General features: G+C 61.9%; 59 protein-coding genes and 6 pseudogenes. 37 read left to right on the top strand and 28 right to left on the bottom strand.

Annotated features, from left to right (window positions below; genetic code table 11):
- The 12 genes and pseudogenes from IBX59_RS09030 to IBX59_RS08975 form a co-directional block, all read left to right on the top strand.
- Positions 1 to 212, top strand: a pseudogene (locus IBX59_RS09030) (IS256 family transposase); the annotation flags it as partial.
- A gap of 39 nt (positions 213 to 251) precedes the next feature.
- Positions 252 to 1,157 (top strand): annotated as a pseudogene (locus tag IBX59_RS09025) (IS110 family transposase); the annotation flags it as partial.
- Between the two features lie 491 nt (positions 1,158 to 1,648).
- Positions 1,649 to 1,813: a hypothetical protein gene (locus tag IBX59_RS09020; RefSeq protein ID WP_296374664.1), complete on the top strand. Its 165-nt coding sequence runs from the start codon at positions 1,649 to 1,651 to the stop codon at positions 1,811 to 1,813.
- Positions 1,814 to 1,830: 17 nt separating this feature from the next.
- A complete protein-coding gene (locus IBX59_RS09015; RefSeq protein ID WP_296374662.1) occupies positions 1,831 to 2,025 on the top strand; it encodes a hypothetical protein in 195 nt (64 codons plus the stop codon).
- Positions 2,026 to 2,086: 61 nt separating this feature from the next.
- Complete coding sequence (locus IBX59_RS09010) at positions 2,087 to 2,272, top strand: hypothetical protein (RefSeq protein ID WP_296374666.1); 186 nt, start codon at positions 2,087 to 2,089, stop codon at positions 2,270 to 2,272.
- A gap of 264 nt (positions 2,273 to 2,536) precedes the next feature.
- Entirely contained in the window at positions 2,537 to 2,764 is a 228-nt protein-coding gene (locus IBX59_RS09005; protein ID WP_296374660.1) for a hypothetical protein, read from the top strand.
- Positions 2,765 to 2,985: 221 nt separating this feature from the next.
- A complete protein-coding gene (locus tag IBX59_RS09000) occupies positions 2,986 to 3,114 on the top strand; it encodes a hypothetical protein (RefSeq protein WP_296374658.1) in 129 nt (42 codons plus the stop codon).
- Between the two features lie 16 nt (positions 3,115 to 3,130).
- Entirely contained in the window at positions 3,131 to 3,517 is a 387-nt protein-coding gene (locus IBX59_RS08995) for a DUF302 domain-containing protein (RefSeq protein ID WP_296374655.1), read from the top strand.
- Between the two features lies 1 nt (position 3,518).
- Entirely contained in the window at positions 3,519 to 4,202 is a 684-nt protein-coding gene (locus tag IBX59_RS08990; protein ID WP_296374653.1) for a VTT domain-containing protein, read from the top strand.
- A gap of 67 nt (positions 4,203 to 4,269) precedes the next feature.
- On the top strand, positions 4,270 to 6,603 hold the full coding sequence (locus IBX59_RS08985) for a heavy metal translocating P-type ATPase (protein ID WP_296374651.1): 2,334 nt from the start codon (positions 4,270 to 4,272) through the stop codon (positions 6,601 to 6,603).
- Positions 6,604 to 6,653: 50 nt separating this feature from the next.
- Entirely contained in the window at positions 6,654 to 7,121 is a 468-nt protein-coding gene (locus IBX59_RS08980; RefSeq protein ID WP_296374649.1) for a DUF411 domain-containing protein, read from the top strand.
- Positions 7,122 to 7,140: 19 nt separating this feature from the next.
- Positions 7,141 to 7,410, top strand: a complete 270-nt coding sequence (locus IBX59_RS08975) for a hypothetical protein (protein ID WP_296374647.1) — start codon at positions 7,141 to 7,143, stop codon at positions 7,408 to 7,410.
- Positions 7,411 to 7,448: 38 nt separating this feature from the next.
- On the opposite strand, the gene IBX59_RS08970 is transcribed toward IBX59_RS08975, so the two are convergent.
- From IBX59_RS08970 to IBX59_RS08930, 9 genes are all read right to left on the bottom strand, one after another.
- Positions 7,449 to 8,426: a type II secretion system F family protein gene (locus IBX59_RS08970; RefSeq protein WP_296374644.1), complete on the bottom strand. Its 978-nt coding sequence runs from the start codon at positions 8,424 to 8,426 to the stop codon at positions 7,449 to 7,451.
- Between the two features lie 18 nt (positions 8,427 to 8,444).
- Positions 8,445 to 9,395, bottom strand: a complete 951-nt coding sequence (locus IBX59_RS08965) for a type II secretion system F family protein (protein ID WP_296374642.1) — start codon at positions 9,393 to 9,395, stop codon at positions 8,445 to 8,447.
- A 1-nt stretch (position 9,396) separates the two neighbouring features.
- Complete coding sequence (locus IBX59_RS08960; protein WP_296374641.1) at positions 9,397 to 10,809, bottom strand: CpaF family protein; 1,413 nt, start codon at positions 10,807 to 10,809, stop codon at positions 9,397 to 9,399.
- A 6-nt stretch (positions 10,810 to 10,815) separates the two neighbouring features.
- Positions 10,816 to 11,889 (bottom strand): AAA family ATPase, encoded by a 1,074-nt coding sequence (locus IBX59_RS08955; protein WP_296374638.1) that lies wholly within the window; start codon positions 11,887 to 11,889, stop codon positions 10,816 to 10,818.
- A 48-nt stretch (positions 11,890 to 11,937) separates the two neighbouring features.
- Positions 11,938 to 12,582, bottom strand: coding sequence for a TadE/TadG family type IV pilus assembly protein (locus tag IBX59_RS08950; protein ID WP_296374635.1), 645 nt, complete (start codon positions 12,580 to 12,582; stop codon positions 11,938 to 11,940).
- Positions 12,579 to 13,079: a TadE/TadG family type IV pilus assembly protein gene (locus tag IBX59_RS08945; protein ID WP_296374633.1), complete on the bottom strand. Its 501-nt coding sequence runs from the start codon at positions 13,077 to 13,079 to the stop codon at positions 12,579 to 12,581. Before IBX59_RS08945 ends, IBX59_RS08950 begins: the two co-directional genes overlap by 4 nt.
- A gap of 5 nt (positions 13,080 to 13,084) precedes the next feature.
- Positions 13,085 to 14,563: a Tad domain-containing protein gene (locus IBX59_RS08940; RefSeq protein ID WP_296374631.1), complete on the bottom strand. Its 1,479-nt coding sequence runs from the start codon at positions 14,561 to 14,563 to the stop codon at positions 13,085 to 13,087.
- Positions 14,564 to 14,589: 26 nt separating this feature from the next.
- The gene (gene cpaB / locus IBX59_RS08935; RefSeq protein WP_296374629.1) at positions 14,590 to 15,414 is read right to left on the bottom strand and encodes a Flp pilus assembly protein CpaB; all 825 of its coding nucleotides are present in this window, start codon (positions 15,412 to 15,414) and stop codon (positions 14,590 to 14,592) included.
- A gap of 80 nt (positions 15,415 to 15,494) precedes the next feature.
- A complete protein-coding gene (locus tag IBX59_RS08930; protein ID WP_296374627.1) occupies positions 15,495 to 15,677 on the bottom strand; it encodes a Flp family type IVb pilin in 183 nt (60 codons plus the stop codon).
- Positions 15,678 to 16,140: 463 nt separating this feature from the next.
- Here IBX59_RS08930 and IBX59_RS08925 point away from each other — a divergent pair, with 463 nt between their 5' ends.
- Positions 16,141 to 17,001, top strand: a complete 861-nt coding sequence (locus tag IBX59_RS08925; RefSeq protein WP_296374625.1) for a helix-turn-helix transcriptional regulator — start codon at positions 16,141 to 16,143, stop codon at positions 16,999 to 17,001.
- Positions 17,002 to 17,218: 217 nt separating this feature from the next.
- Here IBX59_RS08925 and IBX59_RS08920 read toward each other — a convergent pair whose 3' ends face one another.
- The 5 genes from IBX59_RS08920 to IBX59_RS08900 form a co-directional block, all read right to left on the bottom strand.
- Positions 17,219 to 19,264 carry an NADH:flavin oxidoreductase gene (locus IBX59_RS08920; RefSeq protein ID WP_296374624.1) on the bottom strand — a complete coding sequence of 682 codons (2,046 nt, stop codon included), beginning with the start codon at positions 19,262 to 19,264 and terminating at the stop codon, positions 17,219 to 17,221.
- A 137-nt stretch (positions 19,265 to 19,401) separates the two neighbouring features.
- Positions 19,402 to 19,998, bottom strand: coding sequence for a cytochrome b/b6 domain-containing protein (locus tag IBX59_RS08915; RefSeq protein ID WP_296374622.1), 597 nt, complete (start codon positions 19,996 to 19,998; stop codon positions 19,402 to 19,404).
- Positions 19,991 to 20,302, bottom strand: a complete 312-nt coding sequence (locus tag IBX59_RS08910) for a PepSY domain-containing protein (RefSeq protein ID WP_296374620.1) — start codon at positions 20,300 to 20,302, stop codon at positions 19,991 to 19,993. Before IBX59_RS08910 ends, IBX59_RS08915 begins: the two co-directional genes overlap by 8 nt.
- 159 nt (positions 20,303 to 20,461) lie before the next feature.
- A complete protein-coding gene (locus IBX59_RS08905; protein ID WP_296374619.1) occupies positions 20,462 to 21,016 on the bottom strand; it encodes a hypothetical protein in 555 nt (184 codons plus the stop codon).
- Positions 21,017 to 21,018: 2 nt separating this feature from the next.
- Positions 21,019 to 22,392, bottom strand: a complete 1,374-nt coding sequence (locus IBX59_RS08900; RefSeq protein ID WP_296374617.1) for an ethylbenzene dehydrogenase-related protein — start codon at positions 22,390 to 22,392, stop codon at positions 21,019 to 21,021.
- Positions 22,393 to 22,652: 260 nt separating this feature from the next.
- Between IBX59_RS08900 and IBX59_RS08895 the strand changes: the two genes are divergently transcribed.
- Together IBX59_RS08895 and IBX59_RS08890 are read left to right on the top strand one after the other, a co-directional pair.
- A complete protein-coding gene (locus IBX59_RS08895; RefSeq protein WP_296374615.1) occupies positions 22,653 to 23,312 on the top strand; it encodes a response regulator transcription factor in 660 nt (219 codons plus the stop codon).
- Positions 23,309 to 24,625: an ATP-binding protein gene (locus IBX59_RS08890; RefSeq protein WP_296374612.1), complete on the top strand. Its 1,317-nt coding sequence runs from the start codon at positions 23,309 to 23,311 to the stop codon at positions 24,623 to 24,625. The genes IBX59_RS08895 and IBX59_RS08890 overlap by 4 nt, the downstream gene beginning before the upstream one ends.
- 12 nt (positions 24,626 to 24,637) lie before the next feature.
- Here the strand turns inward: IBX59_RS08890 and pcaQ are convergent, their stop codons facing one another.
- The gene (gene pcaQ / locus IBX59_RS08885) at positions 24,638 to 25,552 is read right to left on the bottom strand and encodes a pca operon transcription factor PcaQ (RefSeq protein WP_296374609.1); all 915 of its coding nucleotides are present in this window, start codon (positions 25,550 to 25,552) and stop codon (positions 24,638 to 24,640) included.
- Between the two features lie 95 nt (positions 25,553 to 25,647).
- Between pcaQ and pobA the strand changes: the two genes are divergently transcribed.
- The 5 genes from pobA to IBX59_RS08860 are packed head-to-tail and all read left to right on the top strand — an operon-like array spanning position 25,648 to position 29,431.
- The gene (pobA, locus tag IBX59_RS08880; RefSeq protein ID WP_296374607.1) at positions 25,648 to 26,817 is read left to right on the top strand and encodes a 4-hydroxybenzoate 3-monooxygenase; all 1,170 of its coding nucleotides are present in this window, start codon (positions 25,648 to 25,650) and stop codon (positions 26,815 to 26,817) included.
- A gap of 54 nt (positions 26,818 to 26,871) precedes the next feature.
- Positions 26,872 to 27,252 (top strand): 4-carboxymuconolactone decarboxylase, encoded by a 381-nt coding sequence (gene pcaC / locus IBX59_RS08875; RefSeq protein WP_296374605.1) that lies wholly within the window; start codon positions 26,872 to 26,874, stop codon positions 27,250 to 27,252.
- Positions 27,249 to 27,971, top strand: coding sequence for a protocatechuate 3,4-dioxygenase subunit beta (gene pcaH, locus IBX59_RS08870; protein ID WP_296374603.1), 723 nt, complete (start codon positions 27,249 to 27,251; stop codon positions 27,969 to 27,971). The genes pcaC and pcaH overlap by 4 nt, the downstream gene beginning before the upstream one ends.
- Position 27,972: 1 nt before the next feature.
- The gene (gene pcaG / locus IBX59_RS08865; RefSeq protein WP_296374601.1) at positions 27,973 to 28,590 is read left to right on the top strand and encodes a protocatechuate 3,4-dioxygenase subunit alpha; all 618 of its coding nucleotides are present in this window, start codon (positions 27,973 to 27,975) and stop codon (positions 28,588 to 28,590) included.
- 1 nt (position 28,591) lies between these two features.
- Positions 28,592 to 29,431, top strand: a complete 840-nt coding sequence (locus IBX59_RS08860) for a 3-keto-5-aminohexanoate cleavage protein (protein WP_296374599.1) — start codon at positions 28,592 to 28,594, stop codon at positions 29,429 to 29,431.
- Between the two features lie 12 nt (positions 29,432 to 29,443).
- Here the strand turns inward: IBX59_RS08860 and IBX59_RS08855 are convergent, their stop codons facing one another.
- From IBX59_RS08855 to IBX59_RS08800, 12 genes and pseudogenes are all read right to left on the bottom strand, one after another.
- Entirely contained in the window at positions 29,444 to 30,490 is a 1,047-nt protein-coding gene (locus tag IBX59_RS08855; protein ID WP_296374597.1) for a 3-carboxy-cis,cis-muconate cycloisomerase, read from the bottom strand.
- A gap of 39 nt (positions 30,491 to 30,529) precedes the next feature.
- Entirely contained in the window at positions 30,530 to 31,765 is a 1,236-nt protein-coding gene (locus IBX59_RS08850; RefSeq protein ID WP_296374595.1) for an FAD-dependent oxidoreductase, read from the bottom strand.
- A complete protein-coding gene (locus IBX59_RS08845; protein WP_296374594.1) occupies positions 31,765 to 32,082 on the bottom strand; it encodes a 2Fe-2S iron-sulfur cluster-binding protein in 318 nt (105 codons plus the stop codon). The genes IBX59_RS08850 and IBX59_RS08845 overlap by 1 nt, the downstream gene beginning before the upstream one ends.
- 17 nt (positions 32,083 to 32,099) lie before the next feature.
- Entirely contained in the window at positions 32,100 to 32,846 is a 747-nt protein-coding gene (locus tag IBX59_RS08840; protein WP_296374592.1) for an SDR family oxidoreductase, read from the bottom strand.
- Positions 32,839 to 33,456 carry an HD domain-containing protein gene (locus IBX59_RS08835; RefSeq protein ID WP_296374590.1) on the bottom strand — a complete coding sequence of 206 codons (618 nt, stop codon included), beginning with the start codon at positions 33,454 to 33,456 and terminating at the stop codon, positions 32,839 to 32,841. The genes IBX59_RS08840 and IBX59_RS08835 overlap by 8 nt, the downstream gene beginning before the upstream one ends.
- Positions 33,453 to 34,892, bottom strand: a complete 1,440-nt coding sequence (locus IBX59_RS08830) for an aldehyde dehydrogenase family protein (RefSeq protein ID WP_296374588.1) — start codon at positions 34,890 to 34,892, stop codon at positions 33,453 to 33,455. The genes IBX59_RS08835 and IBX59_RS08830 overlap by 4 nt, the downstream gene beginning before the upstream one ends.
- 11 nt (positions 34,893 to 34,903) lie before the next feature.
- On the bottom strand, positions 34,904 to 35,509 hold the full coding sequence (locus tag IBX59_RS08825; RefSeq protein ID WP_296374585.1) for an HD domain-containing protein: 606 nt from the start codon (positions 35,507 to 35,509) through the stop codon (positions 34,904 to 34,906).
- Positions 35,510 to 35,565: 56 nt separating this feature from the next.
- Entirely contained in the window at positions 35,566 to 37,377 is a 1,812-nt protein-coding gene (locus IBX59_RS08820) for a PEP-utilizing enzyme (RefSeq protein ID WP_296374583.1), read from the bottom strand.
- A 25-nt stretch (positions 37,378 to 37,402) separates the two neighbouring features.
- Entirely contained in the window at positions 37,403 to 38,470 is a 1,068-nt protein-coding gene (locus IBX59_RS08815) for a PEP/pyruvate-binding domain-containing protein (RefSeq protein WP_296374581.1), read from the bottom strand.
- Complete coding sequence (locus IBX59_RS08810; RefSeq protein ID WP_296374580.1) at positions 38,467 to 39,705, bottom strand: cytochrome P450; 1,239 nt, start codon at positions 39,703 to 39,705, stop codon at positions 38,467 to 38,469. The genes IBX59_RS08815 and IBX59_RS08810 overlap by 4 nt, the downstream gene beginning before the upstream one ends.
- Before the next feature lie 90 nt (positions 39,706 to 39,795).
- A complete protein-coding gene (locus tag IBX59_RS08805; protein ID WP_296374577.1) occupies positions 39,796 to 41,220 on the bottom strand; it encodes a BTAD domain-containing putative transcriptional regulator in 1,425 nt (474 codons plus the stop codon).
- Between the two features lie 68 nt (positions 41,221 to 41,288).
- Positions 41,289 to 41,792: pseudogene (locus IBX59_RS08800) on the bottom strand (LacI family DNA-binding transcriptional regulator); the annotation flags it as partial.
- 213 nt (positions 41,793 to 42,005) lie between these two features.
- Here IBX59_RS08800 and IBX59_RS08795 point away from each other — a divergent pair.
- The 17 genes and pseudogenes from IBX59_RS08795 to IBX59_RS08715 all read left to right on the top strand — a co-directional run bounded on the left by IBX59_RS08795 (position 42,006) and on the right by IBX59_RS08715 (position 54,775).
- The gene (locus IBX59_RS08795) at positions 42,006 to 42,413 is read left to right on the top strand and encodes a substrate-binding domain-containing protein (RefSeq protein ID WP_296374575.1); all 408 of its coding nucleotides are present in this window, start codon (positions 42,006 to 42,008) and stop codon (positions 42,411 to 42,413) included.
- Positions 42,414 to 42,526: 113 nt separating this feature from the next.
- Positions 42,527 to 42,937: pseudogene (locus IBX59_RS15175) on the top strand (sugar ABC transporter permease); the annotation flags it as partial.
- Between the two features lie 49 nt (positions 42,938 to 42,986).
- Positions 42,987 to 43,609 (top strand): annotated as a pseudogene (locus IBX59_RS08785) (SDR family oxidoreductase).
- 19 nt (positions 43,610 to 43,628) lie between these two features.
- Positions 43,629 to 44,123: an FGGY family carbohydrate kinase gene (locus tag IBX59_RS08780; RefSeq protein WP_296374571.1), complete on the top strand. Its 495-nt coding sequence runs from the start codon at positions 43,629 to 43,631 to the stop codon at positions 44,121 to 44,123.
- A 90-nt stretch (positions 44,124 to 44,213) separates the two neighbouring features.
- The gene (gene phnF / locus IBX59_RS08775) at positions 44,214 to 44,987 is read left to right on the top strand and encodes a phosphonate metabolism transcriptional regulator PhnF (protein ID WP_296374568.1); all 774 of its coding nucleotides are present in this window, start codon (positions 44,214 to 44,216) and stop codon (positions 44,985 to 44,987) included.
- Between the two features lie 37 nt (positions 44,988 to 45,024).
- On the top strand, positions 45,025 to 45,951 hold the full coding sequence (locus tag IBX59_RS08770; protein WP_296374566.1) for a phosphate/phosphite/phosphonate ABC transporter substrate-binding protein: 927 nt from the start codon (positions 45,025 to 45,027) through the stop codon (positions 45,949 to 45,951).
- Positions 45,951 to 46,778, top strand: a complete 828-nt coding sequence (locus tag IBX59_RS08765) for a phosphonate ABC transporter ATP-binding protein (RefSeq protein ID WP_296374564.1) — start codon at positions 45,951 to 45,953, stop codon at positions 46,776 to 46,778. Before IBX59_RS08770 ends, IBX59_RS08765 begins: the two co-directional genes overlap by 1 nt.
- Positions 46,771 to 47,802, top strand: a complete 1,032-nt coding sequence (gene phnE / locus IBX59_RS08760; RefSeq protein ID WP_296374562.1) for a phosphonate ABC transporter, permease protein PhnE — start codon at positions 46,771 to 46,773, stop codon at positions 47,800 to 47,802. The genes IBX59_RS08765 and phnE overlap by 8 nt, the downstream gene beginning before the upstream one ends.
- 10 nt (positions 47,803 to 47,812) lie before the next feature.
- On the top strand, positions 47,813 to 48,262 hold the full coding sequence (gene phnG, locus IBX59_RS08755) for a phosphonate C-P lyase system protein PhnG (RefSeq protein ID WP_296374560.1): 450 nt from the start codon (positions 47,813 to 47,815) through the stop codon (positions 48,260 to 48,262).
- Positions 48,259 to 48,813, top strand: coding sequence for a phosphonate C-P lyase system protein PhnH (gene phnH, locus IBX59_RS08750; RefSeq protein ID WP_296374557.1), 555 nt, complete (start codon positions 48,259 to 48,261; stop codon positions 48,811 to 48,813). Before phnG ends, phnH begins: the two co-directional genes overlap by 4 nt.
- A gap of 3 nt (positions 48,814 to 48,816) precedes the next feature.
- Positions 48,817 to 49,923, top strand: a complete 1,107-nt coding sequence (locus tag IBX59_RS08745) for a carbon-phosphorus lyase complex subunit PhnI (RefSeq protein ID WP_296374555.1) — start codon at positions 48,817 to 48,819, stop codon at positions 49,921 to 49,923.
- Entirely contained in the window at positions 49,910 to 50,809 is a 900-nt protein-coding gene (locus IBX59_RS08740; RefSeq protein ID WP_296374553.1) for an alpha-D-ribose 1-methylphosphonate 5-phosphate C-P-lyase PhnJ, read from the top strand. The genes IBX59_RS08745 and IBX59_RS08740 overlap by 14 nt, the downstream gene beginning before the upstream one ends.
- On the top strand, positions 50,806 to 51,636 hold the full coding sequence (locus tag IBX59_RS08735; RefSeq protein WP_296374551.1) for an ATP-binding cassette domain-containing protein: 831 nt from the start codon (positions 50,806 to 50,808) through the stop codon (positions 51,634 to 51,636). Before IBX59_RS08740 ends, IBX59_RS08735 begins: the two co-directional genes overlap by 4 nt.
- A gap of 7 nt (positions 51,637 to 51,643) precedes the next feature.
- Entirely contained in the window at positions 51,644 to 52,348 is a 705-nt protein-coding gene (phnL, locus tag IBX59_RS08730; protein WP_296374550.1) for a phosphonate C-P lyase system protein PhnL, read from the top strand.
- A complete protein-coding gene (locus IBX59_RS08725; protein ID WP_296374548.1) occupies positions 52,345 to 53,481 on the top strand; it encodes an alpha-D-ribose 1-methylphosphonate 5-triphosphate diphosphatase in 1,137 nt (378 codons plus the stop codon). The genes phnL and IBX59_RS08725 overlap by 4 nt, the downstream gene beginning before the upstream one ends.
- Positions 53,478 to 54,041, top strand: a complete 564-nt coding sequence (phnN, locus tag IBX59_RS08720; RefSeq protein ID WP_296374546.1) for a phosphonate metabolism protein/1,5-bisphosphokinase (PRPP-forming) PhnN — start codon at positions 53,478 to 53,480, stop codon at positions 54,039 to 54,041. Before IBX59_RS08725 ends, phnN begins: the two co-directional genes overlap by 4 nt.
- A complete protein-coding gene (locus tag IBX59_RS08715; protein WP_296374543.1) occupies positions 54,032 to 54,775 on the top strand; it encodes an MBL fold metallo-hydrolase in 744 nt (247 codons plus the stop codon). Before phnN ends, IBX59_RS08715 begins: the two co-directional genes overlap by 10 nt.
- A gap of 100 nt (positions 54,776 to 54,875) precedes the next feature.
- Here the strand turns inward: IBX59_RS08715 and IBX59_RS08710 are convergent.
- Positions 54,876 to 55,427 (bottom strand): annotated as a pseudogene (locus tag IBX59_RS08710) (3-oxoadipyl-CoA thiolase); the annotation flags it as partial.

The raw sequence follows: 55,427 nt of genomic DNA, 5'->3' as shown, positions 1-55,427 counted from the left end.
ACCCGATCGAAAGCACCTTTGCCACCGTGCGCCACCGAACCAAACGCACCAAGGGCTGCCTCAGCCGCAAGACCGGGCTGGCCATGGCCTTCAAGCTGATGATGTCAGCGCACAAGAAATGGCGCAAACTCGATGGTCAAAACCGCCTGCCCGAGATCATCCAAGGGATTGAGTTCCGCGACGGGCTCCGCCAGATTCAAACCGCCGCCTGATCAGGCGTCACCAACTTTTGCCCATATCTCGGGTGGTTTGGCAACTGCTCCCTATCGCCGAACCGGATCGTGCATGAGAGTGGTCAGCTTTCGATCTGGCTACAACGTGGGATGGTGGGTCTGGGTCTTCCGGCAGTCTGCATTGACGCACACAAGGCGCTGTCTGCTCGGCTGAACAAATCCGATGCCTCTGACGCAGAGGGGCTGGCGCAGCTCGCGCGCATTGGGTGGTACACGCCAGTTCACATTCGCAGCGGAGAATCTGATTATCTGCGCAGCCTGGTAGGGGCGCGGGAACGGTTGATCCGACTGCGTAAGGATCTGGAAGGCCACATCCGGGGCGTCCTGAAAACCTTTGGCATCCGCATGACTGGCACAGGTCAGGGACGACAGCGACAGGCGTTTCGTGACCAACTCGCAGCAGCGGGGGAGACAGATCTGGTCCTGCGCGCCATTGCCGACGGCTTCATCGCCGCTCATGCCACGCTTTGTCAGTCGGCAGATGATCTCGACAAAGCCGTGAAGAAAAAAGCCAAGGCACACCCGGTGGCGCGTCGCTTGATGACGATCCCCGGTGTCGGTGCGGCCAACGCCCTCAACTTCATTGCTCTGATAGATGACCCCAACCGGTTCAGCCGAACTGCCGATGTGGGTGCGTTCTTGGGACTGAAACCAAAGCGGCATCAGTCTGGCGAAGTGGATTGGTCAGGACGGGTTTCGAAATGCGGTGACGGCGCGATGCGCGGGTTACTGTTTGAGGCAGCATCCTGCGTTATCCGCCAAGTCAAATGCTTCTCGCCCCTGAAAAGCTGGGCCGTTCGTCTGGCCGGACGGCGCGGATTCCGCAAGGCAGCCGTCGCAACCGCCCGCAAGATCGCAGTGTTGATGCTGACCCTGGGGAAAAATGAAACTGATTATCAGTGGACGAAGGAGGCCGCTGTCTGATCTGAATACCTGCTGGGAGACAGCGGGGAGCGATGTCCCGACGGGACGGAGGTTGATCGATCTCGTAAAGTAGGTTGGGACGCAGGTTCACCTGCCTGCCCCGCAAACGACATTGAAGACGATCCGCCATCGAAAACCATCATGCGGCGCAAAAGATGCGACCTCGGAGAGAACCATGACCCCGGACGGACAAATCGCTATCCCGCTTGAAATAGCTGCAATCAGAGAACAAGCATATACTGCACTTTTTATTGTAGCTGATTGCAGTTCCTTCTAAACTCTAAGTTGACGACCGTGCGATGAAACTTCCCAGGAGGAATGTGTCTTGTTGGGCGGTCTTGGGTCCATTGAGAATCTTCACCAAGGCCCCCACCATTTCCGGGATCGGTTGGCGATAGGTCGTAAGGTCGTATTGTGGCGAGGCTGCAAGCGGGATGTTATCAAAGCCGGTCACAGCGATAGACGCCGTCAGCGGTTCGGGAAAGCCGGTCATGATCGGTTTAAATCGCCGCTTTGACCCGAACTTCGGGGCACTGAAGGCTGCGCTTGATGCGGGCGAGACCGGCAAGGCCGAACTGCTTTCCATCGCCTCCTACGATCCGGCGGCTCCACCGGTCGCCTATATCAAGGTTTCGGGCGGCAATTTCGTGACATGATGATCCATGACTTTGACATGGCCAACTTCCTCATGGGCGACGCGCCGGTCACGGTTTCTGCCGTCGGAACCTCAATCGTTGACGCGGTGAACGGCGACACGGCCCTGCCGGTCACCCTGATCGAGGGTGTGAACGCCCTTGACATGGCCCAAGCCGCAACGCTTTCGACCCACAATAACAAGACAGTAGCCCTCGCTGGCGTGTTGACCTGATCGCATACCGGCCAGGCCCGCCTCGCGCGGCCTGACCACCCTGCACCAGAGGACCGCCCCTATGAAAACACTTGGTGTGATGACGATCGGCCGTTCCGGAGTGGACCTTTACGGCACACAGATCGGCGGACGGCCGGAGGACATGGGGTCGTTGGAGAAATACATTGGCGGGTCTGTCGCAAATATTTTGGACATGCGGGCAGCCCAGTATGTTGCCACGCTGCAGGAGGTGACTTCGCACGTATGATTGGACGGTGACGATGGTTGACTTCAAGGGCCCGCATTAGCTGAAATATCCGGTTTCTTAACGTAATCTTGAAGAGATTGTGCAGGAGTGCAGAATCGATGTTGACTATGCAACGTTGAACCGTTATTTTCGTCCAACCGGTTGCGAGGCAAAGATAAAAAGCAACCGACAGCCTAGTCGTGGCGTGTTCCTGAGATGTATATCAAGGGCAAGCGGATGTATAACTAGCGCGCGGTCGTTCGAAACGGCGAAGCCTTTGATTTTATGCAACCCAATCGCTGCGACAATCCGGTGGCGCGACGCTTGTTCCGACGGGCAAAGGGCAACAACGGTGTTCCCGGCCGCATTTTTATCGACAAAAGCGGCGTAAATCTTTCGGGGTTGGAAGCTGTGAATGTAATCCTTAAATTCATCGGTACGGGAGAGATCATCAAAATCCTGCAAGCCAAATACCTGAACGCTTTTAAGCAGTTCGCCCGGTTCGCAGCATAAGTCTGGCCAGCGTCAGCCTGCTCTTAAATGTACTAAAAATTTCCGACAGAACCGAGACCGAGACACCCGCGTTCGACACGGATCTTGCGCAGGCGGCGCGCCTCATTGCGCTGGATGCCCTGCCGGACCGGCCCCAACATCGCGCCCGCGCAAAACTGACCCAGATCATTGCCAAGATCGGTTAACAGGCGCAACCTTTAGATCACAGCTAGGAGCATGAGATGGTGAACTGGAATGACATGGGCCCCGGAATGGGTTTCGGAATGGGGTTTGGCTGGCTGTTCGGCCTGCTGATCCTTGTGCTGCTGGTTTTGGCCATAGCGGCCCTGATCAAATATCTTCGGAAATAGAAAAAAGGACTTCACTATGACCTACACAATCAATCGCATGATCCCGGACGCGGGAATCAACGATGTCGATGCACGCACGCGCAAGGCGTTGGCGGATCATGGCTTTGGCGTCCTGACAGAGATCGACGTCAAGGCAACGATGAAGAAAAAGCTTGATGTCGAGATGCCGGCCTATCGCATCCTCGGCGCCTGCAACCCCAAGATGGCCTATCAGGCCATCGGGATGGAGCCGCGTGTGGGTGCGATGCTGCCCTGCAACGTCATCCTGCGCGAGGTGGACAGCGGGGTAGAGGTCAGCGCCATCGACCCGGTGGCGTCGATGCAGGCGATCGAGAACGCCGCGCTCACGGCCGTGGCGGGCGAGGTGCGCGACCTTCTTGCCAAGGCTGTCGCAGCGATCTGAGATGCGCTTGCGCGCCGCTATCCTCGCGGGCATTGCGACCTTCGTGATCGGGCTGATCGCTATCTGGCTGGTCGCGCCTGCGGTCTTCGCCGAGGCGCGCAGCCTTCTGGACGTCGAGCGTCTGGAAATGCTGGTGGCGCGCGCCGGTCTCTGGGGGCCGGTCCTGATCGTCACGTTCATGACCCTTGCGGTCGTCGCCAGCCCGATCCCGAGCGCGCCCATCGCGCTGGCGGCCGGAGCGGCCTACGGGCATGTCTGGGGCACGGTGCAGGTTGTTATCGGCGCGGAACTTGGGGCACTGATTGCCTTTGGTCTTGCAAGGGTTTTGGGGCATGACGTCTTGCGGCGTGTGTTAGGTGACCGCGTCGATGCCGGGCTTCTTGGGTCGCAGCCCGCGTTGACCGCAACGGTTTTTGCCAGCCGCCTGATGCCCTTCGTATCCTTCGACATGATCAGCTATGCGGCTGGCCTCAGCCGCCTGCACGCCTGGCGGTTCGCCGTTGCGACACTGGCGGGCATCATCCCGGCCAGCTTTCTACTGGCCCATTTCGGCGGCGAGGCGGTTAGCGGAGACCTCGGGCGTGCAACATGGGCGGTGCTCGGGCTCGGGCTTGTGACGGGCCTGCCGCTGCTTTGGGTCGCGCTACAAAGAAGGCCGGGAGAGGGCGCTTCTGAAGATCACTGAAAATCGCTTGACCTTCCAACCGCTGGAAGCGGCAAGCTGGAACGAGAGACCGAAAGGAAGGCAGACCATGGAGCACGAGCATCATCACCCGGCACCCGATATTCCCGCGGGGGCTGATACGGCGAAGGACCCGGTTTGCGGGATGACGGTCGCGGTCAAGCCCGATGGGCGTCACGCCGAGTTCCAGAGCGAAACCTTTCATTTCTGCTCGGATAAGTGCCAGACGAAGTTCAACGCGGATCCGTGGTTCTACGCCTCGGGGCGGGCGGCCGGGCAGAAGAAGGCCGCCCCTGCCAACGTCCAGTACACCTGCCCGATGCATCCCGAGATCATCCGCGATGCACCGGGATCCTGCCCGATCTGCGGCATGGCGCTGGAGCCGATGGTCCCCTCGGATGAACCCAGCGAGGAGCTGACCGACTTCACCCGCCGGATGTGGATTTCCGCCGCTGCCGCCGTGCCACTTGTCATCTTGACAATGGGCGAACTGGTGGCGCTGCCGGTGCGCGACTGGATCGGGCATCAGACAGCGAGCTATCTCGAATTCGTGCTGGCCACGCCGATCATTCTCTGGGCGGCCTTGCCGTTCTTCCGGCGCGGCTGGGACTCGGTGGTGAACCGCAGCCCCAACATGTGGACGCTGATCAGCCTCGGCGTGGCGGCGGCCTACCTTTATTCGCTGTTTGCCACGTTCCTGCCGGGTGTGTTTCCGGAACAATACCGGATGGGCCACGGCGTCGGCACCTACTTTGAGGCGGCTGTGGTGATCGTGACCCTGGTCTTCGTGGGTCAGGTGCTGGAACTGCGCGCGCGCGAACGCACCGGGGATGCGATCCGTGCGCTGCTGGACCTGGCGCCCAAGACCGCGCGGCGCATCCTGCCGAACGGCACCGAATATGATGCCCCGCTGGAGAACATCATGGAAGGCGACCGGATGCGTGTGCGCCCCGGCGACGCGGTCCCGGTCGATGGGACGGTGATCGAAGGCCGCTCGTCGCTGGACGAAAGCATGCTGACGGGCGAGTCGATGCCGGTGGAGAAAGGTCCGGGCGACGCGGTGACAGGCGCCACGATCAACAAGAACGGTTCCTTGGTGATTGAGGCGGGCAAGGTCGGGTCAGAAACCGTGCTGGCGCAGATCGTGACCATGGTATCAAATGCGCGCCGGTCCCGCGCGCCAATACAGGGGCTGGCGGACCGCGTGTCGGCGGTGTTCGTGCCGACGGTGGTTGCCATCGCGATCATCGCCTTCGTCGTCTGGCTGGCCGTTGGCCCCGAACCCGCGCTGGTCTTCGCCATAGCATCCGCCGTGTCGGTGCTGATCATCGCCTGCCCCTGCGCACTTGGTCTTGCCACGCCGATCTCGATCACGACGGCGGCAGGGCGCGGCGCGCAGGCGGGCGTACTGATCAAGGACGCCGAAGCGCTGGAACGCATGGCAGGCGTTGATACCCTAATCGTGGACAAAACCGGCACCCTGACCATGGGCAAACCGAAGCTGACGGACACCGTGGCGCTGGGAAAGATAAACGAAACAGACCTGCTGTCGCTGGCTGCGGCGCTGGAACGCGGGTCCGAACACCCGCTGGCTGAGGCCATCGTCGAAGGGGCACAAGCACAGGGGGCACCCCGAAAAGAAGCCACAGACTTTGACGCCGTCACCGGCAAGGGCGTGCGCGGCAACGTTGATGGCCGTGCCGTGGCGCTTGGCAACGCGGCGATGATGCGGGAAATGGGGCTGGACACCGCGCAGGCCGAGGCAAAGGCCGACACCCTGCGCACCGAGGGCAAGACGGCAATGTTCATAGCCGTCGATGGCGCGCTGGCGGGCATCGTGGCCGTGGCGGACCCGATCAAGGACAGCACCGCACAGGCGATCCGGGAACTGCACGCGCAAGGGCTGCGCGTCATCATGGCAACCGGCGACAACGAACGCACGGCGCAGGCGGTGGCGGGCAAGCTCGGCATCGACGAAGTGCGCGCGGGTGTCCTGCCCGAAGCAAAGAAAGACCTGATCGACCAGCTGCGCCGCGACGGCCACAAGATCGCCATGGCGGGGGACGGGGTGAACGACGCGCCCGCGCTGGCCGCCGCCGATGTCGGCATCGCGATGGGCACCGGCGCGGATGTGGCGATGGAAAGCGCGGGCATCACCCTGCTGGGTGGCGACCTGATGGGCATCGTCCGTGCGCGCAAGCTGGCCCGCGCCACCCTGCGCAACATCAAGCAGAACCTGTTCTTCGCCTTCGCCTACAACGCGCTTGGCGTCCCCATCGCGGCAGGGCTGCTTTACCCTGTCACCGGCCTGCTGCTGTCGCCGATGATCGCGGCGGCGGCGATGAGCCTGTCTTCAGTCTCGGTGATCAGCAACGCCCTCCGGCTCCGGCGGGTCGATCTCTGACCTGTCCGTCCACCTATGCAATCTTGAAAGGAAGATCGGATGAACCAGGATTGTTCTCACGCCGCACGCTTCTGGTCGGCGGAACTGCGCTGCTGGCCGCATCGCCCTTGCGGACTCTGGCGCAAAGCGCCGAACCGGCGATCCATGTGATGAAGGACCCCAACTGCGGCTGCTGTTCGGCCTGGATCGATATCCTCGCGAATGACGGCTTCGCAATCACGACCGAGGCGAGCGCCGGAACGCTTCTGATGCGCTACAAGCTGGACAACGGCGTCCCGCAGGAAATGGTCTCTTGCCATACGGGTCGCGTGGATGGCTACATGATCGAGGGGCACGTTCCTGTTGCCGACATTCGCCGCCTGCTGGTGGAACGCCCGGATGCGGTCGGCCTCGCCGTGCCTGGTATGCCCTTTGGTTCGCCCGGCATGGGACCGGAAAGCGAACGCGAGGCATTTAACGTGTTCCTGATCCGTCGCGATGGTGCGGCAGAGGTATTCTCAAGATACGAAGCCGCTTGAGAACCCCGCCGGGTGCGTCTTGTTTGTGGGGGATGAGGGGCACGTCGTATCGGTCTGCCTGCCATCGTCTTACCCCGAAATCCCGCTTTGCGGGTCTTTTGCAAGGTCTGCGACAAAGCGGGTTATTCATCTGGCAAGGCTTGGACCCGGACAGGCCACGCGCACAGTGCTGGACCATATGGGCGTTTTTGTGCTGCGCAGCGCCCATGACCGGCTGGCGATTTTGGGCGCACGGTCTGCGGCAGGGTCGCTGTGGCATGCAATTTCCGGCGCGGCGGCGCGCGGCTGACGGCCTGAATCAAGGCCGAAAGCCGGACAAAGTGCCGCCTAGAACGTGGACATATAGCGCAGAACCACCGGCCCGATGGTCACGATCAACAGCGCGGGCATCATCAGGCTGGCCATCACCGCAGACATGTAAACCGGCAGCTTGTTGGCCTTTTCTTGCGCCCGAAGTTCCCGGCGCTGGCGCATGTCGGCGGAATAGGTCAGCAGCGCCTGCCCCATGCTGGTGCCGAACCGCATGGATTGCAGGATCACGTTCACAAAGGCATAGGCTTCTTCGATGCCAAGACGCTCGGCCATGTCCTGATAGGTGGCGTCGCGGCTGCGCCCGGCAAGGATTTCACGCTGTGCGATATCAAACTCGCGGCTCAGGTCGGGGGCGGCGACGTGAAGTTCCTCTGCCACGCGCGACAGGGCCGCATCAAAACCCAACCCGGATTCCACCGACACCTGCAACAGATCAAGCGCATTGGGAAAGCTGAGCTCGATCCGTTCGCGCCGGTCGGTGGCGCGGTTGGCCAGCCAGAGTGCGGGGCCGTAAAACCCGATCAGAACCATGATCCCCAGCCCCATCGACATTTGCTGCGCCCCGATCTGGGCAAGCCGGGCGTCAATGCCGGCAGGCAGCGGCAACTGGTCACGCAGCAACACCAGCGCGGCCAGTCCGGCAGGCAGCAACAGGCCGATGCCGATGCGGATCGTGTAATAGGTCATCACCGCATTCGGACCGGTCAGACCGGCATGGGCCAGATCGCGGCGCACCTTGGCGCGTTCACGTTTTTCGGTGGGCAGGAACGCCTTGGCAATGGCCGAAGGGTCTGTCTGTGGCGCGACAAACAGGTTGGCTGCGGAGTTTTCTGCCGCGCTCATGCGTTTTAGCGTGCCCGCTGTGGTCCGTTCCTGAAACGTGACTACAAGGCTGAGGAAAACCAGAAAAGCCCCCAGAAAGACACCCCCCACGATCAACATCTGTGGTTCGATCCCCATGGTTTCGGAAAGGCGTGTGAAGATGTCAAACATCGCAAGCTCCTGACAATATTAGATTTTGAAATTTACAAGCTTGACCATTACCAGCGCGTTCAGCGTGATCAGCGTCAGCGCGGTAAAAACAAGCGGCATGAAAAGCGGGTCATCGACCACGCCGCCGTAATATTCGGGCGTCAGGATGGAATTCAGCGCCACCATGATAAAGGGGATGCTGGACAGGATGACGGCGGAAATGCGCCCCTCGGCCGACATGGCCTTGATCTTGCGGCGGGTCATGGCGCGGCCGCGCATCACCTGCGACAGCACGGTCAGGATGCGGCCCAGATTGCCGCCCGTGCCATGCTGGATAGCGATGCTGGCGGCCAGATAGCGGAAATCTTCGGTTGGGATGCGGTCTGCCAGTTTGCGTACCGCGACGACCATTTCATCGCCATAGCTGATCTGGTCAACAAGGATGCCAAATTCTGTCCCGATCGGGTCTGGCATGGTTTCTGCTACCGTGGCGATCGAGGTATTCAGCGGATGCCCCGCCTTCAGCCCCCGCGCCATCAGGTCCAGCGCGTCGGGCAATTGCGCCGACAGTTTCTTGCGCCGCGTATCCCGCAAGGCCACCATGACAAACACCGGCAACACCCCGCACAACGCCAGCGAAAACACCGCCGCCGGGATCAGCCCGATGACCTGTTGCAGCACCACCGTCAGCGCGGTTGCGCTGACAAGGGCCAGTGCGATGTAAAGCGTGGGCGACCGTTTCAGCCCTGCCGCTGTCATCAGCATCGCCAGCCCGCCAGCCCCGCCCACCTGTCGCGGCGCCAGAATGGCAAGCCGGTCTTCCACGTTGGTGCCAGCGGCGACCATGCGCATCCGGCGCGACCGCGCTTCGGTGTCTGTTTCGCGCCGCGACAAAAGTTGGCGCAGGCCTTCGATCAGCAGCAGCGCGCCAAGAAACACGCCGATAAACAATATCCAGTCGGGATCGACCCGGGAAAAGACGCTGGGCATTTTACTGACCTCCGTTTTGATACGCGTCAGACGCAATGTCGACACCGGCGGCGGCCAGGCGTTCGGCGCACCGCGGGCGGATACCGGTGGCGATAAATTCGCCCAGAACCTCGCCTGTTTCGGACCGGCCCCGCTGACGGAAAACAAAGATGTCCTGCATGGTGATGACATCGCCTTCCATGCCGGTTACTTCGGTGATCGACATGATGCGGCGGCGGCCATCGGCCATGCGGGCCAGTTGCAGCACCACCTCTAGCCCCGATGCGATCTGGCGGCGCACCGATGACAATGGCATTTCGCCCCCCATCATCGACACCATCTGTTCCAGCCGGGCCAGCGCATCGCGCGCGTTATTGGCGTGGATCGTGGTCATGGATCCGTCATGCCCGGTGTTCATCGCCTGCAACATGTCAAAGGCTTCGGTGCCGCGCACCTCGCCCACGATGATCCGGTCGGGGCGCATCCGCAGGGCATTGCGCAGCAGGTCGCGCTGGGTCACGGCGGTTGTGCCTTCGGCGGTGGACGGGCGGGTTTCAAGGCGCACCACATGATCCTGCTTAAGCTGGAGTTCGGCGGCGTCCTCGATTGTGACGATCCGCTGCGTCGGGTCGATAAAGGCCGACAGCGCATTGAGCATTGTCGTTTTGCCCGATCCGGTGCCGCCGGAAATCAGGATGTTCAGCCGCGCTTCGACCAGCCCGCGCAACAGTTGCACCGACCCCGGCGTCAGCGTGCCCATTTCCAACAGGCGTTCCAGCGTCAGCGCGTCGCGTGAAAATTTGCGGATCGACAGGGTCGGCCCGTCAATGGCGCAGGGGCGGATGATCGCGTTGACGCGGCTGCCGTCTTCCAGGCGGGCATCGACCCAGGGCTGGCTTTCATCGACACGGCGGCCCACGCGGCTGACGATCTTGTCGATGATCCGCATCAGGTGGCGTTCGTCACGAAACTGCACCGGCACACGTTCCAGTTTGCCGTGACGTTCAACATAAACATTGTCGAAAGAGTTCACCAGGACATCGGCAACATCAGGATCGGCAAGAATCGGTTCCAGCGGGCCAAGGCCCAACACTTCGTCCAGCAGTTCCGTGGTCAGTTGTTCGGTGTCGTCGGACCGCATCGGAAGGTGTTCGTTCGCCAGAAACTCGATCACCAGCGCGCTGATTTCGCGGTGCAGGTCCGATCGTTCGATCCGGTCGAGCGCGGCAAGGTTAAGCCGGCCCAGCAGTTCTTCGTGCAGGCGCGATTTCAGGTCAAGACGCGCGCGCAGGTTGCTGTCTGCTTTTGGCAATGTCTGCAAAGGCACGACCTTATTATCAATCGGCGCAGGTTTTTCCACGCGATCCGCAACAGCCGTATCCCCATGTGATGCGGGGGTTGCATCGGCTTTTCTGAGAATGAAGTCATTAAACATGTCGTCTTACCTTTGAAGTTGTTGGCGTGCTGCGGATTTGTGAATCGTCTGGGCGGCGCGGCGCACGGCGCGTGACCATGATGAACGCGGCGCGAAAGTGACCATCGGTTCGCCCCGGTCCAGCGCCAGACGGGCGTTGCGGGCGTCTTCGGGCAACCAATAGGACAGGGGGGCGCCGATGGTTTCGGCGGCCTGACGGTGCAGCTTGCCTTGCAGGATCGGTTTGCTTTCACGCGATACCACGGTTTCGATGGTCAGGTTTGGCGCATCTTCGCGCAGGATATTCAGCATCCGGCGCGCGCTGGTCACCGAGGTGACAGCCAGATTTGTGACCACCAACATCCGTTCGGCCCGGGCCAGCAGCGGTTCGATCCAGCGCATCAGCGCGGGGGGCATGTCGATGATGACGGTATCATTATCGGCCATCAGCGCATCAAGGATCGCGGCCACGCGCGGGGCATCCAGCGCGTCAAGGGGAATCGGGTTGGCCGGTGCAGCCAAAACCCGCAGCCCGCTGTTATGCGTCAGCAAGGCGTTGCGCACGGCTTGGGCATCCGGGTGGCGGGGCAGGCGCAACAGGTCAACCAGCCCGCCGCGATCGGTCAGGTCAAGGCTGTTGGCGACGGTGCCGAATTGCACGTCAAAATCAACCAGCGCCACCTTCTTGCGGTCGCGTGACCGGCCTGTCGCGCGCTTGCTACAAAGTTCGATGGCCAGGTTCACGGCAAAGGATGTCGCGCCAATGCCGCCACGTGCGCGCCCTACAAGGATCAAGCTGCCGGGCGGGGGTGCCCATTGCACCGGCAAAAGACGGTTCTGCGCCGTTGTGGCAATCGCGTTGCCGGTCTGCGGCTGTGCGGGCTGGTCTTGATCGGCGACCGCGCTTGCCGGGGTATCTTTACCCTTGGGCGGGGTGCTGACGCCGGGCAGGGGGCGGGGCTGATCGGGCCGCCGGTGGATGTGTTCATCGCGCTTGCGCGCGGATTTCGGCAGCAAAAGCGGCGAAGGGGCAGGGCCTACGCCGGCAGAGAGACCACGCGGGCCGGTGTCTGTAGAACTGTAAAGATTGGGTGCAGTCATGTTACACGTTCCTTTAATCGGCTGGTTCAAAATATTGGTCATCAGCTGTTATCCCCCGGACCCGTGCGCCAGATCCTCGGCAGGAAGTGACACGCTCATCCCCGGCATGGGCAGATCGCCGCCCAGCCCCGATGTGTTTCCGGTCATCACCCCGATCATCCGCCCAAGTTGCGAGACAAAGACAAAATCGACATCGGTGAATGCGACCGTGACCATGGGGACGTAGGGACCGCCCAGAAACCCCAAATCGGGATCGAACGAATAGCTGAAGCGCAGGTTTTCAGCCGTGGTGCCGGGCGGCATCAGGGGCCGGATCGCCTGCATGATTTCGACAGAGGTCGCGTTTGTGTCGTTGCCTTGGCAGGTAAAGGTGCCGGGGTCGGCACAAATGCCTGTGCCCAAGCGGCACAGGGCCCCGAATGCTGTGATGCCGGGCGCAGGGCCTCTGACGTTCAGATCTGGCACGCCGGGGCAGACCGGGGGCCGGACCACCGCGATGCGGGCGGCAATCTGCGTGGCCTTGTTGGCGGCGACCCAGGCATTGGCAAGGCGGCCAAAGTCGATGATCGCAAACAGCAAGAACAGGAACAGCAGGATGACCAGTGCATATTCCACCAGCGCCGCACCCGATTGATCGGATGCAAAGCGGCGCAGTTTGCGGCCTGCGGCACGGATATGGCGGTTTTTGATCATAACCCATACACCCTTGCCTGTTCCTGCACCGCGGTTGTGATCGTGCCCCAGCCGGTGCCGCCAATCAGCGACAGAACGCTGGTAAAGGGCATGTCCATGCGCAGGTCTGCGGTAATGGTGGCGACCGGCACTGTGGGTTGGCGCAGGTTCAGCGTGGTCACGCAATCCAGCGTGGCGGTCAGGCCGGTGATGCTGACACCCAGCGGCGCGATGCCGTCCCCGTCGATGGTGCTGTTCACGATCGTCAAAAGCCGCGGTTCGAATGTGCTGATGTCGAAACCCGTTGCGCAGATATCGCCCGGCGCCACGCGCGCCACATAGCGGGTGGCATCGCGCACCCCGGCGATGGTCGCCTGATAGGACCAGAACAGCCGCATTGAATCGACCAGACCGTAGGCGACGACAAGGATCAGTGGCAAGCTGATGGCGAATTCCACCAGTGCGGCCCCCTGTTCGGCGCGGCTGAAGGTGCGGATTTTATGCAGGATCGCGCGCATGATCATCACCGATACAGCTGAATGAAATCGCGGTAGGTGCCCGACAGCGCCCCTGAACCGATACCGCCGGCGCTACCCACGATTTCGACCATGATTTCCGCATCTTCGGTGCCGCCGGGCGATTGCACCGGTTCGGTCATGAACAGTTCGACAAATTCCAGCGCCACCACGTTGGACGTGCTGCCCTGAATGTTGTTTGTGCTGCAATCCACGGCAGCCGCGTTGACGTTGCGCCGCTTTGGGTCAGTGGATGGGCCAAGCGCGTGACATTGCGGTGCGCCGGTTTCGGCAAAGCCGGGCAGGGGCACGTTATCGGGGGACGGGCGGGATGTGGCGGCCGCAAGTTCGGCCAGATACATTTCATAGCGTGAACTGGTCGGGCCGGTGCCGGGCGGGTAAAAGCCGCCGTGATTTTGGCTGACATAGGCGGCGCGGTCCCAGTCGCCATCGCCGAACCGGCCACAGGTGCCGTCGATGCAGGCGTCACGCGGCAGCGGCATTGCGTCGGACGGATCCACATTGTTGCCACGGCAGATCGCGCCGGTCCCGCTGGGCAGGGTGCCTTGAACGGTGTTGGCGGCAGGGCGATAGGCGGGGTCATTGCGGCGCTGCTGCATCGACCCCTGGAAAATGTCAAAACGGGTGTTGAACGCCTCGGCCAGACCTTGGCGTTGTCCGGGCAGCGTATCCAGCCCCGTATCGGTGCGCACGCAGCGGGTGATGCCGTTTTCGGCCCCGACAAGGCAGCGATACAGCTGCGCACCGTTCAACCCCGCGCAAGGGCCTGCGGAATCGACATCGAGCGTCGAGGGATCAAGAAAACCGAAATTGCCAGGCCCCCAGGCGGCGTTTTGCCCGCCTGCGCGTAATTTGATCTGGCTGCCGATATTGTCGCCCGCTTTCCACGAACTGTCGGGGACGCAAAACATCAATGGTGTGATGTCGCAGGCATAAGATGTGAACCCCGCGGTGGCCGATGCATCAATGTCTGATGACAGGTTCTCTCTGCCGGTCAGGGCGGCGTTGACCGCAGCAAAAGGGGTCATCACCGTGCGTTCCTTCACATCGACACGAACATACCGCGCCCGCGCCCCGTCGGTTGTGGTGTCGGTGGCGGCGGTGGTATCACTGGCGGGCAGTGACCGCAGGAACGTCAGTGAAAAATCATTGCGGCCAAGGGTTTGCGCGCCGGTGGCATAGGTCTGTGCGTCAGAAATCAGCCCATTTGCGGCAGCCGTGGCGCGGGTGATGGCATCGGGGCGACCGTCAAGTTCGCCTGCGGCGGCCAGTGCGACCTGATCGGCAAAGGATTGCATTTCAGATTGCGTGCTGGCCACGCGCCCCAGATCGAACGACAGCGCCATGAACCCAAAGGCCACCGCCAGAAACAGACCCCACTGAACCAGAACCGACCCGTTTTCATCATACCAGAACTGGCAGAGCGGCAGGTGGGCGGGGGGTGTGGGGGATAAGGGGCAGGGCATGATCACTCTCCGGTCGGGCAGGGGTTTCAGTTGCGCAGGGTGACTTCCTCGGTCTCGACGCCACGGCGCACGATCATGGTGCGGGCAGGGGGTGCGACGGGGGCGGCCTCGGGTTCTGGTGCGGGGGCGACGACGGGTTCGGGCACCAGATCGCTTAGCCGCAGCCGTTCCAGCGGCATGCTGTCATCACCATCGCCATTGCGCAGGGCAAGGCTTAGCGTGCCGGCCCGCTGGGCCAGCGCGATAACCTGCCCCTGTTCAGCGGTCACTTCAACCGTAACGGTCGCGGCGACATCGGGGCGGTCGTTCAATTCGTCTGATTTCTGGTCAACGCCGATCACACGGATGTTGCGCAAAATGGTATCGGCCATCAGTTCTTCGCCGCGGCCACGGGTCAGCAGCAGGTCAACGGAATCGCCAGGAGTAACAAAGCCGCCAACAGCCGTGACAGCATCAACCTTGATCGCCATGGCGCGGGTGCCGGGTGACAGCGATTGTGCGATCGTGACCTTTTCGCCAAAGTCGGACACTTTGCCATTCAGCACCAGTTCGCCGGCAACCATGGGCCGGGTGGCGCGGCGCGGCTGGCCGTTGGCCGTGGGCAAAAGTGCTGCGCGGTCAAGGAAAACACCCGCGGGCACCGCATCTCCGGGCCAGGCCTGTGTTGTCAGCATATGGGCAAGAATTTCTTCGCCACGCCGGATTTCGGATGCGGCGGTCACAACATAAACAAGTTCGGGGGTGGCGGTGGCAGCGGCCTGCGGTGCGGTCAGCATTTCGCGCGCCAACTGGGCCGAACCGCCAGCCACACCAAGCCCGACAATTGCCATGATAATTGAGGAAATGCGCATGATGATGCTCCGGTTCAAGAAAAAAGGGGGGTTAACCGCCGGGGGGAATGGCCCGGCGGTCAAGGTTTTGGGCGAGCGGTTTAGCGGTTTCCAACAACCGCAGTCGTCGCGGCGGCAGCGTCTGTGAACTGTTTGCCTGTGTCATTTGACAAAGTAATCAGCGCGGTGGTCCCCACGAGGATAACAACCAGCAGGGCAACGCCATATTCGACCAGAGCAGCACCGCTTTCATCGCGGACAACCTGTGCCAGGAATTTTTTCATATCGGTAATCCTTATCATTTGGTTTGGTGAAAACCCGGGGGCAGATCCCGGGGCACCGCAGCCAGTGTGACAGCGGTTAACCAATATTAAGGACGGACCAGACAGCACCGCATCGTTCAAAACGATGAGAAACAGTGATCAAAAGGCGAGTTGTTCTGGGGTGCGGCAACTTAGGCGGGAAATTGCGGTGCCGATTCGAAATTTGACACCTGCGCCTCACAGGGCGATTCGTATGCTGAAGTGAACGATACGTGAATGGCGCCGCGCGATAAAGATACAATCAGAGCGAACGCATTTGAATTTGTTCGCGAAAGATACATTCTGCCGCTAAATTTTGACGTGGCCGCTTAAAAAGGTTAATAATCTACTTGGCCGCACATGCCGTTCTGGAACCGTGTATTGGCTTTTGGGTCCAGAATTGCTGTTGCCGGTGTGTTTGTTACGAGTGTTTGGATTTTGTATCATGATGTGTGAAAAAGTTGTTAATACCACCAGGAAAAAACCGTCTGGTGCCCTTCGCATTGCCGATTTTCTGACCCGCTGGACCGAATGCCTGCATGGCGCGGGCGATTTGCGCGACAGCCTGGCGTTGTTTGCCGATCTTACGGGCGCGCGGCTTGTCACTTTGGCGCGCTTCGACCCCAAGACCGGGCGTCAGCGCATCATCACCTGTTTCGATCTGGATGCGCAGGCCGGCAAACGCCCGCTGATCAAGGCGATGGCGCCGTTCATCCTGAATGGCCATGGCATCTATGCCCGCCCTGGCACCGTCTGGACCCTGAGCGAGAAAGACAGCGAACCCCACAGCCATATGGACGCCCGCAGCCAAAGATGGATGACCGACCGTGGATTTGAGGAGGTGGTCGTCATCCCGCTGGGCCGGCACGATACCGAAGTTGACGCGATCGAATTTTATCGCAGCAACCCCGTCACTTGTGCCGATGACCCAACGTTCCAATGGCTCGCGACCTCTGTCGCCGATGTTTGGGGGCGGCGGCGCAAGGGGCGCATCGCGCGGTTGCTGCGGTCGGTTCCCGCGATTTCAAACCAGCTGGGCCAGCCGGACCTGACGGCGCCGGATGACCCTTTATCGTCGGAAAACCCGTTTCAACTGACGGCGGCTGAATCGCGTATCTGTATGCTGATTCAGGCTGGTCTGACGTTCAAGCAGATCAGCGCGGAAACCGGCGTTGCGGAATCGACCATGCGGTCGCATCTGCGTAGTATTTACGCGAAAACCGGCGCGGCCGGACAGGTTGGCCTGATGCGGATGCTGATGCACGTCGATCAGACCGCGCAAGATGCGGTCGGGCGCCGGGCCTGACCCTGCGCAATGCCCCTGACGCCTTGGAAGGGTGCCGCCTGCGCGGGGGGGCGTGTTTGAAATTGACCCCGCGCTTATCGAAACGACGGGGCGGCTGGATGACCGGCTGGAACTGGACGTTGACGGGCTGAAAGCCTCTGTTTCGCGCAAACGCCAGCGCGTGCCGATCCTTGTGCGGCCTGAGCTTTATCGAAAGTGCCCTGGTGGCGCGGCCTTGTTAGATGTCTTTCATCAGGCGCAGCGCATCATGGATGCCGGCGTGGGTGTTGCGCGCGCTGACCGCATCGCCGATGCGAAACAGTTGAAAGGCCCCGCCGCCGGTTTTGGCCACAGGTTGCGGCTGGCCCGCGATCAGGGCGGTATAGTCCACCGCACCGCCGTTGGCTGACAAGGGTTTCAGCGCGAAATACAGATCGTCCAGTGGCATTGTGCCGTAATTTACCACGATCTGATCATAATGCTGCGACGTTGTGAAATCGCTGTAATCGGTGCCGATGGTGGCGCGCAGGCGGTTGCCATCGCGCACCACATCCAGCAGGCGGCGGGTGACGGTAAAGGTCACGTCCTTGTCTTGCAACGCGCGCATGTAGGGCACAAGGTTCATGCCCATGATTTCGGGGGCAAAGGTGCGGTCTGGCGTCATCACCTGAACCGAGGCACCAGCCTGTGCGGCGATCTCTGCGGCCATCAGGCCGGGGTGATCACCGCTTTCGTCATAAATCAGCACGCGGCCTGCGGGTTTCACATCGCCTGCGATGATATCCCATGCACTGACGACAAGCGCGTTTTGCGTCCCGCTTTCGAACAGCTCGGTATTGGGTAGACCGCCGGTGGCGATGATCACGACATCGGGGTTTTCGGCGGTCACGTCGGCGGTGTCTGCAAAGGTGTTAAAATGAAACACCACATCGCGCGCGGCACATTGCGCCATGCGCCAGTCGATAATACCGATCATTTCGCGCCGCCGGGGGTTTCGCGCGGTCAACCGGATCTGGCCGCCGGGGTCTGGCTGGGCCTCGAACACCACCACATCATGCCCGCGTTCCGCCGCAACGCGCGCGGCTTCCAGCCCGGCAGGGCCAGCACCCACAATCACGACCTTTTTGCGCGCAGGCGCGGGCGTAATGTCATGCGGCAAGGACAGTTCGCGCCCTGTGGCCGCATTGTGGATGCACAGCGCTTCGCCCCCCTGATAGATGCGGTCAAGGCAATAGGTCGCGCCCACGCAGGGCCGGATATCTTCCTCGCGTCCGGCGATGATCTTGCGCACGATATGCGGGTCGGCCATATGCGCGCGGGTCATGCCGACCATATCCAGCAGACCGGCGGCGATGGCGTGGCGCGCGGTGGCCACATCGGGGATGCGCGCAGCGTGAAAGGTCGGCAGGCCGGTGGCGGCACGCACCGCGCCGGCAAAATCCAGATGCGGCGCACTTTTCATGCCTTGCACCGGGATCACATCGGTCATGGCCGGATCGGTGTGGATCCGCCCGCGAATGACGTTCAGAAAATCAACCATCCCCCAGGCCGCAAGGCGTTTGGAAATTTCCAGCCCCTGTGGCGCGTTGATACCGCCTTTTGCCGTCTCGTCTGCGGTGTAACGCACACCAACGATAAACCCCGTGCCCACCCGCGCACGGATCCCGCGCAGCACATCCATCAGCAATTGCATCCGGCTGTCCAGATCCTGCCCGCCATAGGGTCCATTCAGATCATTTGTCAGCGGCGACCAGAACTGATCAAGCAGGTGCCCGTAAACCTGCAATTCCACCCCGTCCATGCCGCCCGCCTGCATCCGCTCCGTCGCATCGGCGAAATCGCGGATGATGCGCACGATGTCCCAATCTTCGGCTAGTTTGGGAAAGGCGCGATGCGCAGGTTCGCGGTGCTTGCTTGACGATACCGACGGCAGCCAGTCGCCCTTGTTCCATGTGGTGCGGCGGCCCAGATGGGTCAGCTGGATCATGACCGCACACCCGTGGTCATGGCAGGCATCGGTCAGGGCGCGGATATGGGGCACCACGTCATCGCGATAGGCCAGAATATTGTTGAAAACCGGCGGGCTGTCGCGCGACACCGCCGCAGATCCGGCGGTCATCGCCAGCGCGACCCCGGCCTTTGCGCGTTCGGCATGATAGGCGACATAACGCGCCTTGGGCAGGCCGTCTTCGGGATAGGCCGGTTCATGGCTGGTCGTCATGATCCGGTTGCGCAACGTCAGATGTTTAAGCTGGTAGGGCTGCAATAACGGGTCGTGTGACATTGGCGTCTCCTGAATACCACGTATCTGGCAGGAACGCTTTCTTGCGCGCAAGTAAATCCTGCCGGGCGTCATCCATCCGCGGTTTGCCCGCCCGCCTTGCGGCACCTGACCGGCAGGGTGATCCGGTTTCGGCGCGATCAGGCGATGTCGCCGGGGGCGGGTGCGCGTTTGTCGCCGGTGATCATGGCGCGGGCCAGATTTTCACGGTGCCGGACCGAGGCAACGATAACGCCACCCAGATGCAATACCACGAAAAACATCAAGAAATTGGCAAGAACTTCGTGCAGATCTTCCATCAGGTCTTTGCCCGCCCAGGCCGCGCCGGGCACCAGTGCCAGGCGGGCAGGTTCGTCTGACAGCCAGCCGGTGAAGGCCGTGCCTGACAAGGCAGCCAGCAGCACCACGATCATCGCGGCCCCCGCAGGATTGTGGCCCAGATAGCGCCGTTCATGCCCCCGCACCATGTCGCCCAGATAGGCCAGCGTGGCGCGCGGCCCTTTGACAAACCGCACAAAGCGCGCAGGCTGGGTGCCGATCACGCCCCAGACCAGTCGGACCGCCACCAGACTGGCAATGCCATAACCCGCAAAGCGGTGAAGCGCGTCAAGTTCATCCGCTGACAGCCATGCCACGGCAAACGCTGCGACAAGGCTCCAGTGAAACACCCGCACCAGCCGGTCCCAGACCGGCACCGTGCCGGGTGTTGTGCCGTTTTTATGCGCGGTGTCAGTCATCATCGCCCCGTTTGCGTTTGTCGTCATCGTCCTTGTCTTCATATTCCAGTTCGATGATTTGCAGGGTGCCGGGGTTGATCGTCACCTCGATTTTGCGGCCTTCGGCGTCGCTCCCTTTGATTTCATAGCAACCATCGTCGACCTTGATCCGGCGCACCGTCCAGCCGTTTTCAGTGGCAATGCGTTCAACGGTTTCGCGCGGCTGCCAGTCGGCCATGGGGACGGAACAATCATCGTCGGCGCGCGCGGCGCCCGCGATCACGATGCCAGTCACAAGCGTGGTCATAAAAATATTTCTGAACATGTCGGGTTTCCTTGCTTTGGTTCCACCCATATTTGCGCCACCAACCTGAAGCCTTGCTTAAGGCGCCGCAAAAATAGTGTCAGGCAAGCATCAGAATCGCGCTCGGACGGCATGAAAACGGGCCCCGTAGGGCCCGCATCACTGTCATTTCTGGGGGGGCTATGCCGCAGTCTTGCGGCCCGCCATCACCCCGAGCCCTGCCATCACAACGCCCAGGATAATCAAAAGCGCGACCGTCAGGTTGGGGACATAATAGGTGGAATAGATTTCCCAACCCAACCAGCGCAAGACGTCACCGACTTCGGTGTAGTTCCCGACAAGATGCCCCCCAAGGGTGCCGGTGATACCCACCAAAGCAACGCCGACGCCCGATAGGATCAGCATCACGAAACGCGCGGTGCCATGCCACAGCGCCTCGCCCTGAATGACGCGGGTGATCGCCAAAAGGGCAAAATAGGCCAAAGACCAGCTTGCCGTCAGCATGTGGTTGCGCCCCATCGGGGTGGATGACAGCGCCTGCCAGTCCCAAACCATCAGGCCAATCGTATAGGCGACGGCCCCGAACACGACACCAAGGATCAAAAACACCGGCAAGGCGCGGTCCGCCGCATGGCCCATCGGCCCGTCATTGACTACGCGCAGAAAGATCAAAAGCGCGGCACCAAGCCATAAGGCAATGGGAAAGTGAACAAGAACAACGTGATAAGCGGCCATTTTCAGGCTCCTTTCGAACGAGAGATAGACTGGTTCAGCGCAATGCCAAACCCAGCAATAAGGATGACACCGGCCAGAATGGTCAGCAGCCATTGCCGCCGGATCTGGTTATTGAATTCAACCTCGATGCCGTAATGCGTCAACTGTTCGGGGCTGTGCCGAAAGCGGACAGGCACCCCTTCTGCGATCTGGTCAGCGCCGGCGTGGGCAGCAGAGTTAAGCAGCGGCCATGTGACCTGACCCGGATAGAAAAGGGTGATGTCGGTCCAGGCGTCTGCCCATTGTGGCCGTGCGCCGTTGAATTTGACAGCCGTAAGATCGGCGTCGCGGCCCAAACCCAGACGCTGCGGCAGTGAAACATAGTGCCAGCGCCCGCCGGTGGCGTTGCGGTGGATCGCAAAGGCAACGTCATACATGCCCAGATCGTTCAGGATCTTGTCATCTTGCGGTGCGCCGGTATCAAGCGCGCGCGCCAGCGTCACATCCCAATACCCGTCAACCCAACGGCCCTTGCCGGGTGCGGCGATATCGGCGCGCGATCCTTCAGGCATGCGCAGGGTCCGGCGCGGGATAACATCGCCGTTTTGCCAGCCAAGCGTCGGGTCGAACGGCACGGATACCGCAGGGATCAGCGCATAGGTTTCGTCCTGCGTCACACCGCCTGCCATGATGTCATCCCAGCGCAGCGCGGCATAACCTGTTGTGTCTTTGTCGAACATCACGTTGGGCTGCGACAGGTCGCTGTTCCAGTTGGTCCCATAAGCCGAACGGCCATCATCGCCTGCACGTTCGATGCCGACGTTCTGATCATCGGCATAGCCCATCGGGTTCGACCGCCCGCCGCGCCAGTGCCACAGGTCAAGGAAATACCCCGCCTCACGCAATCGCGCCTGCACGTCTTCATCGGCCATGTCATCCCATGCGCCCAGACGGTTGCGCGTGGCGGGCAGATATTTGGTGACTTCTTCGGGGGCTTCGTCCGTCAACCCGGCCAGCCCGGCTCCGACTGTGATATATCCGCCATAACGGGCAAATTCCGGGACAGAGCCATCGTCCAGCATCATGGCGACGCGGTCTTCGTGCAGGCCATCCGGGTTTGACCCCGGCACACCGTCGCCCCGCCGTTCCCATTTGCCATCCTGATAGACAAGGACATCATGGAAAATGCCGGGGTTTGCGGCAGGCCAGCGATACCGGAAGAACATCGTCGTATCGTTATATGCCGCCTGCACCTGCAAAGGCACGGTCAGCGTGTCGGGAATACTGATGTTGCGGGCCGGGTCGTTGACGACAATGCTGGTTCCGTGGGTCGCCCAGCTAACAGCCAGCCCCCCCAGAAACAGCAGTGAAGCAATTGGTAATATGGATTTTCTCATTCTGATCCTCGTAGGGTTTTCAAGGCGAAAGCGGCCTAGTGACTGGAGGGTAAAACCCCGGAAAATTTCTCTCCATGATCTCAATCAATTGGCGGGTGTGATACTATAAACGGTCTACCCCTTTTCCGGCGGTTCTGGGATGTATCTTTGGCCATTCAAGGTGAACCTGACGTGAACCTGACGCACCGGGGGCGATCAGTTCAGCGTTGCGTCAGGCCGTTCGTTCAGGAAAGATCACAGCGAAAGGAACGAAAACACCCATGCGTATCCTGCTGATTGAAGATGATACCGTTCTGGGCGCCGCCGTGCGCGACCAGATCGCCAGCGACGGCCAGTCGGTTGATTGGGTGACGCGGCTGGATGCGGCGGGCGATGCGCTGTGCGGCGCGGCCTATGACCTGATCCTGCTGGATCTGATGTTGCCCGACGGGCGGGGGATCGGGTTTCTTCGGTCGCTGCGGGGGCGTGGCGACGTGACGCCGGTGATCATCCTGACCGCGCTGGATCAGGTGTCGGACCGGATCGCGGGGTTGAACGCGGGTGCGGATGATTATCTGGTCAAACCCTTCGACCTTGCCGAATTGTCTGCGCGGGTCGGGTCTGTCGCGCGGCGCTATACCGGCAACCCCAATCCGATCATTACCCATGGGCCGATCACCATCGACCTTGCGGCGCGCAGCATCCGCAAGGATGGCAAGCCCGTGCCATTGACCGCGCGCGAATGGGCCTTGTTCGAAACGTTGCTGTCCCGCCCGGGGCAACTGCTGTCAAAGGCGCAACTGGAAGAAAAGCTGTATGCCTTCGACGCAGAGGTAGAAAGCAACACTATCGAAGTGCATGTCAGCCGCCTGCGCAAAAAGCTGGGCAGCGCGGTCATCGAAACCCAGCGCGGCATGGGGTATCGGCTGGGCAATCCATGACAAAGCCGCGCAGCCTGACGGCCCGGCTGGCGCTGTCGCTTGGTTTATTGCTGATGCTGGTCTGGCTGGGTGCGGCCATGATGACCGCGGTGATGCTGCGCCACGAGATGGACGAGGTATTCGATGCCGCCCTTCAGGAAACTGCGCAGCGCATTTTGCCGCTGGCTGTAATCGAAATTTTGGGCCGTGACGATCCTGCCACCGTGCAACGGATCGCACCGATCCGCGTGCATGATGAACTGTTCACCTATGTTGTGCGCGATGCCGGCGGGCGCGTGCTGTTGCAATCGCATGCCGCCGATCCGGCTGTTTTCCCCCCTTTTGACGGGCCAGGTTTTCGCCAGACTGCGACCCACCGGCTGTATGACGATGCCGCCGTGCAGGGAACCATCAGCATCACCATCGCCGAACCGCTGGCCCACCGCGCTGAGGTCGCGCGGGGGCTTCAGATGGTGTTGGGCCTGCCGCTGCTGGTGGTCATTCCCGTTGCCCTGTTGGCGATTTTCATCGCCGTGCGGCTGAGCCTTGATCCGCTCAGCCGGTTCCGCGCCAATCTGCAAGCGCGCAATGCGCGCGATCTGTCGGCGGTGCCGTCCATGGATCTGCCTGCGGAAATCCAGCCCCTGGCGGATACGCTGAACAGGCTTCTTGATTCTTTGCGCGACGCCTTCGAGGCAGAACGCAGTTTTGCTGCCAATGCAGCGCATGAATTACGCACGCCCTTGGCTGGCGCGATCGCGCAGGCGCAGCGGATCAAGTCCGAAACCACAGACAGCGCCGCGGCGAAAAGGGCCGATGACATCATTGAAACGCTCAAACGTCTGACCCGCCGGACGGAACGGCTGATGCAGCTTGCCCGCGCCGAGGGCGGGCGTTTGCAGGCAGATACGCCCTTTGATCTGCGGGTCGCGGTGCAGATCGTGACGCAAGACATGATGCGCAGTGCGGATGCACCGGCCATCGCGCTGCATTTGCCCGATACACCGGTGCTGTCGCCGCTTGACCCGGACGCGCTTGGCATCCTGTGCCGCAACCTTGTTGAAAATGCGCTGCGTCACGGCAGCGCGGTTGATGTGACGCTGACCCCGGACGCGGTGCTGATCATTGGCAACGACGGGCCAATCGTGCCGCCAGACCGGCTGGCCCAGTTGACGCAGCGGTTCCGGCGCGGCGACCCTTGGGCAGACGGCAGCGGCCTTGGCCTGTATATTGTTGCCGCAATCGCCGACCGCACCGGCAGCAAACTGATACTGTCATCCCCCAGACCGGGTGGCGTGGACGGATTTGAGGCGCAGGTGCGACTGCCGACATAAGGGCAGGTGCTGTCAGGCGGTGCTGTCTTGCGGGCCAGCGTTGGCCAGGGCGCGGCAAAAGGATTTCGCCGCAACCGAGGCAACTTCTTCTGCGCGGCTGATGATGCCCACGGCACCAAGCGTTGCGCGCATGTCAAAGTCCAGCGCGACAAGCCGGCCATTGGCCAGATCACCGGCCACGACGCCGTGGCTGATCATCCAGACCGTATCGGGGTCTGCCAGCAAAATCGTCCGCGCAAAATTCGGCGATGCGGATTCGATCCTGTTGCGGAACAATGGCACGCCCTGCGTGATCAGATGCCGGGCCAGCAGTGGCCTGATCGCGGAATCCTTGGGCGGATACAGCACCCGATATGCATCCAGCGCCACAATGTCGCGCAGGGCGGCGGCGGGGCTGTCGGGGCGGGCAACCACGACAACCTGTTCGGTATACAATTGGCGGAATTCCAGCCCTGCCATGGTTTCGGGCCGCCCTAACCGCCCCACCACCAGATCAAGCCCGCCGCCGCGCAGCCGCTGCGTCAGATCGTGATAGGGGCCTTCGTGAACTTCCAGCAGGGTGTCGGGGTTGCGTGCGGCAAAATCCAGCGCCGCCCGTGGCACCAGACCAGAGGCAACGCTGGGCAGCGCCCCGATTTTCAACCGCCCCGCGGCCCCATAGGTCGCGCGGATGCTGTGCAGCCCGTGCCGCAGGGCCGCCGTGCTTTGTTCGGCAAAACCCAAAAACACCTCGCCTTGCGCCGTCAGGGCAACGCCGGATCTGCTGCGTTCCAGCACTGTCACACCCAAAATCTCCTCTAGTTCCTTCAGCGTCTTGGAAATGGCGGGCTGTGTCAGGTGCAACTGCGCCGCCGCGATCTTGAAACTACCTGCCCGGGCAATCGCGCTGAACGCCTCAAGGTGGCGGAATTTGATGCGCCGGTCCATTTGGTTTCCTTTTTTGATAACTAAATGGTGTGATAACTCATTTTAATTGTTCTGTTCAATATGCGATGGCTAGCCAACAAATCGTGGAGGATACGATGAAAACACAGGTTGCCATCATTGGTGGGGGGCCATCGGGGCTTTTGCTGGCGCAGCTTTTGCACAGGCGCGGGATTGACAGCGTGGTGCTGGAACGCAAAACCAAGGACTATGTGCTGGGGCGGATCCGTGCGGGCGTGCTGGAACAGGGGCTTGTCCAACTGATGCAAGAGGCCGGTTGCGCCGACCGTCTGCATGCCGAAGGTCTGGTGCACGACGGCACGCTGATTTCTTACGGTGACACGATGTTCCGCATTGATTTCACCGAACACACCGGCACGCCGGTCATTGTCTATGGCCAGACCGAAGTGACCCGCGATCTTTACGCCGCGCGCGAACAGGCGGGCGGGGCCACTGAATTCAATGTCGATAACGTGGTAATCCGTGGCGCCGATACCGATGCCTGCCATGTCACCTATACCGTTCACGGTCAGGCGCGGCGCATTGACTGCGATTTTGTCGCCGGTTGCGACGGGTTTCACGGCGTCAGCCGCCAGACGATCCCGCTGGATGTGCGCTGCGAATACGAAAAGGTTTATCCCTTTGGCTGGCTGGGCATCCTGAGCGAAACGCCCCCCGTCAATCACGAACTGATCTATGCCAATTCGCCCCGCGGCTTTGCGCTGTGTTCAATGCGCAACGACAACCTGAGCCGCTATTACATCCAGTGTTCGCTTAGCGACAAACCCGATGACTGGACAGACGAGGCGTTTTGGCAGGAACTTAAACGCCGCATTCCCGCTGATCAGGCCGCACGCCTTGTCACCGGGCCAAGCATTGAAAAATCCATCGCGCCGCTGCGGTCTTTTGTGACCGAACCGATGCGCTGGGGGCGGCTGTTCTTGTGCGGTGATGCGGCCCATATCGTGCCGCCGACCGGTGCCAAGGGGCTGAATACCGCCGCCTCTGATGTGCATTACCTGTATAACGGCTTGCGCGATTTCTATGAAAACGGCAGCAGCGCGGGCATTGACAGCTATTCGCAAAAGGCGCTGGCGCGGGTGTGGAAGGCCGAAAGGTTCAGCTGGTGGTTTTCATCGCTGATGCACCGCTATCCCGACCAGTCGGAATTTGACCTGAAAATGCAGGTCGCCGATCTGGAATTCCTGCGCACCAACATGGCCGCGCAAAAGGCGATGGCGGAAAATTATATCGGGTTGCCCTATTGATGCGGGCCACCGGTCTGCCGCCCCGCGTTTCACCCATTCGAAAGGAACCGCCCCATGTCTGAACGTTTCAAATCGGGTATGGCAACGCGCCGCCGCATCCTTGGTGACGCGCATGTTGACCGGGCCGAAGCAGCAAAAACCGATTTTGACGCCCCCTTTCAGGGGCTGATCACCGAAATGGCCTGGGGCTCGCTGTGGTCGGACGACACGATCAGTGCGCGCGACCGGTCACTGTTAACCCTTGCTCTTCTCGCGGCGACGGGCAACTTTGAAGAAATCCCGATGCATATCCGCGCCACGGCACGCACCGGCGCGCGCCCTGCGGATGTGATGCAGGCCTTTATGCATGTGGCGGTCTATGCCGGTGTGCCACGGGCCAACCATGCCATTGCCCTGGCCAAGAAAACCTATGCCGAAATGGAGGAAAAAGAATGACCCCCGCCGAATATTACCAGCGCGACCCGGGCCGCCACCCCCCGGCCCTGACCCCGGGTTACAAGACATCGGTTGCGCGCAGCCCGCGCTTTGCCCCGATCAGTCTGGAACAATCGGTCAGTGAAATCACCGGCCCTGTCTTTGGCCACGGCGACCTTGGCCCGATGGACCACGACCTGATCAAAAACTACGCCAAAACCGGTGATCCGGTGGGCGAACGCATCATCGTGCATGGCCGCGTTCTGGATGAAAACGCGCGCCCTGTCCCCAATACGCTGGTTGAAATCTGGCAGGCCAACGCAGGCGGCCGCTATCGCCACAAGAAAGATACCTATCTTGCGCCGATCGACCCGAATTTTGGCGGCTGCGGGCGCACCATCACCGATGCGCAGGGCTATTACTTTTTCCGCACGGTCAAACCCGGGGCCTATCCGTGGCGCAACATGGTCAACAACTGGCGGCCCGCGCATATTCATATCAGCGTGTTCGGCGCGTCCTTCAGCCAGCGCCTGATCACGCAGCTTTATTTCGAAGGCGACCCGCTGATCCCGCTGTGCCCCATCGTGCAAACCATCCCCGACCCCGATGCGATTGACGCGCTGGTCGCCCGGCTGGATATGAATGCATCAATCCCGCTGGATGCGATCGCCTATCATTTCGATATCGTGCTGCGCGGGCGGCGGTCCACATTGTTTGAAAACCGGCTGGAAGGGAACTGACATGCAAAAACTGCCTTACCTGCATGAAACACCATCGCAGACCGCTGGCCCTTATGTCCATATCGGGCTGGCCCCCGGCGCAGCCGGTTTTGATATCTATGAGCGTGAACTGGGCCATGATATCGCTGGCCCCCATGCCAAGGGCGAACGTATCCGCATCGAAGGTGTGGTGCGCGATGGCACCGGCAGCCCGGTCAAGGATGTGCTGATCGAAGCATGGCAAGCCAATGCCGCCGGTCACTATGCCCACCCCGAAGGCGGCGGCGCTGTCGAAGACGGGTTTCGCGGCTGGGGCCGTGTCATCACCGATTTTGACAGTGGTGCATGGGCCTTTGATACGGTCAAACCCGGCCCTGTGCCGGGGCGAAACGGCAAAATACAGGCCCCGCATATCACGTTATGGCTGGTGGCGCGCGGGATCAACCTTGGCCTGACGACGCGGCTTTATTTCGATGATGAAACGGCGGCAAACGCCAGTGATCCGGTGCTGAACCTGATCGAATGGGAACGCCGCCGCCCCACGCTGATCGCGCGGCGGGTTGCGGGCGAAGGCACGCCGCTTTACCGGTTTGATATGCGTCTTCAAGGTGAGGACGAAACCGTCTTTTTCGAGATTTGATATGACAAACCCCTGCATCATCTGCGTGGCCATCACCGGCAGCCTGCCAACCAAGGCCAACAACCCCGCCGTGCCAATCACCGTTTCCGAGCAGATCGAATCGACGCAAGAGGCGTTCGAGGCGGGGGCGGCGATCGTGCATGCCCATGTGCGCAACGACGACCAGACGCCATCATCTGACCCCGATAAATTTGCGGCCCTCAAGGAAGGGGTGGAAAAACACTGCCCCGGCATGATCATCCAGTTTTCCACCGGCGGGCGGTCTGGTGCGGGGATGGCGCGCGGGGGCATGTTGCCGCTGCGCCCTGACATGGCGTCGTTGTCGGTGGGGTCAAACAATTTTCCCACCCGCGTCTATGAAAACCCGCCTGATCTGGTGGATTGGCTGGCGTCCGAAATGCTGGCCCATGATGTCAAACCAGAAATCGAAGCCTTTGATCTGTCGCATATCCTGAAGGCCCGCGAAATGGCCGATACCGGCCAACTGGCAGGCACCCCCTATGTGCAGTTTGTCATGGGCGTGAAAAACGCGATGCCCGCCGATCGCGATGTCTTTGATTATTACGTGCATACCGTGCAGCGGTTGTTCGGTGCGGATGCGCCATGGTGTGCTGCCGGGATCGGTGCGGCGCAGGCAACGCTGAACGACTGGGCGATTGCGGCGGGCGGTCATGCCCGCACCGGCCTGGAAGATAACGTCAGGCTGGACCGCGACAGGCTGGCCCCGTCAAACGCGGCGCTGGTCCGGCGCACGGTGGCGATTTGTGAAACATACGAACGCCCGGTGGCCACATGGGCCCAAGCGCGCGCCATTCTGGGGCTGCGCCAGCCAAATATCTGACCCGCCCCGCAGTCACAGCGGCCCGCCAAGCCTGTCAACCGATGCCAGCAACCGGTCGGCATGGCGCAGGGCCGCTGCTGTTGCCTCGGCCATGGCGGGCAGGGTCAGCCATTCCAGCGCCCATGCCGCGCCTGATCGTTCCTGTTCATGCACCATGGCCTGCGCCAGAATACCCTGTTGCCCCGCCGTGTAGCGCGCCAGCGTGACCATCACCTCGGCGGAAATGGGGTTGTGTTTATGCGCCATGGCCGATGACCCGCCGCCGCCTTGCAGGATGATGTCGTCGATCCCCTGCTGCGCCATCAAGGCCACATCCTGCCCGATCTTGCCCAGCGTGCCAGCGACCAGCACCAGCCAATGCCCCAGCGCAACAAAGCGGCTGCGGTCACTGTGCCAGACCGGCCCGGTTTGCAGCCCCAGCGCCTGCGCCACATGCGCGGCCATTGCATCGCCTTGGGCATCGCGCAGGCCAATCGCCCCGCCCACCTGCACCTGTGCCATGTCCTGCCGCAAGGGGCCAAGCCTGTCCTGATGACCGGCTAGCGCCCGCCGCCAGGCATCGACCCGCAGCGATACGGTCGCGGGCAATGCCGCCTGCATGCGCGTGCGCGCCATCAGCGGGTTGGCCCCGCAGCGCGTGTTCAGATTTTCGATCCGGCCGATCACGCCGGTCAGCCGGCCGGCCAGATCATCCAGCACGGCCAGGCAGGCCAGCACCATCGCCGTGTCCAGCACATCCTGACTGGTCGCGCCGCTGTGGATCGCGCGGGTAACCGGTGCGGGCTGGCCCGCGCGCAAGGCGGCCACCAGGGCAGGCACCGGCAGGCCGTCACGGTCGCTGTCGGCCCCCAGATCGGGGGGGATGAACCCTGCGATCACGGCCAGCGCCTGCGCGGCATCCGCGGCTGGCACGCCCCCGCAATCACGCAGTGCGCCTGTCCAGGCTGCTTCGAACGCCAGCATGTGCCGCAGCATGGCGGCACTGCCGAATTGCGCGGCGACCGAAGGGTCGCAAAACAGACCGCCAAACAAGCCTGATGAGGTAAATGCATTGGTCATTGCAACACCTTTTCATGCCTGATCTGAGTGGGCAAGTGGTCAGGCGGGCAAAGCGCGCGCGCTGGCATAGGCCGCCTTGAGCGCGGCCATATCGCCCGATGCCATCACGTCGCGCGCGGGCGTCAGCCCTTCGGCGATCAGGCGGCGGGCCAGCATGTGTTCGCCGGGGCTGTCCAGCGTTTCAACCGCGACCAGCCGCCCCTGCGCCAACCGCCAGACCGATTGCAACGATCCGTCGGCGCGGTGAACAACAATCGCGTCGTCTGCGTCATGCGACAGACCGGCAATCTGCAATTTCAGCGCCCCGATATCCGACCAGAACCACGGCAGCGCGTCATAGACAACGGGGTTGCCGGTCAGGGTTTGGGCCAGTGCGCGTGCCTGATCGGTGGCGTTTTGCACCGATTCCAGCCGTGCCATCCGGCCCAGCTGTGCCTGCGGATAGGCGGCACAATCGCCAATGGCAAAAATTGCGGGGTCCGATGTGGCAAGCGTTGCGTCGGTCACAACCCCGTTGTCGCAGGCCAGACCGGCGGCTTGCGCCAGCGCCACCTCTGGCATGGCGCCGATCCCGACCACGACGATATCAGCGGGCAGGCGGGTGCCGTCAGTCAGATGCACGGCGCCGACCTGCCCTGCGCCTGACAGATGGTCAATGCCTGCGCCACACCGCAGGGTCACGCCGTTTGCAACCAGATCGGCGGCCACAGCGCTGGCCACCGCGCCGCTGACCGCGCGCCCCAGCACCTGCGTTGCCATTTCGATGACCGTCACCGCGATGCCGCGTGCGGCCAGCATGGCGGCGGCCTCTAGCCCGATAAACCCGCCCCCGATCACCACAACCCGGCCCGCATCAGGCAGGGCGGCGCGCATGGCACGCGCGTCTTGGGCGCTGCGCAAATAGAACACGCCGCCCAGATCGGCCCCGGGGGCCGTCAGCCGCCGCGCCGCCGTGCCGGTGGCAAGGATCAGCCGGTCATAATTCAGCCTGCTGCCATCGGCAAAATGCAGGCAGCGCGCGGGCCGGTCGATGGCCGTTACTGCCACGCCAAGCCTCAGCGTGATATCCTTTTGCGCATAGGTGGCCGCACCGCGCAGCGGTTGCAGCGGCGCATCGGCCTGTTTCATGAATGATTTCGACAGCGGCGGCTTGTGATAGGGCAGGTCGGCTTCGTCTGACACCAGCGTGACCGGTCCGGTGAACCCCGCTTCGCGCAGGGATGCGGCGGCCTGGGTGCCCGCGTGACCGGCCCCAAGGATGACCACGCCCGCCATCACCGCCCCACCACGCGCAGGGTCAGACCCGACAAGGCCTCTGTTGCCTTGATCTGGCAGGTCAGGCGGCTGGTGTCCTGCATGTCCTGCGCGGTAAATTCCAGCGTGTCGCGTTCGGCATCTTCCATAACGGGCAAAGCCTCTGTCGGGCCGCTGACGACCAGACAGTGACAGGTCGCGCACATGCACGACCCGCCACATTCCGCGACAATGCCATCCACGCCTGCCGTTGTTGCCGCGATCATCAGGGTTTCGCCTTCTGGTGCATCAACAACCCTGGCCGAACCGTCGGGTTGGATAAATGTGATCTGTGCCATTTCCAATGTCCTGTCTGTTAAAGAAACTGCCGCCCGCCATCGACGATCAGCGTTTGCCCCGTGACGAAACCCGCCAGCGGAGACGCAAGATAAAGCGCCGCACCTACCATGTCCTGCGGTTGGCTGGCGCGTTTCAGTGCGCCACGGGTCACCCCATAGCTGGCGGCATCATCCATCAGGTTCAGGCTTGCCTCGGTCAGGGTAAAGCCGGGCGCGATGACATTGACGCGCACGTTGTCGTCGCCCATTTCGCGGGCCAGGGCGCGGGTCATGGCGATGACCGCCCCCTTGGACGCGACATAGTGCAGCCATTGCGGCGACCCTGAAAACACCGTGGCCGATGCGACGTTCACGATCGCCCCTGCCCCCGACTGTCGCAACAGTGGCGACAGCGCGCGGCTGACCTGCCAGACGCCCTTGACGTTCACGGCCATCACCTTGTCCCAGACCGCTTCTTCAAGGGCTTCCATCGGGGCGCGGTCAAGCCCGGCATAAATCGCCGCGTTGTTGATCAGGATATCAACGCCGCCCATCCGGTCGTGCGCCGCTGCGGCCAGTGTGGTGCAGGATGCGGTGTCGGTCACATCGACCTGTTGCGCATGGCCGCCTGTCAGTGCGGCGGTTTCGGCGATGCCTGCGGCGTTCACGTCCGCCGCCATCACCACCGCGCCCGCCTTGGCGAAACCTATGGCAAAGGCGCGGCCCAAACCGCCTGCGGCCCCCGTGACCACAACCCGTTTGCCGGTCAGATCCAGATCAGACATTGTGCGTTCCTTTCAGATAATCGCCCGCTTCCATCTGCGCGCGCGCGGCCACGATAAACCCGCGCGCCATCGCGCGGCCTGCATCCGTCAGCATCGACGGCATGACAAAATCTTCTAGCATATCCAGCGTTTCCGCCTGCCCTTCGGCAAACCAGGCAGCGATGGTCGCCACGCCATGCGGCGTGAACCGCCAGCATTTGTCGGCGTCCTTGACCATCGCGTCATTCAGCGATGTGGCGGTTTTCACCGTGTCGTGGGTGTCGATGATCGCCAGCACCTGCGCGGTATCGATCCCCGCGGGGCGGTGCCGTTCCAGTATGTCGCGGGCGATCTTGACGCCTTCAACCTCGTGGACGCGCACCAGTTCGGGGTGGGTCGCATTTGGCCCCACCGCCTTGGACAACAACGCGGGATCAACCGTTTTCCAGCCCACGTCATGCAGCAGGATGGCCGGCAGTACGACCGCAGGATCGGCCTGCGGATGTTCGGCGCAGAGCGCGCGCGCCAGACCGTATGCGACCAACGTATGCACATCATTCGACCGCACATCAAGAAAGCTGCGCGCATCGTGCCACAGGGGCAGGTCGCGCGGGTCAAGGGTGCGGGTCATGCCGGCACCTCATAGCTGAGGTACATCGTTTTGTATTCCAGATAAGCCTCGACGCCGTAACGCCCCTTTTCACGGCCCAGCCCGCTTTCCTTGATGCCGCCAAACGGCACGTAATGGCTGGAACGGTGGATGTCGTTCAGCCAGACTGACCCGGCCTCAAGCCCTTCGCACAGGGTCAGGCCACGGGCCAGATCGCGGGTAAACACGAACCCGGCAAGGCCATAGCGGCTGTCGTTGGCATGGCGCAGCGCCTCTGCCGGGTTGTCCACCGGGCAAACGCCCAGCACCGGGCCAAATGTTTCTTCGGTCAGGATCAGCATGTCATGGGTGGCATCGGCGATGATCGTGGGCGGGAAATAGAACCCCGCGTCAAAACCCGCGCCGCGCTGCCGGTCGCCCCCCAGCACGACCCGCGCACCCTTGGCGCGGGCATCGGCCACGTGCAATTCGGAATTGGCGTAAATTTTTTCGTTGACCAGCGGCCCCAGATCACCGGTGCCCCCAGCGGGGGCGAGGGTCAGCTTGCCCGCCTTTGCCACCAGCATGTCAAGAAACGCCGCATAAACCGGACGCGCGACATAAACGCGGTTCACGCGGTAACAAAACTGCCCCGAATTGGCGAAACCGTGGCGCGCAATGGCGGTTGTCGCGCGGTCCAGATCGGCATCATCACAGACAATCGCCGCCGATTGCCCGCCCAGTTCCAGCGTCACGCGTTTCATCGTGCCGGTGGCGGCGGCGGCAATCGCCTTGCCCGCCGCCGTGCCGCCGGTAAAGGCGATCTTGCGCGGGATCGGGTGTTCGATCATCGCACTGCCGATGCCCCTGCCCCGCCCCGTGACCACGTTGAAACACCCCGCAGGCAGGCCCGCCTCATGAAACAGCTCTGCCAGCAGCAGCGTCGATGTAGGCGTATCCTCGGCGGGTTTGGCAACCACGGTGCAGCCCGCGATCAGGGCGGCCCCCAGTTTGAACATCAACAGCGTGACAGGATAGTTGAACGGCGTAATCGCCACGACCACACCCACAGGGTCGCGCGTCACGACAGTTTTTTCGCCGGGGCCGGCAGACAGGGCCATGGTCGCCTGAAGGCGCAGCCCTTCTTCGGCGTAAACATCCAGCAGATCAGCTGAGCGCGTGATCTCGGCCACTGCGGCGGGCAGTGGGCGGCCCAGTTCGCGGTGCAAGGCGGCGCCGATCCTGTCTGCATTGTCGCGCATCGCCTGTGCGCAGGCCTTCTGGATGCGCACGCGTTCGGCCATTGGCACATGGCGCCACAGATCAAAGGCGCGGGCGGCGGCGCGGATGGCAATATCGGCATCTGCGGCGGTGCCTTGCGGGACGGTGTCAAACACCGTTCCAGTGGCAGGTTCGGTCACAGGTTGGGTGTCGCCTGACACCGATGGGTGCCAGCCGCCGTCGATAAACATATCCATGTTTCAATCCTTCAGATCACATGCAGCATGAGCGCGGCGCGCGACGCGGCCAGCGTTTCTGCCGCCCAGCGGCAGCCTGCCGCGGTTTCAAGCTGGTCTTTTTGCGTTTCCAGCCGGTCGGCATAGCCATGCGGCGTTGTTTTGAACCAGTCGCAGGCCACGGCAATGCCCGTCACCTCGAACCGCCACAGTTTGTCGGCATCGCGCACCAGCCGGTCGTTCAGGTGGCGGGCGTCGGTGCGTGTGTCGTGGCCGTCGATGATGTCGCAGACCTGCGCGATCACGTCATCTGACCAGCCCGCATCGCGCATCAAGGGGGTGCCCAGCCGGATGCCTTCGGATTCGTGCAGGTAACGCACATCGGATTGCAGCATATTTGGCCCGCTGAACCCTTTTTCGATGATGTCGTCCATGTCGATGGAATACCAGCCGATGTCGTGCAGCAGGATGGCAAGGCTGACGATATCGCGGTCGGCCTGCGGGTGGTCATCCAGCAACCGCTGCGCCCATGCGAAACTAAGCGGGATGTGAATGTCGTTCTTGCGCGCCCGCATATAGGGTTCGGCAGCGCGCCAGACGGCATCATAACGGTCGGTGCGTGATAAGGTGGTAAGCATGGCGTGGCCTCCTTTTCGGGGTGGGGGCGGCAGGACCGCCCCCTTTTCATTGCAGATCAGTCAAGGATCGTGACCGTCCCGGCATTGCCATCGACGCGCAGGCGCTGGCCTGTCTTGATCCGCGACGATCCGGTGCCGGTGCCGGTGACGGCGGGCAGGCCATATTCGCGGCACACGATGGCGGCGTGGCTCATCATGCCGCCGATATCGGTGACGGTCGCCGCGATCTTGCCAAACACGGGCGCCCAGCTTGGCGCGGTGACGGGCGTGACAAGGATTTCGCCCTGCTGGATCAGGTGCAGGTCATCGGGGCTGCGCAGCACACGTGCGATCCCTTCAACACGCCCCGGCGATGCGGCCATGCCTGTCAGCTCCATGCTGTTTTCATCCGTGCCAACCCAGCTTTGGATGGCCTCTGACGTGATCCCCCACAGCATGATGGTGAAAGGTTCGGTAATCACCTCGGGCGGGTTGTTCAGCGCAGGGCGCGGCGGTTCTGTGGCCAGCGCGGCCAGAATGGCGCGGCGGCGGTCGATTTCCTGCGGCCAGTGGTGCGGGCCGATCCAGTCGCCCCCCGTGGCCCATGCATTGCCATAGTCAAACAGCGCATCGCGGACCTCTTGGCGGGACAGAAAGAACATGCCGTCCGGCGTCGGCCAAAAGCCTTCTTCGTGCAAAAGCTGGCTGAGTTCGCGCATCTTTTTCCAGAAAACCCCCATCGACCAATGTTCGATATAGAAATTGTGGTTTTCCACATAGGGGAACACGGTGCGCGCCAGACCCAGCTTGCCTTCGAACACGGCTTTGGCCTCGTCATCCAGCATTTCGGCATATTCTTCGGTGATCCGGTCGCGTTCCGCGATCAGCTTGGCCGTGGGGCGTTCGATGGTTTCGCCGGCTTCGATGCGCACAATATAGTCGCGCAGATACCCCAACGGGATATCAAGATGTTCGATCCAGTATTTGTCGGTCGAATAGAACCCGTTGCCCGACGTAAAGTTGAACCAGGGGTCTTTTGCCGCCTCCCAGGCCGCGATCCATTCGGCTCCATTGGGGGTGGCAGCGACAGCGGCCAGTGCGTCATCTACCGCACCGTTGCGCAGCGCATCGGCCACGCCCAGCGACACTGCAAGCCGCGCCAGTTTCTTGATCTCGTCATCAGGGCGGAACAGGTCGCTGTCCACGCCCTGCACCATCTTGGCAATCGCCTGATCGGGGATCGTGGGAAATTCACCTTTGAGAAAACCAAAGAAATCCAGATAGGCGGCATAGCCAAGGTTCAGGAATTCAAAGTGATATTGCCATGTGCGATACAGCAGGTTGATTGCGCGGTCATAGTTTTCGATGATCGCGGTGGTGTTATCCAGCCCGCGGCCTTCGGTGATCCATTCAAGCGGCACGACATCGGGCAGTTTTTCGAATTGCAGGGCTTCCATTTCGTCGATGTTGGCGCGCACCTTTTTGTGCCAGTTTTCAATCAGGCTGTCCCAGTTCGCAAAATAATGCCCGGCGCGTTCCATGAACATCGGCACGCGCCCTGCAATCAGTTCGGGCGCGACGGCCACCGGCGACATATAGCAATAGCCGTTGTGGATCCGGTAATCGACGCCGTTGGCGGGCGGCACCATCAGGTGACGGGTGTTGTATTGGCCCAGACATTTGACAGAAAATTCAACCGTCATCGCATCAAAGGGTCGGAACGGGTTTGGCCAGTGCTGGCTGTCGCAAAACCAGAACTTTGCGTCTTCCTTTTCGCGCAACTGCGGCTGGAAGGTCAGGTAATAGGGGTAAAGATCCCGCCAGTCCTCGGCCCCTTTCGGGGCCTGAAGATCATAGGGGCTGGGGAACATCGGGGTTTGTGCGTCCATTTTTGTTTTCTCCTCCCAGAGAATTTCAGGTTTTTGAACCAAGCGGATTATTCAGTGTGCCAACGATGCCGGCCATGCCTACGGCGTAGCTGGCTTTGGGTTTGGCGGCGGTTTTCTTTTGCGACCAGACGGTTTCGGGGCGCGATTGCAGCGCCAGCAGGTTTTCCCCATCCGGCAGATCAGCGTCGATGGCCCATTCCACGTCTTGCGGGCAGCCGTTCTGTTTTTCCAACCGCTTGGCAAGGGCGGCAACGGCGATGACCTCGGCGTCGGTCATGCAGGCGGAGGCGCGCCGGTCGGCGTCAACCGGGCGTTCGATCGTCGCGCCGGCTGTCGCGTCACCGACCAGTTCCAGATGCTTGTCACCGATCTTGCGGTTGATCACCTCCATCAGCACCTTTTCGACGGTAAAGTTATCGGGCGTCACAACCCCCGAAACCACCAGTTCGCCCAGGCCCCATGATGCGTCGATCACGATCTTGGTGCGGTCGCCGGTGGTCGGGTTCAGGGTCATGGCCACGCCAGCAACACGGGCGTTGACCATTTTCTGCACGGCAACGCTCATCAGCACCTCGATCTGGCCCAGCCCGGCCTTGGCGCGATAGGCGATGGCTCGCGCTGTAAACAGCGACCCCCAGCAATCGCGGACCTTTTCCACCACCTGATCGGCACCGATGACCCACAAATAGGTGTCTTGCTGTCCGGCAAAGCTGGCGTCGGGCAAATCTTCGGCCGTGGCAGAGGATCGCACGGCAACAGCCAAATCCCCGCCCATCGCGGTATAGGCATCGCGGATCGCCTGTTCGATATGCGCAGGCATCGGATGCGACCGCACGCGTGTTTCGATATTGCGGGCGACACGTTCGGTGCTGACCACATCATCAGGGTCGAGTGTGTCCAGCAGCGCCGCGATCTCGGCGTGCAGGCCCTGATGCGCCAGCATTTCGGCATATGCTTCGGTTGTGATGGCAAAGCCGGGGGGCACCGCGACGCCGTGGCGGGTCATTTCGCCCAGCGATGCGCATTTGCCGCCCACCCGGTCGTGATCTGCGGCCGTGATCCGGTCGAATGGCAGAATGAATTTTTCGGTCATGTCGCGTCTCCCCAAGTAATTTCAACCTTCGACGGAATACGGAAGGACACATTTGCCAGATAGTCGATCTTGCCGTCGCCGGTCAGGCGCAGGTCGGGGAAACGCGCGGTCAGTTGCCGCAGCATGATCCCGAATTCCAGCTTGGCCAGCTGGAAGCCAAGGCAGAAATGGATGCCATAGCCGAACGACAGATGGTTGCGCGCATTCGCGCGCCCGATGTCAAAATCCTCGCCATGGGGGAACACCGTCTCGTCACGGTTGCCCGACCCCATCAGCAGCAGAATATCCGACCCTTCGGGCACTGCGACCCCGCCGATCTGCGCATCGGCCTTTGCCCGCCTGCGCCACGCCACGATCGACGGCGCGTGCCGCAGGATTTCTTCGGTCGCTTGGGGGATCAGCGCGGGATCGGCACAGATCGCATCCCACGCGTCGCGGTGGGTCAACAGGGTGTGCACCCCGTTCGCCATCAGCGTTGTGGTTGTTTCATGCCCGGCAAACAGGACAGAATACATCACACCGGCAATTTCATCGTCGGTAATCTCGGCCCCTTCGGCTTGCAATTTCAACAGGTCGCTGGGCAGATCATCACCGGGGATTGCGCGCTTCGCGGCCACCAGGGCGCGGCAATAGTCCCAATAGGCGACCATGTTGTGCGCATGTGGCAGTTGTTCGGCGTCTGATAGTTCACCCCATGTCAACACTGCGCGGCTGACCGACCACGCCTTGACCTTTTGCACATCGCTGTCAGGGATACCGACCAGCGCGAACAGCACAAAGGCTGGCACGTCATAGGCCACATCGCGAAAGAAATCGGCACGGCCCAGTGGCGCGATCCGGTCCAGCGCATCGGCCACGATCTGTGCGATCTTCGGTTCGATCGCTTTGAACCGGCGCGGCCCGAATGCGCCCTGCACGATCTTGCGGATGCGGGTGTGATCGGGCGGCACGCGGGCCGACAGGCCCGAATAGGCGGTGAACCCGCCTTCGGTCATGATGCGGCGGCCTTCGGCGCACATGGGCCGCATCGGGGCCTGGGCGTTTTCTGACGAAAACGTCTGCCAGTCATCGAACACGGCCTTGATATCGGCATGGCGCGTGACGATGAAATAGCCGGTGTCCTTGTGCTGAAAAACAGGCTTGTTTTCGCGCATCTTTGCCCACGTCGCGTGGGGTGCGCTCAGGTCGAACGGGTCATAGCCATTGGCTGGCGAAACCGTTGCGGCGACAGTCATCGCATCCTCCTCCTTATATGATTCTATCCTTGCACCCATAGTTAGAGATGATTCTTTGGTTTTTCTTTGGGAAGATTTTTTGGCAAAAAATCAATGCCCTGAAATCAGGCCCTGAAAGATGCTTTGCAGCGGCGGATAGGTCGTGTCACCGCCAATGTCGGCCAGCGCATCAACATACTGGCGGTATTGGCGGGCCATCGCATCTTGCCGGCCCTGCGCATGGAAAATGCGCATTGCTTCTTCGTGGGCGATTTCGCAGGTGGGGTCGATGTCCAGCGCGCGTTGGCAATGTTTGATCGCATCGCGCAATTTGCCGCGCCGCCGCAGCAGCATGGCCATGTCGCGATGCACCTTTAGCGCCATGTCGCGCAGCCATGCGCGCTGTGGCAGGCACCAATCTTCGACCTCGCTTTCCACGTATTCCTGTGACAGGTCTTCGAACAGATCACCGGTATAAAGTCTCTCGGCGGCTTGCAGCATGGCATAGGCCTGGTCGAACTGGCTTTCCCGCTCCAGCGCCTTGGCGCGGCGGCAGAACTGTTCGAACGTATGAATGTCGATCCAGCTGCCCGGCGGCGGGCGCAGGTGATACCAGTCGCCCCGCCTTTCGATGAAATCCTTGTGGCCCAGCACTTTGCGCAGCATGGCCACGGTGTGGTGCAGGCGGGCGCGTTTGGCATCCTCATCGCTGCCATCGGGCCACAGGAACTCTGCCAGCCGGTCAGCGGCTGCGCCGGCTTCACCGCGGGTCAGCAGATAGGCAAACAGCGCCTTGATCTTGCGCGGCGCACCGCCCGAGATTTGCCAGTCGATCTGCTGTGAATCGCTGGTATAGACGCGCAGCCGCCCGAAACAGCGGATTTTCCAGCGTTGCCCAAGGCCACGCATGGGCCGCAATTCGGCCACCGGCAGCCAGCCGGGATCGGCCCCCATGGCCGCCTGCCCGTCGGCACCCGGATCCAGCACCATCGGTTGCCAGCTTGGCACGACACGCCCCAAAAGAAACGACACCTGTTCGCGCAGGCTGGCCGTGGCCAGATAGGCATTGGGCAGCCAGAACGGATTGTCGTGCAGCCCGTCGGGGGCCAGAAATTGCTGATGCCCGCGCAGCGCGGCCAGCAGTTGATCGCCGGTCAGCATTTGCCAGTCATAGACAGACACGATCCGCAGCTCTGTAGCGGCCAGATCGGCGCATAACGCGCCCCAGATTTCGAAATTTGCCGAGGCGGCGGCGGTTTCGATCCCCCAGCGCATATCAACGGCAAGCAGCGCCTTGGCCCCCGCCCCCGCGACTGCGGTTCGCAACGCCTGGGCAATGGTTTGCGCGTCAAACGGGCTGGTTTGCAGGTGGGCGGTTGAAAAGCTGATGCTGCGGTCCGCCTGCAAACGGCGGGCAAAGTCTGCGCTGTCGGTGACGGCAACAACCCGATCATGCGCCATATCGCCCCCCGGCATACACCTTGGCAGCGGGTCGTTCCCCGGCATTGCAATGACAGCGGCGTTTATCGTGTTCACCAGTAAACCCTTTGTTGTCCTGTGCAGGTGACATCTTGTCAGCCGATGCCCCTGAAACAACCCCCTGCGTAGTTATCGGATATGACCGACGGTGCATCCTTGCCCGGCAAATCCAGATTGATCGATTGAACCCCCGACGCTTTGCAAAATGCTGAAATGCGATCCGGGTCAGTGGCCCCGGTCGAGATCAGACATTCAGCCTGATAAGAAACCAGCTCTTTTGCAGCTTCAAATTCCCGGTCGGGGTCACGTTGTGTGCATGTGACAATAGGGAAAAATCTGCGCACGCGGGCCATTATCTCAAACTGCTCGGCAATGTTGCCAAAGTATCGGTTGTCGTATTTCGGGACGATCATGCCAAGGATGTTAGAGCGATCCCGACGCAGTAAGCTGGCTTGCACGATGACAGAATAGCCTTGTTCTTCGGCCAACTGCATCACGCGTTCGGCCAGTTTTCGACTGATTCTCCGCTTTTTCCACGTCCCGTTCAGCACGGAACTCACCGCGCTTGGCGACGCATTGGCAAGTTTTGCAAGGTCGTAAATCGGTGTTCTTCTCGATTCATTTTCCATAAATTTCACAGCAACCTTCAGCAATTCACACAAGCCTGTCGAAGTCATGCTGATTCAGAACAATTGATTGCGCATACTTTGCGATGCGTTGGGAGGAGTTCAGTTCTGGTCAATGGCTGCCCGCAGCGCCCGGCAGCGCCAGACGTCTTGTTTTCTTCTCAGACATCGCTACCCGCGTCAGCGGGGTTTAATTTGGTTTGGAGGAGCAAACAGATGAACAAGATCACCTCACTTGCGGCGGCATCAACGCTTGTCACTACACTGATCGCCACAACGGCAACCGCCCGGACTGTGGCATTCCTGATGCCCGATCAGGCATCGACCCGTAACGAAGAAAAAGACTGGCCGGGTTTTCAGGCCGCCATGACGGCGCTTTTCCCTGACTGCACGCTGATCTACCAGAATGGCAACGCGGACGTCGCCCTGCAACAACAACAGTTCAATTCCGTTATCGCACAAGGGGCGCGTGTGGTCGTTCTTGATCCGGTGGATTCAGCGGCAGCCGCAGCCCTGGTTGAAATTTCCCACCCAGACCTTGTTTCCGCCATTACTGACGCCAGCGAAAATTCCGTCTCGCGACGGGCTGCGCGCAAACGCGAAGATATTGGGGAAGACCAATGACACAAGATGCGCACGAACCGGCAGCGCAGTGCTGCAAACCTTTCTGCCAGCCCATTGAGCGGCGCAGTGGTCAAGGCGACATTCCTTTCAATTGCCCTTTTTTTGCGGTTTTCTATCTGGAATAGGGTCGTGGCGTGCCGTGGATGTTTGGCGTGTTTGTGTTGTTTGTCGTGATGCTCAACTATGCTCTGGCCCGCACGCAATGGGGGCGGTCCATGTTTGCTGTCGGCGGCAATGTCGAAGCCGCACGCCTTGCCTCGGCCAACTAGCAAGCAGGAACAGGTGATGTGAACCTGAACGCGATTGCCGCAGCCGTCATCGGGGGTGCCTCGCTGCTCGGTGGCCGCGGGTCGGCCCGGTCTGCCTTGTTGGGTGTTCTTGTCATCACGGTAATCTCTAACGGGCTTACATTACTCAACCTCAGCTCTTCTCTGCGCGACATGATTACAGGGGCCGTTCTTGCCATTGCTGTCATCGTTGACTCTCTCGCGCGGCGTTCGCGGGCGAGCCATGGTCGCGCCTGAATGATCAGAATATGAAAATGAGCAAAACAATGGATAACAAACCGCAGCAATAACAGGTGCTGCGTCCGGGATCGGGTTGGCATGCGCACAGATCCTTATCGCGCAAGGCGCGCGGGTCGTCCTGATCGATCGGGCCAGCGACAGGCTGAACGCTGTGTGCGAAGACCTGGGTGACGCTGCCAAACCGCTGGTCATCGACGTTCTTGACGGGCCGCAAGTTTCGGGAATGTTGCCGCAGATCGAAAATCTGGTTGGTCCGCTTGACATATTCCATGCGAATGCAGGCGCATATGTGGGCGGGGCGGCCGCAGAAGGTAATCCAGATGAATGGGACAGGATGCTGAACCTGAACATCAACGCAGCCTTTCGCAGCGTTCCGGCCGTTTTGCCTGCGATGATTGAATGCAAAACCGGTGACATCATCTTTACCAGCTTGGTTGCGGGCGTTGTCCCTGTCGTATGGGAACCAATCTACACAGCGTCAAAGTTCGCGGTTCAGTCGTTACGGCGTTGCTGGATGACTGACCCAAAGAAAAAATGGAAAAGGCGCTTGCAAACGGGTCGCTGATGCAACCGCGCGGGGTTGTCGAAGCCGTTCTGTTCATGCTGACGCGTCCCCGCGGCGTCGTGATCCGCGACATGGTGATCTTGCCCAACAGCGTCGATCTATAGGCAACGGGAAGGAAACAGCATGTTGACCGGATCACAGGCAAAAGAAAGTTATGTCATTGGTGTTGATGTCGGCACCGGCAGTGCCCGCGCTGGTGTGTTCACGACCGATGGCCGGATGGTCGGTGCCGCCAAAAATGCGGTGTCGATCTACCGCCAGGGCGCCAACACAGTCGAACAATCCAGTGATGACATCTGGCAGGCCGTCGTCAGATCGGTGCGGGATGCGGATTACTTCAATACCATCGGCTTGGGCGAACTTGTCGGTGAAGATTTCAAACGTATCGGCGTAAATATCGTGCCGGCCGGATCAGCCCTTGGGGATGGTCTATCCCCACAGGCCGCCAAAGAGTTTGGCCTTGTTGCCGGCACACCGGTCGCTGCCGGGCTGATAGATGTGCACGCCGGAGGCATCGGTTCCATGGGGGCGAAAGGTGGCGGTGGCCAAAAAACCTTGGCGCGTCTGGACGTACAATCGCATTGCAAATTTCCTGGCTTGCGATCAAGGCGCGCCTGAAAAGCAGGAAATGCCAAAAGTGGCCAACCGTCGCATACCTGTCACATAAGTCGTCTAGACGTCTGTATGAAGAGAATCGAGGGACAGACCTTGCCACAGCTTGTCAGACAATCCGGCACCGCCGTTTGGGCGCAAATTGCAATCGCCTTGCGCGCCGAGATCGAACGTGGCCTGGACGAGGGCGACTGGCTTCCGGCAGAACCGGAACTGGCCGCACGTTTCGGCGTGAACCGCCATACCCTGCGTCGTGCCGTTGACGAACTAATCGCCGAGGGGCTGGTCGAAAGGGTGCACGGGCGGGGCACAAGGGTGCTTTCGCGTGGGCTGATCTATGGCATCGGGCGCGACACCAAATTCACCGAGCGTCTGGCCGCCAGCGGGCGGACCGCGCAAGTCACCCTGCTGGCCCGTGACGAAATCGTTGCCGCAGGTGGTGTCGCGCGGCGGCTGCGCATGGCCGAGGGCACGCCGGTGCTGTGTCTGAAAACGCTGCGCGGCGAAAGTGATCTGCCCTATGCGCTGACGTTGCATTTCATGACCGGCGCCGCGGCTGAAGCGGCGCGCAGCTATCCCGGCGGATCGCTGACGCGGCATCTGCGCGCGGTCGCGGGGATCACGCTTGACCGTGTTGAAAGCCTTATCAGCACGCGCCTGCCGCTGCCTGCGGATGCGCTTGCCCTGCGAATGCCGCGCACCCAGCCGGTGCTGCGTATCAAGGGCGTGAATGCCTGCCGCGAATGCGGTGTCGTCCAAGAATATGTGATCACCCAGTTTCGTGGTGATCGTATCCAGCTTTCGGTGGAAGACCCCGAATGGGCCACCGAAGACCAAGGGCCGTACATGGAGGTGCGGCCACAGCCCTGACTGCCCAGTCAATCAACGATCATCAAGAGGAAGACAAATGTCTCTGCTCAGGACTTTCGCCGCAGCTGCGACCGCGACGACGATCTCTATCACCGCTGTGATGGCACAGCAAGCCGACGGCTCTGCATCCAACCCATACCGCGTCATGCTGGTGCCCGCAGATGGCGGCACCGAGGACGGCACCCGCGCCGATTTCAAACCGGTGTTCGATGCTGTGACGCAAACAACCGGCGTGCATTTCGACATCAAGGTAGGCCAGACCTATGCCACCGTGATCGAGGCGATCTGTTCGGATGTCGTCGAAATCGCCTGGTTCGGCGCTGCCTCTTACCTGCCGGCCAAGGAACGCGGCTGTGCTGAATTGCTGGCGGTCGATGTCAACAAGGGCGCATCGGTCTATTATTCTGGCATCTACGCCAGCAAGGACAGCGGCATCGCTTCTGTCGCCGATCTCAAGGGGCACGAGATGGCCTTTGGCGACGCCAATTCCACCTCGTCCTTTGTTTACCCGGTGGCGATGATCGTGGCGGCTGGCCTTGATCCGGCAACGGATCTCAGTGTGATCCGCATGACCGGCAGCCATGCCAACAGCCTTAAGGCGCTGGCCGAGGGTCAGGTCGATGCCGCTGCCGCCTCTTTCGACAGTTTCGAAAAGGCGATCAACGCGGGCACGATCAGCGCCACTGATTTCGTGGTCATCGGAAAATCCGACCCGATCCCGAACCCGCCGCTGGCGATGTCAACCAAGCTGCCTGCCGACGTCAAAACGCGGCTGCGCGACGCCTTCAACACCGTGCACGAGGCCCCCGGTATCACGCCCGAGATGATCCGCGGTTACGGTGGCAAACAGGTTGACCGCTATGACGCCACCGTAACCGATACGATGATGGCCCCCGCGCTGGTCACGTTGTCCAAGGTGTCGGGCGATCTGCGCACCGCGATCATCGCGAAGGCGTCAAACTGATGGCGGCCGCGGCGATCCTTCAAGCTGCGCTCGGAACCGGGAGAGAGGGGCAACCGCACCTTTCTTTCCGGGACTTGCGCAAGGTTTATGCCGACGGGGTCGCCGCGCTTGACGGCGTGTCGGCCCATGTCGCGCGGGGCGAATTTTGCGTCGTGCTTGGCCCGTCCGGTTCTGGCAAATCAACGCTGCTGCGGGTGGTGAACGGGCTGACCGATCTGACCTCGGGCCAGATGATGCTGGGCGATACGGCGCTGTCGCCAAAATCCTTGCGCGGCATCCGCCGCAGGGTGGCGATGGTGCATCAGCAATTCAATCTGGTGGAACGCGCAAGCGTGGCCGCCAACGTGCTTGCCGGCGCTGTGGCCGAGGTGGCGGGCTGGCGCGCCATGCTGGGCTGGTATCCGCCTGAACTGCGCACACGCGTCTGCGAGGTGGTGGCGCGAGTGGGGCTCGATGAGATTCACCTGCCGCGCCGGGCTGCGGCGCTGTCGGGCGGGCAACAGCAACGGGTGGGCATTGCCCGCGCGCTGCTGGTGCGCCCCGAGGTCATTCTGGCCGACGAACCTGTCGCCAGCCTTGACCCCGCAATCAGCCGCGAGGTTCTGGGCCTGCTGCGCGAAGCAGCCCGCGAACAGGGCGCGACCGTGCTGTGCAGCCTGCATCAGACCGACCTTGCGCGCGAATTCGCCGATCGCATCATCGGGATGCGCAAGGGGCGCGTGGTGTTTGACGGCAAGCCTGCCCTTTTCGACGACCGCGCCGAGGCAGAGCTTTACGAAGGTTTGGCTGTGCCAAGCCCCGAGACCAAGGAGAAAGCCTATGCGTGAGGCAATACTACAAACCGGCGGGCACCCGCGCCCGGCCTCTGAATGGCATCTGCGCGCGCCCTATGACTGGCGTGCGGCGCTTGCCGTGCTGCTGATCGCCACCGCGCTTTTCTGGTCGGGGCAGCGCATGGAAGTGGGTAAAATGCTGAACCTGACCGGCGAGGCTGTGGCGGCTGGCGTGGGCCTGAAGGACGAAAGCCAGGTCGGCAAGGGGTTGGGCCGGATGATCGGCGCGCTGTTTCCCTTTGTGATCGAGGACCGGCGCGAACTGGCGCGGATCACCGATTTGGACCGTGACGCCCTGCCGATGTTCACCCGGATCGAGGCGACCGAGGTAACGACCTATCACCTCAACGCCGACACCCTTCAGGTTGAGCAACAGGTCGAGGTAAAGGAATATCTGGTCCACCCGTTCGGCTATCTGACCAAGGTGCTGAGCAAGATGGTTGAAACCTTTGAAATCGCCATCTGGGCCACGATCATCTCGGTCCTGCTGTCGATCCCGCTCGCCTTCTTTGGGGCGCGCAACTATACGCCCAATCGTTTTGCCTATTCCGCCAGCCGCGGCGTGGTCAGCTTTCTGCGGTCGATGCCGGAACTGATCATCGCGATGTTTCTGGTCCTGGGGTTCGGGTTCGGGGCGATTGCGGGCTATCTGGCGCTTGGCCTGCATGGCGCGGGTTTTCTGGGCAAGTTCTATGCCGAAGATATCGAGGCCGCCGACCGCAAGCCGCAAGAGGCGCTGACCGCGCTTGGCGCGGGCAAGCTGCGGGTGCTGCGCGCCGCCGTGTTACCGCAGGTGGCGCCGTCTTATGTGGCCTACACGCTGTATATTCTGGACCGCAATGTGCGCATGGCGGCCGTCATCGGCCTCGTTGGTGCGGGCGGTATCGGGCAAGAACTAAAGGGCCGCTACGACACGTTTGAATATGGCCATGTCGGCACGATCCTGCTGGTGATCTTCCTTACCGTGTTCGTGCTTGATCAGGTGTCGGCCCGGGTGCGCGCCCGATTGATTGGATAAGGAAATGACAATGAGACCGAACAGAGAAGACTGGGCGGCGGCACTGGCCGCGGCTGATAAAGGGCGGGTCGCGGCACTGGCCGACCGCATCCGCGACCGCGCGCAGGTGGACCTGCTGGCGCCGCCCCGCGAAGGGCTGATGTTAATGCAGTTGCGCGAATCCGTCGCCGGTGCCGCGTTTCATCTGGGCGAAATCCCGATGGCCCGCGTGCATCTGCGCCTGACCGCCCCCGAAGGCGTGGCCGAAGGCGGTGCTGCGCTGATGAGCGACGATCTGGCCCTTGTCACACGACTGGCCATTCTGGATGCGGCGCTGGTGGCCGATCTACCCGAAGCACCCGAAATCGAGGCGCTGCTGGCCGAAGGGATGGCCGCGCGGGCCGAAACTCAGGCCCGCCGCGCGCTGTCGCTTGACCGCACAAAGGTTGATTTTCAACTCTTGTCGGAGGAAGACGAATGAGTGTTCTTGACCTGCCCCGCCTTTGGCGGCCTGCAACGCATCAGGCATTGTTCAGGCGGATTCTGGATGTGGCGGCGCGCCCGGGCCAGATCGCCGATCTGGGGGATCTGCTGGACGGGCGGCCTGCTGCGCTGGCGGCCCTTGCCACCTTTTGCGACAACACCCAGACGCTGGCTGACCTAACCGGCACGCTGTCCGCGACCGATTTTGCCTTTCTCGATGTGGGTAAGGCCACAGTGGATAAGGCCGGTTTTATCCTGTCTGTGGGCACCGCCGCCCCTGATTTTACGCCCCGCCTTGGCACGCTTGATACACCCGAAGACGGGGCGACGCTCGTCATCATGGTGGACAGCCTGACCGAAGGTGCGGCCCTGACCCTGACCGGGCCGGGGATCAACGGCACCGCCACGCTGGCCCCAAAGGGCCTTGCACCAGACTGGCTGACCGCCCGCGCGCGCTGGTGCGCCGATTTCCCGATGGGGGTGGATTTGGTGCTGGCCGATGCCACGCGCCTGACCGTCATCCCCCGCACAACCAAGATAGGAGCCTGAGCCATGGCCTATGTAGCCATTCGCGGCGGCGCTGACGCGATAAAGGGGTCTTCGCGCCTGATGGACGCGATGCGCGCCATGGGCGAGAGCGCCCCGCTGGAGCTTGACCAGATCGAACGCCAGATGCCGCTTTTGCATTCCAAGGTGCTGTCCGAGGGCAGCCTTTATCACCCGCGCCTTGCCTCACTCGCGCTCAAGCAATCGCTGGGCGACAGTCTTGAGGCCGCGTTTTTCCTGCGCGCCTATCGTTCGACCAAGCCGCGCCTTGGCGAAACCGCGACGCATGATACCCGCAACATGCGCGTGATCCGCCGTGTCTCTGCCGCGTTCAAGGACATTCCCGGCGGGCAGATGCTGGGCGCGACGCCCGATTACCTGCACCGGCTGTTCCGGTTCGAGTTGATGGACGAGGGCGCAGAGCGGTTCGACGAGATCACCCGCGACTGGCTGGGCAACCGGCCCGAGAACGACACAGCCCTGACCTTTCCCAAGGTGCTGGACAGCTTGCGCGAGGAGGGTCTGCTGGCCCCGCTGGAAAACAGCGACGAGACGCCTTTTGACATCACCCGCGAACCGCTGATCTTCCCCGTGCCGCGTTCGGCGCAACTGGCGACCATGGCGCGCGGGGAAACCGGTGGCCTGCTGGCGCTCGCTTATTCCAACATGCGCGGTTACGGCGACGTGCACCCCACGGTCGGCGAATTGCGCGTGGGGTATGTGCCGGTCATGGTGCCGCACCCGGTGACGGGCAAGCCGATGGAGGCGGGCGAGGTTCTGGTGACGGAATGCGAGATCGTCGCCATGTTCGAAAAATCCGACGACGGCGCGCCGGTGTTCACCCTCGGCTATGGTGCCTGCTTTGGCCATAACGAGGTCAAGGCGATCGCCATGTCCGTGCTGGACCGTGCGATCAGCGTGGCCCGCGAAAAGGGCCGCATCGAAAACCCGTCTGAAGACCCCGAATTCGTGCTGCTGCATGTGGACGGCATCGAAAGCATGGGGTTTTGCACCCATTACAAGATGCCCCACTACGTTACCTTCCAGTCTGACATGGACCGCCTGCGCGCCGCGCAAGGCAAAACCGAAGAGGCCACAGATGCACCCCGTTGATACCATGGGCCAGACCCGCGAAGGCGCGGAATACGGCTTTGCCTTTCTGGACGAAGACGCCAAGCGCGAATTGCGCCGCTCGATCTTCAAGGCGGTCTGCATTCCGGGCCATCAGGTTCCCTATGCCAGCCGCGAAATGCCCATTGCGCGCGGTTTTGGCACCGGGGGGATGCAGTTGACGCTGGCGCTTCTGGGGCCGGACGACGCTTGCAAGGTGATTGATCAGGGCGCAGATGACAGCGTGAACGCAGCCAATATCCGCAACTTTTTCGCGCTCACCTGTCCGGGCGTCACCGGCACGCTGCGCACCGAAGAGGCCAGCGTGATCCAGACCCGCCACCGCATTCCTGAACTGCCCCTGCGCGCCGATCAGATATTGGTGTTTCAGGTGCCCTACCCCGACCCACTGGTGGTGGTGGAACCCAATGCCGCCAAACGCCGCCGGATGCACGGGCGGGCAGATTACGCGCGGCTGTGGGTGAAACTGTATGAGGATATGGTCGCCTTTGACGAGATCACAATCTCGCACCGCTACCCCACGCGGATCAACGGGCATTATATCATCGACCCGTCACCGATCCCGCGGTTTGACGTGCCGAAACTGCATCAGGCCGATTGCCTGTATCTGTTTGGCGCGGGCCGCGAAAAGCGCATCTATGCCGTGCCGCCCCATACCGATGCGGTGCCGATCACCTTCAACGATGTCACCTTCGCGGTGGAAAATTTCCGCGACAAGGCCACGGGCAAGCGCCATTGCTGCCGTCGTTGTGGGGCCGATGACAGCTTTCTTGATGAATTCCTTGATGATGATGGCGCGCGCGTCTTTCAATGCTCGGATGCCGCATATTGCGACATGCGCCTGGAACGGCTGGAGGCCGCAGAATGAAACCGATCCTTGACGTTGATAACCTGACCCGCATCCACGGCCCCGGCTGCCCGGCCTGTCTGGACGTGACCGGGCCGGAACATGACACCAACATTTGCCGCCATTGCGGGTCTGTCGTGGCCGTGGCGGGCGCATCGTTCCGCCTGCACAAGGGCGAGGTGCTGGGGATTATGGGCGAGAGTGGTTCGGGCAAGTCGTCCCTCGTGAAGATGCTGTATTTCGATGACAAGCCGACATCGGGGCAGGCGACATTCCACGACGAAGGCCACGCGCATGACCTGTTTTCGCTGAATGAGGCACAACAACTGCGCCTGCGCGATACCCGGATGGGCATGGTTTATCAGAATCCGTCACTGGGGTTGAATTTCGACATTTCCGCCGGTGGCAACATTGCCGAACGGCTGTTGATGTCGGACGAACTCAGCTACCGGGTGATCCGCGAAAAGGCCACCGCGCTTCTGGCCCGGACCGAGGTGCCGCCTGCGCGTATGGACGAATTGCCGCGCAACTTTTCGGGCGGGATGCAGCAGCGGGTGCAGATCGCGCGCGCCCTGTCCACCGGTGCGCCGCTTTTGTTGCTGGACGAGGTGACGACCGGCCTTGATCTGTCGGTGCAGGCGCGTATCCTTGATTTGATCATGGAACTGCAAGAGGTCACGGGCGTGTCCATGCTTGTCGTCACGCATGACCTGGGCGTGGTGCGCCACCTGACCACCCGCACCATCGTGATGAAATACGGCCGCATTATTGAGTCGGGGCTGACCGACCAGATCCTTGAGGATCCGCAGGCCGCCTATACGCAACAACTTGTTTCCAGCGCATTGTGAGGGCCTGATGGACAATATTCTTTCCGTGCGCGATCTGGGTAAGGGGTTCTATATCCACGACCGCGCCAAACATGTGCCCGCTGCCGAGGGGATCAGCTTTGATCTGAAACCGGGGCAATTGGCGGCGCTTGTCGGCCCGTCGGGGGCGGGGAAATCCTCGCTTTTGAAGGCGATCTATCGCACCTATGTGCCGTCAACGGGGCAGGTGCTTTACCGCACCGCTGCGGGCGATCTGGTGGATCTGGTCACAGCGCCTGAAACGCAGATCACCGACCTGCGCCGGTCGGAAATCGGCTTTGTGACGCAGTTCCTGCATTGCCTGCCGCGCCTGTCCACGCTGGACGTCGTCGCCCGGCCCCTGCTGCAACAGGGCGTGGACCGTGATGCCGCCCATGACAAGGCCGCAAGAATGCTTGCGGCGCTGGCGATCCCCGAACAGTTGTGGGATGCCACACCCGCCACCTTTTCCGGGGGTGAACGCCAGCGCGTCAACATCGCGCGCAGCTTTACCCAAGGGGGGCGGCTGATGTTGCTGGATGAACCCACCGCATCGCTGGACCCGGTCGCGCGCGAAAACGTCTGCGCGATGATCGAGGCCGCCAAGGCCGAGGGGGCCGCCATGGTCGGCATCTTTCACGACATGGCCATTGTCGAACGGCTGGCCGATGTGAAGATCACGGTGGAGCGCCGCGCGTTCGAGGCGGTGGCATGACACAGCATCTGGAAAACGCGCGCATCGTCACGACCGAGGGTTTGCAGCATGGCAGCCTGACGATTGAGGATGGGCGCATCGTGGCCCTTGGCGCGGACGCGCCCAAAGGGGCCACGCGGACCGACCTGCGGGGCGACCTGCTGCTTCCGGGCCTGATCGACCTACACGGCGACGCGATTGAAAAAGAGGTGGAACCCCGCCCCAACGCCTTTTTCCCGCTGCCTGTGGCGCTGGATGCGATCGACCGGCGCATGGCGGCGGCGGGGGTGACGACCGCGTTTCACGGCATCAGCTTTGCCGAGGGCGAATTGGGCGTGCGCGACGTGGACTTTGCCGAAGCGTTGGCGCGTGCATTGCACGCATTCAGTGGCGCGGTCGATCACTGCGTGCATGTCCGCTATGAACTGACCGATGCCGGATCCGAAGCGCGGGTCACACGGCTGATCGACGAAGGCGTGGCCAGCCTTTTGTCGTTTATGGACCACACGCCGGGGCAGGGCCAGTTCAAGGATGCCGCCGCTTATGGCGCCTATTTTGGTCGCGTCTATGCCAAGGATGATGGCGAAATTCTGGAAAGGATCAGCGCAAAACAGGCCGAGGCTGGCAATATCGTCGCCCGTGTCGAACGGCTTGCAGACCACGCCCGTCCGCATGGCGTAGCACTGGCGGGGCATGACGACGAAGGCGCGGATCGCGTCGCCTTTATGGCGGGTGTCGGCGCCACGATCAGTGAGTTTCCCCTTGATCTGGACACCGCGCGCGCGGGCTGTGCCGCGGGTCTGGTGACGCTGTTCGGCGCGCCAAACGTATTGCGCGGGCGCAGCCAGTCCGGTGCGCTGTCGGCGCGGGATGCGATTGCGGCGGGCGTGGCAGGGGCGCTGTGTTCGGACTATGCGCCGCAGGCCATGCTGCCCGCGCTTGGTGTGTTGACAGGCGAGATGGGCCTTGGCTGGCCGCAGGCCACTGCCCTGCTGTCGGGCGCACCGGCGCGCGCGACGGGCCTTGCCGATCGTGGGGTGATTGCACAGGGCAAACGGGCCGATCTGATCCGCGTGCGCGATACCGGGGGCGCGTTGTCGGTCGCGGCCACATGGGTTGCGGGCGCGCAGGTCTATGGGTTTGGGGCATTATGACGGGGCGGCTGTTCCTGATTGTCGGGCCATCGGGCGCAGGCAAGGATACGGTGATCGCGGGGGCCATGGCGCGGCTGCGCCCGACCGATGACGTGATCCTTGCCCGCCGCATGATCACGCGCCCCCTGCATAGTGGCGGCGCAGAACAGCACATTCCGGTTTCGCCCGCCGCCTTTGCGCGGTTGCGCGCGGCAGGCGCCTTTGCGCTGGACTGGGACAGCCACGGGCTAAGCTATGGCATCGGGGCCGAGGTGCAGCCATGGCTGGACGCGGGCATGACCGTGATCGCCAACGGATCGCGTGCCGCGCTGCCCGCCGCGCGGCGGGTGTTTGGCGCTGCGCTTGTCGCCACCGAAATCACCGCCCGCCCCGAGGTTCTGGCCGCGCGTCTGGTCGCACGGGGACGCGAAAGCGCCGCAGACATCGCGGAACGCCTCGCCCGCAGCCGTGGCCTTGCGCCCGCGCCGGTCCATCTGAGCATCCCGAACGACGGCACCCCCGCGCAGGCAGCGGCGCTGCTTTTGGCTGCAATCCAAAAGGACGGGCCGACATGCGCCTGACCTTTCTTGGCACCGGCGGCGTCTGGGCCGCGCCCGTTCACGGTTGCACCTGCGCCGCGTGTGAAGCGGCCCGCGCTGACCCGTCACGCGCCCGCGCCCCGGCCTCTGCGCTGCTAGAAGTTGCAGGCCTGCGCCTGCTGATCGACGCCGGCCGCACCGATCTGGTGGACCGGTTCCCGCCCCGCAGCCTTGATGGCGTTCTGCTGACGCATTTCCATGGCGACCATTGCCTTGGCCTGACCCTGATGCGGTGGAGCATGGCCGAACCCTTGCCCGTCTGGTGCCCCCATGATCCGCGCGGCTATGACGACCTGACGAAACACCCCGGCCGGCTGCGATTCCTGACCTGCGCGGCGGGCGATGCGTTTTGCATCGGGCCGGTTACGGTGACGCCGGTCGCGCTGATCCATTCGCGCCCGACGTTGGGCTGGGTGATCGCACACGGCGCACAGCGGATCGCCTATCTGTCCGACACGCGCGGCCTGCCGGACGCGACCTTTGCGACACTGGAAACCGCGCCGCTGGATCTGGTTGTGTTGGATTGCGCCTATCCGCCCGGCGCGCCCGACCCACGCGGCCACAACGATCTGGACGAGGCTGATGCACTTCTCGCGCAGCTTGCCCCGCGGGACGCACGACTGACGCATATCAACCACGATCTTGATCAGTATGCGGCCGTTTCAGGGATCGTATGCGGGATCGCGCAGGATCATGAAACCGTGGACGTTGGCTAGCAGGTCTGCGCCGACGGCCAGACCCCCTGTCGTTTTGCCAGCACCGGCCTGCCCGGGTTCATCATGCGGGGCACCGTCCGCTATGGCATCTTTTGCGGTTTTATACCGCTTCCAGCGCGATCGCGATGCCTTGGCCGACACCGATGCACATGGTGGAAAGCGAGCGTTTTCCGCCATTCAGCTGCATCTCGAGCGCCGCCGCCCCGCCATTGACGCCACTGGCGTTTCCGGCCGTGACACTGCCCCCCTCGCGGAAGGACGCGCGCAATTTTGCCAGATTTTCCAAGCTGGTGACACGCGGATGTTCGTCGGTATCCACGACGATGGGATCCCCCTTGCGCTGCGGGATGGTGACCGGAACAATTTCTCTGGAAAACCGCCCCGCGGCGATGGCCTCCGCTGCCTTGTCTTGGCTGCGCAGCGCAAACGCATCCTGATCGGCGCGCGTCACGTTGAAATCCGCAGCGACATTTTCGGCGGTTTCGGGCATGGAATCCACACCGTATTGGGCTTTCATCAAAGGGTTAACAAAACGCCAGCCGATGGTGGTATCATAAATTGCATTGGTGCGCGAAAACGCGCTTTCGGCCTTGGGCATGACAAAGGGCGCGCGCGACATGCTTTCGACACCGCCCGCGATCGCCAGGTGAAT

It is taken from the genome of Yoonia sp., assembly GCF_014859355.1.
Lineage (GTDB): Bacteria > Pseudomonadota > Alphaproteobacteria > Rhodobacterales > Rhodobacteraceae > Yoonia.
Note: the sequence above shows the minus strand (reverse complement) of the source record. Positions and strands in the feature narration are given on the sequence as shown.

Coding starts and splice junctions, on each gene's coding strand:
- IBX59_RS08855 (WP_296374597.1), bottom strand. CDS start 30,490: ATGACCAATGCATTTACCTCATCAGGCTTGTTTGGCGGTCTGTTTTGC.
- IBX59_RS09000 (WP_296374658.1), top strand. CDS start 2,986: ATGGTGAACTGGAATGACATGGGCCCCGGAATGGGTTTCGGAATGGGG.
- IBX59_RS08925 (WP_296374625.1), top strand. CDS start 16,141: ATGATGTGTGAAAAAGTTGTTAATACCACCAGGAAAAAACCGTCTGGT.
- pcaQ (WP_296374609.1), bottom strand. CDS start 25,552: ATGGACCGGCGCATCAAATTCCGCCACCTTGAGGCGTTCAGCGCGATT.
- IBX59_RS08770 (WP_296374566.1), top strand. CDS start 45,025: ATGTCTCTGCTCAGGACTTTCGCCGCAGCTGCGACCGCGACGACGATC.
- IBX59_RS08715 (WP_296374543.1), top strand. CDS start 54,032: ATGCGCCTGACCTTTCTTGGCACCGGCGGCGTCTGGGCCGCGCCCGTT.
- IBX59_RS08735 (WP_296374551.1), top strand. CDS start 50,806: ATGAAACCGATCCTTGACGTTGATAACCTGACCCGCATCCACGGCCCC.
- IBX59_RS08890 (WP_296374612.1), top strand. CDS start 23,309: ATGACAAAGCCGCGCAGCCTGACGGCCCGGCTGGCGCTGTCGCTTGGT.
- IBX59_RS08990 (WP_296374653.1), top strand. CDS start 3,519: ATGCGCTTGCGCGCCGCTATCCTCGCGGGCATTGCGACCTTCGTGATC.
- IBX59_RS08765 (WP_296374564.1), top strand. CDS start 45,951: ATGGCGGCCGCGGCGATCCTTCAAGCTGCGCTCGGAACCGGGAGAGAG.
- IBX59_RS09005 (WP_296374660.1), top strand. CDS start 2,537: ATGCAACCCAATCGCTGCGACAATCCGGTGGCGCGACGCTTGTTCCGA.
- IBX59_RS08845 (WP_296374594.1), bottom strand. CDS start 32,082: ATGGCACAGATCACATTTATCCAACCCGACGGTTCGGCCAGGGTTGTT.
- IBX59_RS08905 (WP_296374619.1), bottom strand. CDS start 21,016: ATGGCCGCTTATCACGTTGTTCTTGTTCACTTTCCCATTGCCTTATGG.
- IBX59_RS08725 (WP_296374548.1), top strand. CDS start 52,345: ATGACACAGCATCTGGAAAACGCGCGCATCGTCACGACCGAGGGTTTG.
- IBX59_RS08965 (WP_296374642.1), bottom strand. CDS start 9,395: ATGCCCAGCGTCTTTTCCCGGGTCGATCCCGACTGGATATTGTTTATC.
- IBX59_RS08910 (WP_296374620.1), bottom strand. CDS start 20,302: ATGTTCAGAAATATTTTTATGACCACGCTTGTGACTGGCATCGTGATC.
- IBX59_RS08815 (WP_296374581.1), bottom strand. CDS start 38,470: ATGACCGAAAAATTCATTCTGCCATTCGACCGGATCACGGCCGCAGAT.
- IBX59_RS08820 (WP_296374583.1), bottom strand. CDS start 37,377: ATGGACGCACAAACCCCGATGTTCCCCAGCCCCTATGATCTTCAGGCC.
- IBX59_RS08995 (WP_296374655.1), top strand. CDS start 3,131: ATGACCTACACAATCAATCGCATGATCCCGGACGCGGGAATCAACGAT.
- IBX59_RS08915 (WP_296374622.1), bottom strand. CDS start 19,998: ATGACTGACACCGCGCATAAAAACGGCACAACACCCGGCACGGTGCCG.
- IBX59_RS08985 (WP_296374651.1), top strand. CDS start 4,270: ATGGAGCACGAGCATCATCACCCGGCACCCGATATTCCCGCGGGGGCT.
- phnN (WP_296374546.1), top strand. CDS start 53,478: ATGACGGGGCGGCTGTTCCTGATTGTCGGGCCATCGGGCGCAGGCAAG.
- IBX59_RS09015 (WP_296374662.1), top strand. CDS start 1,831: ATGGCCAACTTCCTCATGGGCGACGCGCCGGTCACGGTTTCTGCCGTC.
- IBX59_RS08835 (WP_296374590.1), bottom strand. CDS start 33,456: ATGACCCGCACCCTTGACCCGCGCGACCTGCCCCTGTGGCACGATGCG.
- IBX59_RS08780 (WP_296374571.1), top strand. CDS start 43,629: ATGTTGACCGGATCACAGGCAAAAGAAAGTTATGTCATTGGTGTTGAT.
- IBX59_RS08960 (WP_296374641.1), bottom strand. CDS start 10,809: ATGTTTAATGACTTCATTCTCAGAAAAGCCGATGCAACCCCCGCATCA.
- IBX59_RS08945 (WP_296374633.1), bottom strand. CDS start 13,079: ATGCGCGCGATCCTGCATAAAATCCGCACCTTCAGCCGCGCCGAACAG.
- IBX59_RS08950 (WP_296374635.1), bottom strand. CDS start 12,582: ATGATCAAAAACCGCCATATCCGTGCCGCAGGCCGCAAACTGCGCCGC.
- IBX59_RS08830 (WP_296374588.1), bottom strand. CDS start 34,892: ATGGATATGTTTATCGACGGCGGCTGGCACCCATCGGTGTCAGGCGAC.
- pcaC (WP_296374605.1), top strand. CDS start 26,872: ATGTCTGAACGTTTCAAATCGGGTATGGCAACGCGCCGCCGCATCCTT.
- cpaB (WP_296374629.1), bottom strand. CDS start 15,414: ATGCGCATTTCCTCAATTATCATGGCAATTGTCGGGCTTGGTGTGGCT.
- IBX59_RS08930 (WP_296374627.1), bottom strand. CDS start 15,677: ATGAAAAAATTCCTGGCACAGGTTGTCCGCGATGAAAGCGGTGCTGCT.
- IBX59_RS08920 (WP_296374624.1), bottom strand. CDS start 19,264: ATGTCACACGACCCGTTATTGCAGCCCTACCAGCTTAAACATCTGACG.
- IBX59_RS08900 (WP_296374617.1), bottom strand. CDS start 22,392: ATGAGAAAATCCATATTACCAATTGCTTCACTGCTGTTTCTGGGGGGG.
- IBX59_RS08810 (WP_296374580.1), bottom strand. CDS start 39,705: ATGACTGTCGCCGCAACGGTTTCGCCAGCCAATGGCTATGACCCGTTC.
- IBX59_RS09020 (WP_296374664.1), top strand. CDS start 1,649: ATGATCGGTTTAAATCGCCGCTTTGACCCGAACTTCGGGGCACTGAAG.
- IBX59_RS08860 (WP_296374599.1), top strand. CDS start 28,592: ATGACAAACCCCTGCATCATCTGCGTGGCCATCACCGGCAGCCTGCCA.
- IBX59_RS08970 (WP_296374644.1), bottom strand. CDS start 8,426: ATGTTTGACATCTTCACACGCCTTTCCGAAACCATGGGGATCGAACCA.
- IBX59_RS09010 (WP_296374666.1), top strand. CDS start 2,087: ATGAAAACACTTGGTGTGATGACGATCGGCCGTTCCGGAGTGGACCTT.
- IBX59_RS08745 (WP_296374555.1), top strand. CDS start 48,817: ATGGCCTATGTAGCCATTCGCGGCGGCGCTGACGCGATAAAGGGGTCT.
- phnL (WP_296374550.1), top strand. CDS start 51,644: ATGGACAATATTCTTTCCGTGCGCGATCTGGGTAAGGGGTTCTATATC.
- phnG (WP_296374560.1), top strand. CDS start 47,813: ATGAGACCGAACAGAGAAGACTGGGCGGCGGCACTGGCCGCGGCTGAT.
- pobA (WP_296374607.1), top strand. CDS start 25,648: ATGAAAACACAGGTTGCCATCATTGGTGGGGGGCCATCGGGGCTTTTG.
- IBX59_RS08840 (WP_296374592.1), bottom strand. CDS start 32,846: ATGTCTGATCTGGATCTGACCGGCAAACGGGTTGTGGTCACGGGGGCC.
- IBX59_RS08955 (WP_296374638.1), bottom strand. CDS start 11,889: ATGACTGCACCCAATCTTTACAGTTCTACAGACACCGGCCCGCGTGGT.
- IBX59_RS08895 (WP_296374615.1), top strand. CDS start 22,653: ATGCGTATCCTGCTGATTGAAGATGATACCGTTCTGGGCGCCGCCGTG.
- pcaG (WP_296374601.1), top strand. CDS start 27,973: ATGCAAAAACTGCCTTACCTGCATGAAACACCATCGCAGACCGCTGGC.
- pcaH (WP_296374603.1), top strand. CDS start 27,249: ATGACCCCCGCCGAATATTACCAGCGCGACCCGGGCCGCCACCCCCCG.
- IBX59_RS08795 (WP_296374575.1), top strand. CDS start 42,006: ATGAACAAGATCACCTCACTTGCGGCGGCATCAACGCTTGTCACTACA.
- IBX59_RS08740 (WP_296374553.1), top strand. CDS start 49,910: ATGCACCCCGTTGATACCATGGGCCAGACCCGCGAAGGCGCGGAATAC.
- IBX59_RS08940 (WP_296374631.1), bottom strand. CDS start 14,563: ATGCCCTGCCCCTTATCCCCCACACCCCCCGCCCACCTGCCGCTCTGC.
- IBX59_RS08850 (WP_296374595.1), bottom strand. CDS start 31,765: ATGGCGGGCGTGGTCATCCTTGGGGCCGGTCACGCGGGCACCCAGGCC.
- IBX59_RS08825 (WP_296374585.1), bottom strand. CDS start 35,509: ATGCTTACCACCTTATCACGCACCGACCGTTATGATGCCGTCTGGCGC.
- phnH (WP_296374557.1), top strand. CDS start 48,259: ATGAGTGTTCTTGACCTGCCCCGCCTTTGGCGGCCTGCAACGCATCAG.
- phnE (WP_296374562.1), top strand. CDS start 46,771: ATGCGTGAGGCAATACTACAAACCGGCGGGCACCCGCGCCCGGCCTCT.